The organism is Kitasatospora indigofera (assembly GCF_014655955.1).
Classification (GTDB): domain Bacteria; phylum Actinomycetota; class Actinomycetes; order Streptomycetales; family Streptomycetaceae; genus Kitasatospora; species Kitasatospora indigofera.
In genome coordinates this window covers 1-53,596 of sequence record NZ_BNBO01000054.1, presented here as the reverse complement: position 1 = coordinate 53,596, position 53,596 = coordinate 1, and the positions used below count along the sequence as shown (strand labels likewise).

56 protein-coding genes and 2 pseudogenes are annotated in these 53,596 nt (G+C 75.8%); 24 read left to right on the top strand and 34 right to left on the bottom strand.

Features of this window, described 5'->3' with window-relative positions; all coding sequences use genetic code 11:
* Positions 1–171 precede the first annotated feature (171 nt).
* Both IE329_RS31965 and IE329_RS31960 read right to left on the bottom strand, forming a co-directional pair.
* Complete coding sequence (locus IE329_RS31965) at positions 172–591, bottom strand: YchJ family protein (protein ID WP_190214512.1); 420 nt, start codon at positions 589–591, stop codon at positions 172–174.
* A gap of 161 nt (positions 592–752) precedes the next feature.
* Positions 753–1,814, bottom strand: a complete 1,062-nt coding sequence (locus tag IE329_RS31960; protein WP_229927935.1) for an isopenicillin N synthase family dioxygenase — start codon at positions 1,812–1,814, stop codon at positions 753–755.
* 519 nt (positions 1,815–2,333) lie between these two features.
* Between IE329_RS31960 and IE329_RS31955 the strand changes: the two genes are divergently transcribed.
* The gene (locus IE329_RS31955; RefSeq protein ID WP_190214510.1) at positions 2,334–2,876 is read left to right on the top strand and encodes a carboxymuconolactone decarboxylase family protein; all 543 of its coding nucleotides are present in this window, start codon (positions 2,334–2,336) and stop codon (positions 2,874–2,876) included.
* 400 nt (positions 2,877–3,276) lie between these two features.
* Positions 3,277–4,659 (top strand): FAD-dependent oxidoreductase, encoded by a 1,383-nt coding sequence (locus IE329_RS31950; RefSeq protein ID WP_190214509.1) that lies wholly within the window; start codon positions 3,277–3,279, stop codon positions 4,657–4,659.
* A 127-nt stretch (positions 4,660–4,786) separates the two neighbouring features.
* Here IE329_RS31950 and IE329_RS31945 read toward each other — a convergent pair whose 3' ends face one another.
* The 8 genes from IE329_RS31945 to IE329_RS31905 all read right to left on the bottom strand — a co-directional run bounded on the left by IE329_RS31945 (position 4,787) and on the right by IE329_RS31905 (position 13,466).
* A complete protein-coding gene (locus tag IE329_RS31945) occupies positions 4,787–6,184 on the bottom strand; it encodes an aldehyde dehydrogenase family protein (protein WP_229927934.1) in 1,398 nt (465 codons plus the stop codon).
* Between the two features lie 29 nt (positions 6,185–6,213).
* Complete coding sequence (locus IE329_RS31940) at positions 6,214–7,998, bottom strand: asparagine synthetase B family protein (RefSeq protein ID WP_190214508.1); 1,785 nt, start codon at positions 7,996–7,998, stop codon at positions 6,214–6,216.
* Positions 7,999–8,112: 114 nt separating this feature from the next.
* Positions 8,113–8,640, bottom strand: a complete 528-nt coding sequence (locus IE329_RS31935; protein ID WP_190214507.1) for a hypothetical protein — start codon at positions 8,638–8,640, stop codon at positions 8,113–8,115.
* A gap of 25 nt (positions 8,641–8,665) precedes the next feature.
* On the bottom strand, positions 8,666–9,517 hold the full coding sequence (locus IE329_RS31930; RefSeq protein ID WP_190214506.1) for a hypothetical protein: 852 nt from the start codon (positions 9,515–9,517) through the stop codon (positions 8,666–8,668).
* Between the two features lie 19 nt (positions 9,518–9,536).
* Positions 9,537–10,592, bottom strand: coding sequence for a hypothetical protein (locus IE329_RS31925; RefSeq protein ID WP_190214505.1), 1,056 nt, complete (start codon positions 10,590–10,592; stop codon positions 9,537–9,539).
* Positions 10,589–11,245, bottom strand: coding sequence for a cupin domain-containing protein (locus IE329_RS31920; protein WP_190214504.1), 657 nt, complete (start codon positions 11,243–11,245; stop codon positions 10,589–10,591). The genes IE329_RS31925 and IE329_RS31920 overlap by 4 nt, the downstream gene beginning before the upstream one ends.
* Before the next feature lie 221 nt (positions 11,246–11,466).
* Positions 11,467–12,774 (bottom strand): methyltransferase, encoded by a 1,308-nt coding sequence (locus tag IE329_RS31915; protein WP_229927933.1) that lies wholly within the window; start codon positions 12,772–12,774, stop codon positions 11,467–11,469.
* A gap of 95 nt (positions 12,775–12,869) precedes the next feature.
* The gene (locus IE329_RS31905; protein ID WP_373311358.1) at positions 12,870–13,466 is read right to left on the bottom strand and encodes a TetR family transcriptional regulator; all 597 of its coding nucleotides are present in this window, start codon (positions 13,464–13,466) and stop codon (positions 12,870–12,872) included.
* Between the two features lie 445 nt (positions 13,467–13,911).
* Here IE329_RS31905 and IE329_RS31900 point away from each other — a divergent pair.
* Positions 13,912–15,825: pseudogene (locus IE329_RS31900) on the top strand (glycoside hydrolase family 3 protein); the annotation flags it as partial.
* A 165-nt stretch (positions 15,826–15,990) separates the two neighbouring features.
* Here IE329_RS31900 and IE329_RS31895 read toward each other — a convergent pair.
* Positions 15,991–16,827: an arylamine N-acetyltransferase family protein gene (locus IE329_RS31895; RefSeq protein WP_190214502.1), complete on the bottom strand. Its 837-nt coding sequence runs from the start codon at positions 16,825–16,827 to the stop codon at positions 15,991–15,993.
* Between the two features lie 253 nt (positions 16,828–17,080).
* Between IE329_RS31895 and IE329_RS31890 the strand changes: the two genes are divergently transcribed.
* From IE329_RS31890 to IE329_RS31875, 4 genes are all read left to right on the top strand, one after another.
* Positions 17,081–17,455: a DUF4180 domain-containing protein gene (locus tag IE329_RS31890; protein WP_190214501.1), complete on the top strand. Its 375-nt coding sequence runs from the start codon at positions 17,081–17,083 to the stop codon at positions 17,453–17,455.
* A gap of 200 nt (positions 17,456–17,655) precedes the next feature.
* The gene (locus IE329_RS31885; RefSeq protein WP_229927932.1) at positions 17,656–18,408 is read left to right on the top strand and encodes a formylglycine-generating enzyme family protein; all 753 of its coding nucleotides are present in this window, start codon (positions 17,656–17,658) and stop codon (positions 18,406–18,408) included.
* A gap of 11 nt (positions 18,409–18,419) precedes the next feature.
* The gene (locus IE329_RS31880) at positions 18,420–18,725 is read left to right on the top strand and encodes a ribosomal protein L7/L12 (protein ID WP_190214500.1); all 306 of its coding nucleotides are present in this window, start codon (positions 18,420–18,422) and stop codon (positions 18,723–18,725) included.
* Positions 18,726–18,824: 99 nt separating this feature from the next.
* Positions 18,825–19,154, top strand: coding sequence for a hypothetical protein (locus IE329_RS31875; RefSeq protein WP_190214499.1), 330 nt, complete (start codon positions 18,825–18,827; stop codon positions 19,152–19,154).
* A 146-nt stretch (positions 19,155–19,300) separates the two neighbouring features.
* Here the strand turns inward: IE329_RS31875 and IE329_RS31870 are convergent, their stop codons facing one another.
* Positions 19,301–20,425, bottom strand: a complete 1,125-nt coding sequence (locus IE329_RS31870; protein WP_190214498.1) for an FAD-dependent monooxygenase — start codon at positions 20,423–20,425, stop codon at positions 19,301–19,303.
* Positions 20,426–20,514: 89 nt separating this feature from the next.
* Between IE329_RS31870 and IE329_RS31865 the strand changes: the two genes are divergently transcribed.
* Entirely contained in the window at positions 20,515–21,120 is a 606-nt protein-coding gene (locus IE329_RS31865) for a TetR/AcrR family transcriptional regulator (protein WP_190214497.1), read from the top strand.
* A 77-nt stretch (positions 21,121–21,197) separates the two neighbouring features.
* Here the strand turns inward: IE329_RS31865 and IE329_RS31860 are convergent, their stop codons facing one another.
* The gene (locus IE329_RS31860) at positions 21,198–21,524 is read right to left on the bottom strand and encodes a hypothetical protein (protein WP_229927931.1); all 327 of its coding nucleotides are present in this window, start codon (positions 21,522–21,524) and stop codon (positions 21,198–21,200) included.
* Positions 21,525–21,604: 80 nt separating this feature from the next.
* Positions 21,605–22,063, bottom strand: a complete 459-nt coding sequence (locus tag IE329_RS31855) for a MarR family winged helix-turn-helix transcriptional regulator (protein WP_190214496.1) — start codon at positions 22,061–22,063, stop codon at positions 21,605–21,607.
* Positions 22,064–22,190: 127 nt separating this feature from the next.
* Here IE329_RS31855 and IE329_RS31850 point away from each other — a divergent pair, with 127 nt between their 5' ends.
* Complete coding sequence (locus IE329_RS31850; RefSeq protein ID WP_190214495.1) at positions 22,191–23,033, top strand: alpha/beta fold hydrolase; 843 nt, start codon at positions 22,191–22,193, stop codon at positions 23,031–23,033.
* Between the two features lie 114 nt (positions 23,034–23,147).
* On the opposite strand, the gene IE329_RS31845 is transcribed toward IE329_RS31850, so the two are convergent.
* Together IE329_RS31845 and IE329_RS31840 are read right to left on the bottom strand one after the other, a co-directional pair.
* Positions 23,148–23,630, bottom strand: coding sequence for a hypothetical protein (locus tag IE329_RS31845; protein WP_190214494.1), 483 nt, complete (start codon positions 23,628–23,630; stop codon positions 23,148–23,150).
* A gap of 84 nt (positions 23,631–23,714) precedes the next feature.
* On the bottom strand, positions 23,715–24,518 hold the full coding sequence (locus IE329_RS31840; RefSeq protein ID WP_190214493.1) for a TIGR03084 family metal-binding protein: 804 nt from the start codon (positions 24,516–24,518) through the stop codon (positions 23,715–23,717).
* A 326-nt stretch (positions 24,519–24,844) separates the two neighbouring features.
* Between IE329_RS31840 and IE329_RS31835 the strand changes: the two genes are divergently transcribed.
* A complete protein-coding gene (locus IE329_RS31835; RefSeq protein ID WP_190214492.1) occupies positions 24,845–25,744 on the top strand; it encodes a LuxR C-terminal-related transcriptional regulator in 900 nt (299 codons plus the stop codon).
* A 66-nt stretch (positions 25,745–25,810) separates the two neighbouring features.
* Here the strand turns inward: IE329_RS31835 and IE329_RS31830 are convergent, their stop codons facing one another.
* The 3 genes and pseudogenes from IE329_RS31830 to IE329_RS31820 all read right to left on the bottom strand — a co-directional run bounded on the left by IE329_RS31830 (position 25,811) and on the right by IE329_RS31820 (position 28,747).
* Positions 25,811–27,343 (bottom strand): AMP-binding protein, encoded by a 1,533-nt coding sequence (locus IE329_RS31830; RefSeq protein WP_190214491.1) that lies wholly within the window; start codon positions 27,341–27,343, stop codon positions 25,811–25,813.
* A gap of 193 nt (positions 27,344–27,536) precedes the next feature.
* A pseudogene (locus tag IE329_RS31825) lies at positions 27,537–27,881 on the bottom strand (MerR family transcriptional regulator); the annotation flags it as partial.
* 20 nt (positions 27,882–27,901) lie between these two features.
* Entirely contained in the window at positions 27,902–28,747 is an 846-nt protein-coding gene (locus IE329_RS31820) for an SDR family NAD(P)-dependent oxidoreductase (protein ID WP_190214489.1), read from the bottom strand.
* A 241-nt stretch (positions 28,748–28,988) separates the two neighbouring features.
* Between IE329_RS31820 and IE329_RS31815 the strand changes: the two genes are divergently transcribed.
* From IE329_RS31815 to IE329_RS31805, 3 genes are all read left to right on the top strand, one after another.
* On the top strand, positions 28,989–29,462 hold the full coding sequence (locus IE329_RS31815) for a group II truncated hemoglobin (RefSeq protein WP_190214488.1): 474 nt from the start codon (positions 28,989–28,991) through the stop codon (positions 29,460–29,462).
* Positions 29,463–29,468: 6 nt separating this feature from the next.
* Positions 29,469–30,056 carry a GNAT family N-acetyltransferase gene (locus IE329_RS31810; protein WP_190214487.1) on the top strand — a complete coding sequence of 196 codons (588 nt, stop codon included), beginning with the start codon at positions 29,469–29,471 and terminating at the stop codon, positions 30,054–30,056.
* 93 nt (positions 30,057–30,149) lie between these two features.
* The gene (locus tag IE329_RS31805) at positions 30,150–30,521 is read left to right on the top strand and encodes a VOC family protein (RefSeq protein WP_190214486.1); all 372 of its coding nucleotides are present in this window, start codon (positions 30,150–30,152) and stop codon (positions 30,519–30,521) included.
* Positions 30,522–30,557: 36 nt separating this feature from the next.
* Here IE329_RS31805 and IE329_RS31800 read toward each other — a convergent pair whose 3' ends face one another.
* Entirely contained in the window at positions 30,558–31,172 is a 615-nt protein-coding gene (locus tag IE329_RS31800) for a maleylpyruvate isomerase N-terminal domain-containing protein (protein WP_229927930.1), read from the bottom strand.
* A gap of 86 nt (positions 31,173–31,258) precedes the next feature.
* Positions 31,259–32,041 carry a dioxygenase family protein gene (locus IE329_RS31795; RefSeq protein ID WP_190214485.1) on the bottom strand — a complete coding sequence of 261 codons (783 nt, stop codon included), beginning with the start codon at positions 32,039–32,041 and terminating at the stop codon, positions 31,259–31,261.
* Positions 32,042–32,169: 128 nt separating this feature from the next.
* On the opposite strand from IE329_RS31795, the gene IE329_RS31790 reads away from it, so the two are divergent.
* Positions 32,170–32,637, top strand: coding sequence for a MarR family winged helix-turn-helix transcriptional regulator (locus tag IE329_RS31790; RefSeq protein WP_190214484.1), 468 nt, complete (start codon positions 32,170–32,172; stop codon positions 32,635–32,637).
* Between the two features lie 169 nt (positions 32,638–32,806).
* Positions 32,807–33,457 (top strand): lysophospholipid acyltransferase family protein, encoded by a 651-nt coding sequence (locus tag IE329_RS31785; RefSeq protein WP_190214483.1) that lies wholly within the window; start codon positions 32,807–32,809, stop codon positions 33,455–33,457.
* Between the two features lie 56 nt (positions 33,458–33,513).
* Here IE329_RS31785 and IE329_RS31780 read toward each other — a convergent pair whose 3' ends face one another.
* Both IE329_RS31780 and IE329_RS31775 read right to left on the bottom strand, forming a co-directional pair.
* Positions 33,514–34,689 carry a saccharopine dehydrogenase family protein gene (locus IE329_RS31780; RefSeq protein ID WP_190214482.1) on the bottom strand — a complete coding sequence of 392 codons (1,176 nt, stop codon included), beginning with the start codon at positions 34,687–34,689 and terminating at the stop codon, positions 33,514–33,516.
* Between the two features lie 65 nt (positions 34,690–34,754).
* A complete protein-coding gene (locus IE329_RS31775) occupies positions 34,755–36,305 on the bottom strand; it encodes a PucR family transcriptional regulator ligand-binding domain-containing protein (RefSeq protein ID WP_190214481.1) in 1,551 nt (516 codons plus the stop codon).
* Between the two features lie 406 nt (positions 36,306–36,711).
* Here IE329_RS31775 and IE329_RS31770 point away from each other — a divergent pair, with 406 nt between their 5' ends.
* Positions 36,712–37,269 (top strand): molybdopterin-dependent oxidoreductase, encoded by a 558-nt coding sequence (locus tag IE329_RS31770; protein WP_190214480.1) that lies wholly within the window; start codon positions 36,712–36,714, stop codon positions 37,267–37,269.
* A gap of 38 nt (positions 37,270–37,307) precedes the next feature.
* Here the strand turns inward: IE329_RS31770 and IE329_RS31765 are convergent, their stop codons facing one another.
* From IE329_RS31765 to IE329_RS31735, 7 genes are all read right to left on the bottom strand, one after another.
* Positions 37,308–37,763, bottom strand: coding sequence for an SSI family serine proteinase inhibitor (locus IE329_RS31765; protein ID WP_190214479.1), 456 nt, complete (start codon positions 37,761–37,763; stop codon positions 37,308–37,310).
* A 217-nt stretch (positions 37,764–37,980) separates the two neighbouring features.
* Positions 37,981–38,400, bottom strand: a complete 420-nt coding sequence (locus tag IE329_RS31760; RefSeq protein WP_190214478.1) for a TOBE domain-containing protein — start codon at positions 38,398–38,400, stop codon at positions 37,981–37,983.
* A gap of 302 nt (positions 38,401–38,702) precedes the next feature.
* Positions 38,703–39,797 carry a WD40/YVTN/BNR-like repeat-containing protein gene (locus tag IE329_RS31755; RefSeq protein WP_190214477.1) on the bottom strand — a complete coding sequence of 365 codons (1,095 nt, stop codon included), beginning with the start codon at positions 39,795–39,797 and terminating at the stop codon, positions 38,703–38,705.
* A 216-nt stretch (positions 39,798–40,013) separates the two neighbouring features.
* Positions 40,014–41,456, bottom strand: a complete 1,443-nt coding sequence (locus IE329_RS31750; protein ID WP_190214476.1) for a dihydrolipoyl dehydrogenase family protein — start codon at positions 41,454–41,456, stop codon at positions 40,014–40,016.
* Positions 41,456–41,947, bottom strand: coding sequence for an OsmC family protein (locus IE329_RS31745; RefSeq protein ID WP_190214475.1), 492 nt, complete (start codon positions 41,945–41,947; stop codon positions 41,456–41,458). The genes IE329_RS31750 and IE329_RS31745 overlap by 1 nt, the downstream gene beginning before the upstream one ends.
* Positions 41,948–42,185: 238 nt before the next feature.
* The gene (locus IE329_RS31740; protein WP_190214474.1) at positions 42,186–42,860 is read right to left on the bottom strand and encodes a maltokinase N-terminal cap-like domain-containing protein; all 675 of its coding nucleotides are present in this window, start codon (positions 42,858–42,860) and stop codon (positions 42,186–42,188) included.
* A 103-nt stretch (positions 42,861–42,963) separates the two neighbouring features.
* Positions 42,964–44,478: an APC family permease gene (locus tag IE329_RS31735; protein WP_190214473.1), complete on the bottom strand. Its 1,515-nt coding sequence runs from the start codon at positions 44,476–44,478 to the stop codon at positions 42,964–42,966.
* A 139-nt stretch (positions 44,479–44,617) separates the two neighbouring features.
* Here IE329_RS31735 and IE329_RS31730 point away from each other — a divergent pair, with 139 nt between their 5' ends.
* Both IE329_RS31730 and IE329_RS31725 read left to right on the top strand, forming a co-directional pair.
* On the top strand, positions 44,618–45,253 hold the full coding sequence (locus tag IE329_RS31730; RefSeq protein WP_190214472.1) for a TetR/AcrR family transcriptional regulator: 636 nt from the start codon (positions 44,618–44,620) through the stop codon (positions 45,251–45,253).
* Between the two features lie 109 nt (positions 45,254–45,362).
* A complete protein-coding gene (locus IE329_RS31725; protein ID WP_190214471.1) occupies positions 45,363–45,914 on the top strand; it encodes a GNAT family N-acetyltransferase in 552 nt (183 codons plus the stop codon).
* 114 nt (positions 45,915–46,028) lie between these two features.
* Here IE329_RS31725 and IE329_RS31720 read toward each other — a convergent pair whose 3' ends face one another.
* A complete protein-coding gene (locus IE329_RS31720; protein WP_073925722.1) occupies positions 46,029–46,406 on the bottom strand; it encodes a thioredoxin family protein in 378 nt (125 codons plus the stop codon).
* A 336-nt stretch (positions 46,407–46,742) separates the two neighbouring features.
* On the opposite strand from IE329_RS31720, the gene IE329_RS31715 reads away from it, so the two are divergent.
* The 4 genes from IE329_RS31715 to IE329_RS31700 all read left to right on the top strand — a co-directional run bounded on the left by IE329_RS31715 (position 46,743) and on the right by IE329_RS31700 (position 50,103).
* On the top strand, positions 46,743–47,345 hold the full coding sequence (locus IE329_RS31715; protein ID WP_190214470.1) for a hypothetical protein: 603 nt from the start codon (positions 46,743–46,745) through the stop codon (positions 47,343–47,345).
* A 149-nt stretch (positions 47,346–47,494) separates the two neighbouring features.
* Positions 47,495–48,076: a sigma-70 family RNA polymerase sigma factor gene (locus IE329_RS31710; RefSeq protein WP_079198028.1), complete on the top strand. Its 582-nt coding sequence runs from the start codon at positions 47,495–47,497 to the stop codon at positions 48,074–48,076.
* The gene (locus tag IE329_RS31705) at positions 48,073–48,786 is read left to right on the top strand and encodes an anti-sigma factor family protein (RefSeq protein WP_229927929.1); all 714 of its coding nucleotides are present in this window, start codon (positions 48,073–48,075) and stop codon (positions 48,784–48,786) included. Before IE329_RS31710 ends, IE329_RS31705 begins: the two co-directional genes overlap by 4 nt.
* 282 nt (positions 48,787–49,068) lie before the next feature.
* Positions 49,069–50,103, top strand: a complete 1,035-nt coding sequence (locus tag IE329_RS31700) for a DMT family transporter (RefSeq protein ID WP_229927928.1) — start codon at positions 49,069–49,071, stop codon at positions 50,101–50,103.
* A gap of 117 nt (positions 50,104–50,220) precedes the next feature.
* On the opposite strand, the gene IE329_RS31695 is transcribed toward IE329_RS31700, so the two are convergent.
* The 3 genes from IE329_RS31695 to IE329_RS31685 form a co-directional block, all read right to left on the bottom strand.
* Positions 50,221–50,961, bottom strand: coding sequence for a hypothetical protein (locus IE329_RS31695; protein WP_190214469.1), 741 nt, complete (start codon positions 50,959–50,961; stop codon positions 50,221–50,223).
* A gap of 245 nt (positions 50,962–51,206) precedes the next feature.
* A complete protein-coding gene (locus IE329_RS31690) occupies positions 51,207–51,758 on the bottom strand; it encodes a DUF1990 family protein (RefSeq protein ID WP_190214468.1) in 552 nt (183 codons plus the stop codon).
* Complete coding sequence (locus IE329_RS31685) at positions 51,755–52,576, bottom strand: YndJ family protein (RefSeq protein ID WP_190214467.1); 822 nt, start codon at positions 52,574–52,576, stop codon at positions 51,755–51,757. The genes IE329_RS31690 and IE329_RS31685 overlap by 4 nt, the downstream gene beginning before the upstream one ends.
* Positions 52,577–52,802: 226 nt before the next feature.
* On the opposite strand from IE329_RS31685, the gene IE329_RS31680 reads away from it, so the two are divergent.
* Positions 52,803–53,072: a DUF1876 domain-containing protein gene (locus IE329_RS31680; RefSeq protein ID WP_190214466.1), complete on the top strand. Its 270-nt coding sequence runs from the start codon at positions 52,803–52,805 to the stop codon at positions 53,070–53,072.
* Between the two features lie 126 nt (positions 53,073–53,198).
* Positions 53,199–53,399, top strand: a complete 201-nt coding sequence (locus IE329_RS31675) for a hypothetical protein (RefSeq protein WP_190214465.1) — start codon at positions 53,199–53,201, stop codon at positions 53,397–53,399.
* Positions 53,400–53,596: the final 197 nt, after the last annotated feature.

Genomic DNA, 53,596 nt, shown 5'->3' with positions numbered 1-53,596 from the left:
CCGGTGGGGCGCTTTCACGGACAGGTCGAAGCCGGCCCCGCGCCTTCGACGTCCCCGCCGGGACATCGCGAAAAAAACTTAGCGCCCCGGGACGACCGCCCGGCGGGGGCGCACCGGTGCCCGCCCGCAGGGCGGTCGTTCCGGCGCGCCCGGGGCCGGGGCCGGGCGGGATCAGGTGCCCGGCGGCAGGGCGTCGAGGTAGACCCAGGCGCCGTCCACCCGGACGAAGCGGCTGTTCTCGTGCAGCACGTCCGCGTACCCCTCGTCGGTGAAGTGGGCACTGAAGTCGACCGTGCCCTCCCGGTGGAACGGCCCGCCCTCGGTGCTGGAGTGGACCTCCAGCCGCAGCCAGCGCAGCTCCGGGTCGAAGGGCACCTCGGCCGGCCGGGTGTCCGGGTGCCAGGACCGCAGCAGGTACGCCTCGTCCCGGACGACGAAGGCGCTGAACCGCGACCGCATCAGCCGCTCGGCGGTGGGGGCGTCGGCCTCGCCCCGGTGGAACCGGCCGCAGCAGTCCCGGTAGACGGCGGGCAGGCCGCACGGGCAGGGGGCGGTGGGGGAGGGGGCGGGCGGCGGCTTTCGTCGTGACATGGGGCCAGCCTAGGGGCGCCGGCCACCCGCCCGGCAACTGCCGCGAGCCGCCCCCGGCCGGCCGGCGCGCTGCCACGGGGGTGCCTCGGGTGGGCCCGCAGGTAGCCCGGTGGCTCGTTGCGGCCGAAGCCGGCGGCGGCGGCCGCGCGCCCGTCCGGGACCTACCGGGAGCCGCTCTCCAGCAGGTCGGCGTGGTGCCGGCGGGTGACCTCCGGGTGGGCCCGCAGGTACCCCTTCAGCTCGTTGCGGCCGAAGTCGGCGAAGAGCGGGTTGCCCGGGTCCTGGGTGGCGCCCGGGGCGTGGTGGGCGAGCGGGAAGTCCAGCGGTTCGATGTGGGCGTCCAGGCGCGGGTTGTAGAAGAACGGCACGGAGAACCGCTCACGGGCGCCGGCCGGGCTCACCACGCGGTGGTTGGTGGCCTTGAGGTACCCGTCGGTGGCGACCTCCAGCAGCTCGCCGAGGTTGACCACGAAGGCGCCCTCCATCGGCGGTACCTCCAGGAACCCACCCCCCTCGCGCTCCACCTGGAGGCCGCCCACGCCGTCCTGCAGCAGCAGGGTGATGAAGCCGTAGTCCTTGTGCGCGCCGACGCCCTGGCCGGCGCCGTCGGGCGCGGTGCCGGGGTAGCGCACCAGCTTCAGCCGCAGGTGCGGGTGGCCGGCGAAGGCGTGGTCGTAGAAGTCCGGCCGCGCGCCGATCGAGGCCAGCAGCTCGTGCAGCAGCCGCCCGGCGACCGCGCTGAGCCGGTCGATCCAGTGCAGGGCGGCGGTGCGCAGCTCCGGCAGGGCCTCCGGCCACTGGTTCGGGCCCTCCAGCCACCAGTACGGCGGCTCGCCGGGGGCGGGGACGTGCGGCGGCAGCTCGGCGCCGATGTCCAGCTGGTCGCGCCAGTCCTGGCTGCCGCCGGTGCGCTCGTCCCCGGTGCGGGTGTAGCCGCGGAAGTGCGGGGAGTTCAGGTTGCTCACGGCCAGCCGGTCGGCCTCGGGGAGGGCGAAGAAGGCCCGCATCGCGTCGGTCAGCGCGGCGGTCTCCCCGGCGGTGATGCCGTGGCCGGTGAGCTGGAAGAAGCCGACCTCGGTGGCGGCGGCCCGCAGGTCGTCGTGCAGCCGGGTGCGGTCGTCCGCGTCGCCGGCGGCGAGCGAGAGGTCGATCACCGGCAGTCCCGCGGTCTGGCGGCCGTCGGTGGTGGAGCCGGTGGAAGGGGTGGGTGCCTGCTGCGTCATGGGTGACATCCGCTGTGTCTCGTCCCGGCCGGGCCCGGTGGTGACCGGGGACGCCGAAGCCGCGCCGGGTGGGGCGGGGGCCGCGGGGCCGGGAGGGGGATGCGGGCCCCCGGGGGGCCGCGCGGTGAAGGTGTGGGGAGGGTCAGCCGGAGCGTCGACAGGACATGCTCGTGACGCGGAGCAGGTCCACGTGGCGACGGCTGACGAGTATGAGCACGTCGTCCAGCCTAGATCACCTGGTCGGCGGCGGGCGAGCAGCCTGCTGTGGGGTACGCCACGCCACCGGACGGGAATGGCCCGCCCCGAGTCCGTCCGTCACCGATCCTCCCCGTACCGGGTGGATGCTCAACGCCAGGCTCCGCGAGCCTCGACGGTACGTCAAGAAGCCGGGCGCCCGGCCGGCCGGGCGGGGAGGGCTACGCCGGGGCGAAGAGGGCAACCTCGGAGTAGTGGGGCGGCCGGAGGGGGCTCCAGCATGGACCGTCCGTCCGTCCGGCCGACCCCGCGGAGTGAACAGTCATGCCCCACATCAGCATCACCAACGGCCTCCCGGGCATCAGTGGCCTGATGGCCCAGCGCCCCGACACCGCGGCCCCGCTCAACCAGCTCGCCGAGACGCTGCTCCGCAGCCCGCTGTCGCTGAGCCGCGGCGAGCGCGAGCTGATCGCCGCGTACACCTCGGAACTCAACGAGACCGAGTTCTGCTCGGGATCGCACAGCGCCTTCGCCGCGGCGCAGCTCGACGGCGGCGCGGAGCTCGTGAAGGCGGTGCTGCACGGGCTCGACGAGGCGCCCGTCACGCCGCGGCTGCGGGCCCTGCTGCGGATCGCCGGCGCCGTCCGCGGGCCGGTCCGGGCGCTGCCGCCGGAGCTGGTGGCGGAGGCCAGGGAGGCCGGCGCCGACGACGCCCAGATCCACGACACGGTGCTGATCGCGGCGGCGTTCTGCCTGTACAACCGGTACGTGACCTGCCTCGACACCGAGCTGCCCACCGACCCGGGCTACTACGAGGAGGGCGCGGAGCGGATCGTCACCCGTGGCTACGCCCCGGCGGCGCGCTGACCCTGCCGACCCCGGCCGCCGGCTGATCCGGCTCGCCCTCGCTGATCCCCGCTGATCCCGCGCCGCCCGTCGCCCGCCCCCGGTGCCGACGGGCGGCGTCGGCGTGTCCGGCGCCGGGCCGGCCCCGGCGGGCGGAGGGCCTGGCGGCGCCGTCGGACGGGCCGTCCCGGCGGGGGCGGCTCACCATTCGGCCGTCCGTTGTGTAAGGGTGTCCTAACATGGAGCGCGGGTCCGGGCATAGGCCCGGCCTATGGGGCCATAGGTCCAGCACGTCTACCGGACGGGCGCCGGCCGGGAAATCGTGGACCGTGCGCCACTGGGCCGCCCAGGCCCGCCCGGAACGCCGTCCGCCCGCTCGCCTGCCCGCCCGTCCAGCCCTGCCAGTCGGAGGAACACCCCCATGCCCCGTCCCATACGTGTGGCCATCGTCGGAGCCGGCCCCGCCGGCATCTACGCCGCGGACGCGCTGATGAAGTCCGACGTGGCCCAGGACCCGGGTGTGTCGATCGACCTCTACGAGCGGATGCCCGCGCCCTTCGGCCTGATCCGGTACGGCGTCGCGCCGGACCACCCGCGGATCAAGGGCATCATCACCGCGCTGCACCAGGTGCTGGACAAGCCGCAGATCCGCCTCTTCGGCAACGTCGACTACCCGGGCGACATCAGCCTGGACGAGCTGCACCAGTTCTACGACGCGCTGATCTTCTCCACCGGCGCCGACGCCGACCGCGACCTCAGCGTCCCCGGCATCGAGCTGGACGGTTCCTACGGCGCGGCCGACTTCGTCTCCTGGTACGACGGCCACCCCGACGTGCCGCGCGACTGGCCGCTGGACGCCGAGAAGGTCGCCGTGCTCGGCGTCGGCAACGTCGCCCTGGACGTGGCCCGGATCCTGGCCAAGACCGCCGACGAGCTGCTCCCCACCGAGATCCCCGCCAACGTGTACCGGGGGCTGGCCGCCAACAAGGCCGTCGAGGTGCACGTCTTCGGCCGGCGCGGCCCCGCCCAGGCCAAGTTCAGCCCGATGGAGCTGCGCGAACTCGACCACTCCCCGAACATCGAGGTCATCGTCGACCCCGAGGACATCGACTACGACGACGGCAGCATCGCCACCCGCCGGGGCAACAAGCAGGCCGACATGGTCGCCTCCACCCTGGAGAACTGGGCCATCCGCGACATCGGCGACCGGCCGCACAAGCTCTTCCTGCACTTCTTCGAGTCGCCGGTCGAGGTGCTCGGCGAGGACGGCAGGGTCGTCGGGCTGCGCACCGAGCGCACCGAGCTGGACGGCACCGGCAACGTCAAGGGCACCGGCCGGTTCCGCGACTGGGACGTCCAGGCCGCCTACCGCGCCGTCGGCTACCGCTCCGCCGAACTGCCCAAGCTGCCCTTCGACACCCTCTCGGGCACCGTCCCGCACGAGGCCGGCCGGGTGGTCGAGAACGGCACCCACCTGCCGTCCACGTACGTCACCGGCTGGATCAAGCGCGGCCCGGTCGGCCTGATCGGCCACACCAAGGGCGACGCCAACGAGACGGTGGCCTGCCTGGTCGACGACTTCAAGGGCGGCCGGCTGCGCACCCCCGAGGCCCCCGCCGAGGACGCCGTCACGGCCTTCCTGGAGGGCCGCGGCGTCCGCTACACCACCTGGGAGGGCTGGCACCGCCTGGACGCCCACGAGCGCGCGCTCGGCGAGCGCGAGGGCCGCGAGCGGATCAAGGTCGTCGAGCGCGAGGACATGATCCGCGCCAGCGAGCCGCAGGACGGCCCCGCCGAGGCCTGACCCGGCACCGGCACGGTCACCGCCCGGCAGCGTCAACCGCCCGGCAGCGTCAACGGCCCGTGGCCTCGCCGCCCGTGGCTCCGCCGGCCCCGGCACCGTTCCGCACGGTGCCGGGGCCGGCGGCGCGTCAGAGCGGCCGCCCCAGCCGGGCGGTGACCGTCTTCGGCCGCTGGTACTCGTGCAGGGCCAGCGCACTCAGGTCGGTGCCGCTGCCCGAGGCGCCCCGGCCGCCGTGCGGCAGTTCGGCGGACTGCACCAGATGGCAGTTGAGCCACGCCTCGCCGGCGTTCAGCCGGGCCGCCAGGTCGAGCCCGGCCGCCAGGTCGCTCGTCCAGACGCTGGCCGCCAGCGCCTGCGGGACGCCGTCGGCCAGGGCGAGCGCCTCCTGGAGGCCGGCCGCCCGCTGCACCGTGAGCAGCGGGCCGAAGACCTCCGCCAGCACGGCCGGGTCGTCGTCCGGGAGTTCGGCCAGCAGCCGGGCCGGCCGCCAGAGGCCGTCCGTGCGCCCGGGCGCCGCCACCGAGTACTTGGCGCCGGAGGCCGCCACGATCCGGTCGTAACGGGCCGCCTGGTCGGGGTTGTTGAGCGGCCCGAAGTCGCGGCCGGCCTGCCGGGCGGCCAGTGCGGCGGTCAGCTCGGCGACCACCTGGTCGTGGTTCTCGGCGAGGGTGATCACCCGGGCCGGGGCGGCGCAGCTCTGGCCCGCGTTGTAGGTGCAGGCGGCGGCCAGGTCGGCCCAGGTGTGCGCGGGAGCGTCCGGGAGGATCAGCACCGGGCTGTTGCCGCCCAGTTCGAGGCTGGTGCGCCGGCCGCCGGCCAGCGCCGCCACCTCGGCCCCGGCGGCGGCGCTGCCGGTGAAGGCGATCATGTCGACGGCGGCGGCGACCAGCAGCCGCCCGGTGGTCCGGTCGCCCGGCAGGTCGGCCAGCACCCCCTCGCCCAGCGCCTGCCGGGCGTGCTCGGCCAGCAGCGCCACCGAGTCGGGCGTGGTCTCCGCGGGCTTGACCACCACCGTGTTGCCGGCCGCGAGGGCCGGCGCGCAGCGCCAGGCGGCCATCAGCAGCGGGTAGTTCCACGGGACGACGGCGGCGATCACCCCGACCGGCTCCCAGCGCACCCAGCTCTCGTGGCCCGGGACGTACCGGCCGGCGGCGGGCGCGCTGCCGGCCCGGGCGGCCCCCGCGTAGAAGCGGAACAGGTCGGCGACCTGCCGCACCTCGCCGAGCGCCTCCGCGAGCGGCTTGCCGGTACCGGCCCGCTCCCGCTCGGCGTACGCCTCCTGGTACTCCTCGACCAGGTCGGCGAGCGCGTCGAGCCGCCGCTCCCGCTCCCGGGGGGTCAGCCCGCGCCAGGCCGGCAGCGCCCCGCGGGCGGCGGTGACCGCGGCCGTGACCCGCTCCGCGCGGGCCGGCTCCAGGGTGCCCCGGAGCCGGCCGGTCCGGGGGTCGGCCAGATCGAGGAGGGGGGCGGAGGCGGGGGCGCGGCCGGCCGGGCCGGCGTCGGGGCTGTCGGTGGAGGTGTCCAAGGGAGTGCCTTTCGGGGGTCGCGGGCGCGTCACAGGTCGTAGGCGCGGAGCCACAGCTCCAGGGTGAGGACCAGCCACAACTTGCCGCCCTGGCGCGGCAGCAGGGTGCCCTCCCCGCGCATCCAGGTCCGGACGGTGTCCGGGCGCAGCAGGCCCCGCTGCCGGGCCCGGTCCCCGAGCAGCAGGTCGCCGGAGAGTTCGTGCAGCGGGCCGCGCAGCCACTTCTGCACCGGCACCCGCATGCCGCTCTTGGGCCGGTCCGTGACGGTGTCCGGCAGCAGGTCCCGGACGGCCTCCTTGAGCACCCACTTCTCGACCGTGCCGTTGAGCTTCCAGCGCGGCGGGGTGGCGAAGGCGTGGTCGATCACCCGCCGGTCGAACAGCGGCGATCGGCCCTGGACGCCCTGGGAGGCGGTGAGCCGTTCCACCTTGGTCAGGATGTGGTGGGCGCCCTTGGTCCGCAGGTTGCAGTGCAGCAGCTGGTTGAGCAGCGACTGCATCGCCCCGGGCCGCAGGTAGGGCGCGACGAAGCGCTCCGGGTGCGGCTCGCCGGCCAGCGCCCGCAGCGCCTCCGGGGTGAGCAGGACGGGCAGGTCCTGGTAGCACTTGCGGTAGGACCGCAGGTACGCCTCGGCCCGGGCCCCCGGCGAGGGGTCGTCCCGGTGCAGCTCGTGCACCAGCATCGGCAGGTTCTTGGGGCCGCCGAACACCGGGTCGCCGCCCTCCCCGTTGAGCGACACCCGCAGCCCGTCGCCGGCCACCGCCTCGGCGAGCATCAGGTTGGGCACAGTGAGCGGGTCGCCGACGGGGCTGTCCAGCAGGGCCACCGTGTCGGCCAGCCGGGCGGCGACCTGCTCGCCGGAGACGGTGAGGATCCGGTGCCGGGTGCCGCAGTGTTCGGCCACCAGGCCCGAGTAGCCGAGCTCGTTGGGCAGTTCGTCGCCGAAGCTGATCGAGTAGGTGTGCACCGGGCGGGTGTGCAGCTTGGCGGCGAGCGCGGTCACCAGGGAGCTGTCCACGCCGCCGGAGAGCAGCACGGCCACGCTCTCGTCCTGCGGGAGCCGGCAGCGGGTGGCGTCCTCCAGCAGGGTGCGCAGCCGCGAGGCGTAGGCCTCGGGGCCGAGTCGGCCGTCGGGGTGTTCGCCGGCGGTGAGTTCTCCGGCGGGGAGGCCGCCCCGCAGGGCGAGGGCGTCCGAGGGCTCCCAGTACGGCTCCTGGGTGGCGCTCCCGTCGGCCGCCAGGCGCAGGATCCGGCCCGGCAGCGCCTCCAGCACCCCGCGCAGCAGGGTCTCCTCGCCGGGCAGGTAGGCGAAGGTCAGGAAGGACCGGACGGCCGCGAGGTTCAGCCCGGTGCCGAGCGCCGGCCAGTGCCGCAGCGAGCGGAGCGAGGTGGACGCGGCCCAGCAGCCGTCGGCGCGGGCGTAGAAGACCGTCCGGGCGCCGACCTGGTCGCGGATCAGGACCAGGTCGGCGCCGTCCACCACGATCAGCACGAACATGCCCTCGGCGGCCCTGATCCCGGCCGCCCCGAGCCGGGCCCAGCAGCGCAGCAGCAGTTCGCCGTCCGGGCAGCCGGCCGGCGCGGCGGCGCCGGCCGCGGCCAGGGCCGCGAGCAGGTCGGACCGGTTGTGCAGGGTGACCTCGCCGACGGCGGTGAGCCCGTCCAGGGTGAACGGGCCGCTCGCGTGGCCGGGTTCGCCGTCGATCAGGGCGGCCGGGGCCGATCCGGGGCGGGCCGGGGCACCGGTCAGCGCGGCCAGCTGGGCGCGGGCCCGGTCCTCGTCCGGTCCTGCGCAGGCGCAGCAGCGTGCCATGGGGGAGGTGCCTCTCAGCCTGTGGTCGGTCCGGCCGGGGGCCGGTGGGCTTGCGGGGTACGGCGTCCGGGGTGCGGGGGTGCGGGGGCGCTGCGGGCGTAGGTGCGGGTGCGGTCAGCCGAAGTCGTCGCCGTCCCAGCCGCCGTCGTCGGTGTCGTCCCAGCCGCCCGAGTAGTCGCCGCCCCCCGAGTCCCCGGAGCCCGAACCGCCTTCCCCGGCGGAGCCGTTGGACGCCTGCGCCCGGGCCTGGGCACGCAGCTCCTCCTCTTCCTCCGGCGAGAGGGCGAGCGGCGGGTACTGGGTCACGGCGACCGCGCCGGCCAGCCCCAGGGCGGTGAGCACCACGCCCAGCCGGCCGCCGAAGGAGGTGCGGTTGACCAGGACGGTCTCGCCGTTGCCCCAGACCGTGCGGCCGTAGCCGATGTCACGGCCGTAGCCGACCCGTCCGTCCGCGTGCACGCGCTTGACCAGGTCGGTGCCGAGCCGCTCGTCGGTCCCGGCGTCGCCGAAGGTGTCGTGCCAGTGCACCAGCCCGTCGGCACCCCGGCGGCGCCACTCGCTGCGGCCGTCCTCGTAGCGGCGGTGGGCCGTCCCGTCGGCCAGCAGTTCGTCGGAGTACGTGATGTGGCGTGGCTGGGTCATCGTCCGAGGTCCTCGCGGGTGGGGATCATGGCGTCGGCCAGGTCATGAAGCCGGCTTCGCGCAAACCGCGCAGGTGCTGCCGGACCGGCGTGCGGGTGCCGGTGGTGCCGCGCACGGTGCGGATGACCGCGCGCAGCAGCCGGGCCGGGTTGACGGCGGAGACCTCGCTGAAGCGGCCCGAGGCCAGCCAGGCGCGCTCGGCGGGGCGCAGCCCGGCGGTGAGGTGCTCCGGCAGCGTGCCCCGCAGCGGCCCGGGGGCCCGCCCGGCGGTCAGGTGCAGGGCGCCGGCGTGCCGTGGCACCAGGCCCATCGAGCGGGTCGGCAGCGCGTGCGCGTCGCGGACCCGCCGGTAGCAGGCGAGCCCGGCGGGGCTCGCGTCGTGCAGGACGTGGATCACCGCGTCCCCGGCCCGGTCGAGGGCGGCCGACAGGCGTGGGTCGAGCGGCAGGTCCTCGGCGGCGAAGACCGGGCAGGCGGCCTCCAGGTGCAGGTCGTTGGCGATCAGCATCCGGGCGACGGACCGGTCCTGGCACACCAGCAGCCGGGGGAAGCCGTAGTCGTACAGGTCGCTCGGGTCGCTCCCGGCCGTGCGGACGGGCGCCGCCGGGGCCGGTGCGGGCAGCAGGCCGGGCGGCCGGCCGGTCCGCGCGAGCGCCTCGGTGAACCGCCGGTAGGTCACCGGCGGGGCGAGCGTGTACGGGATCCGGCGCGGCCCGGCGTGCAGCGGCCGGAGCACCCGGCACAGCTCGTAGTACAGCTGGCGCTCGGTGAAGCGGATACCGCCGGGCTCGCCCGCGCGGGCGGCGGCCCGCGCCAGCGCACGGTCGATCGGCGCACGGTCGACCGGCGCGCGGCCGGACGGCGGTCGGGGGCTCATCGGCTGCTCCGGGGTGTCGTCACGTGCTCTGCTCGGGCCAGGTGAGGAAGCCGACGGCGAGCGCCCGACGCCGTACCTCGGCCGGGTCGTCCTCGGCCCGCACGGCGGCGGCCAGCCGCTCGACGGCCCGGGTCGCGGCGTCCAGCAGCGCGGTGGGCGGTACGGCGGCCAGCGGGCTCCACCAGCCCTCGGCGAGCCAGCCGAGTTCGGCCTCGCCGAGACCCCCCTCGGCCCGGAGCAGCTCCATGGTCCGTGGGAGGACGTCCGGCTGTCGCAGTTGCAGGGCCTTGGGCTGCGCCATCACCGCGCGCGGCGGCAGGCCGCCGTCGAGGACCCGGTGGCCCGCCAGGGCGGCGCGGGCCCGGCCGACGGACAGGCAGCCCTCCGCGCCGGCGTCGTGCAGCACGACGACGGGCAGGCCGGCGGGCACCGAGGCCGGGTCGGGGACGACGAGCACGCGGTGCCGCTCCTCGAAGGCGTTGGCCTGGAGGAACGTCCGGACGGTCCGGTCCTCGCACAGCACTGCGGCGACCGGTGCGGCCGGCGGCCGGGGCCGGACGCTGTCCTCGGTGACCAGCCCGCGTGGCAGCACGCCGTACCGCCGCTGCCAGGGATCGGTCACCGAGCGCCGGAAATCGTCGGCGCTCCACAGGAGTTCACGGGGCTTCATCGGCTTGAACCGCGTCCAGCGGACGGCGGACCTGATCCCGATCGCCACCAGGGCGAGGCCGGCCAGGGCGGCCACCGCGCCGGCGCCGGCCGGGTGGGGGAGGGCGAAGCCCAGCGTGGGCAGGCCGGCCAGCAGGGCGGGTATCGCGCAGCCGAGGCTCCCGCGCCGCTCGGGGGCGGCCCCGCCGACCAGGTGCCGGCGGCCGGTGGCGTAGTGGAGCTGGCCGACGGTGACGGTGATCCGCCCGTCCGCGGTCAGCCGCTCGACGGCGCGCCGCAGCCCCACGTCGCTGAGGCCGTGCGGCGCCGACTTGGGTTCGAGGGCGAAGGACTTGCGGCACTTGGAGCAGGTGTTGCCGGTCCGCTCCTTGTACAGCAGGTTCGCCGAGCAGTGCGGGCAGATCATCTCGGGACCTCCAGCGCGGTGGCGAGGCGGCGCAGCCGGGCGGCCAGCCGCTCTCCGGCGGTGACCGTACCCAGGCGCTGGGTCCGTTCCACTTCCCGGAGCTGGGCGGCGAGTTCGGTGTCCGACCGGCGTTCGGCCTCGGCGGCGGTGATCGCGTAGTCCTCGTGGTCGATGCCGAAGCCGGTGTTGGCGGCGAGGATGTTCAGCGGCCCGTCGCCCCGGTTGGCGAAGGAGTGCGGCATCAGCTCCGGGATCCGGACCAGCAGGCCCGGGGCGAGCGGCAGGTCCACCACCCGGCGGCGTTCGGCGTCGTAGAGGCCGCAGGAGGCGTGGCCGAGGCTGAGGACCAGGTGTTCGCCGCCGTGCGCGTGCGGGGTGAAGGCGCTGCGCGGGCCCACGATGCCGAGCTTGTAGGTGGCGTTCGAGGGGCGCTCGGGCGAGGTCTTCGCGTCGCCCACGAGGTAGTGCGCGAACTGGCCGTCGTCGATGAAGCGCAGCAGTTCCCCGCCCGGGTCCTGCGGGCCCAGTTCGCGGGCGCCCCGGCGGTCGGCGAGCAGCACCCGGCCGTCCGGGCGCAGTTGGTACAGGTCGACACCGGACGGCAGTCGACCCGCGAGCCGTTCCAGCGCGCGCAGCCCGGACCGCACGGACACGTCACCCACCCCCCAGTGTCGCGGGGGTGCCGGCGCTCGTGCGAGCCCGCTCGCGCGTCACGGTCGGTCACCACCCCGTGGGATGATCTTACTCGTCCAGGGCGTGGGCACCAGGGGGCGAAGCCGGCGGGATCGCCCCCGGCGGACGGCCGGCCCGGGGGCACGACGAGCCGGGAGCGGCGGGCCGGACGTGCACCTCCGGCCGCGCGGGATCCCGGAGTTCAGTTCTTGACGGCCCGGAGGATGACGAACTTCGGATCGCTGCTGACGACCTCGCAGTTGCCGAACAGCCGGCGCAGCTTCACGTGGTAGCCCAGGTGCCGGTTGCCGATCACCCAGAGTTCACCGCCGGGCCGCAGGGCGTCCCGGGCGCCGGTGAACATCCGCCGGGAGGTCGCCTCGGTGGTGGCCTGGTGGGTGTGGAACGGCGGGTTGTTCAGCACCAGGTCCACCGAGCCGGCCGGGACGCCCGCCAGGCCGTCACCGGTGCGGAACTCGGCGCCGGCCTGCCTGGCCGGGTCGGTGTTCGCCAGGTAGGTGGCCCGCGCCGAGGCGACCGCCTGGTGCGACTCGTCCACGAAGAGCACCTCGGCCTCGGGGTTGGCCAACGCCGCCGCCGTCCCGACCACGCCGTTGCCGCAGCCCAGGTCGACGACCCGCTCGGGGCCGCGCCGCTCCGGCAGGTGGCGCAGCAGGAACCGGGTGCCGATGTCGAGGCGCTCGGCGCAGAAGATGCCGGCGTGGTTGACCACCGTCCGGCCGCCCGCCACGCCGATGTCTTCGGGCAGCGCGTAGCTGTGCGGCCACGGGCCGGGCGTGCGGGGGATCGCCGGGTCGGGCGCGCAGAAGATCAGCCGGGCCTTCTTCGCCGCCAGCGAGGTACGGGTGTGGCCGAGGATCCGTTCGAACAGCTTCAGCGTCGAGGTGTGGATCTCGGTGACCATGCCGGTGCCGACCACCACGGTGCCGGCGTGCACGCCGGGGGCCAGCCGGTGCAGCTGGTCCTCCAGGAGCGCCAGGCTCTTGGGGACGCGGACCAGCAGGACGTCGATCCGCTCCGGCGGCGCGTCCTGGGTGGAGAGCAGCTCGACGGCTCCGGTCCCGCCGGGCCGGTCCGCGTCGCCGGAGCCGTTGCGGGCCAGGTTGGCGAGGGTGGCCTGCTGGCCGAGGTAGGAGTCGCTGATCTGGACCAGCCGGGTCTCCCCGGGCTCCACCCGCCCGGCGAGCGCGGTGACCAGCGCGCCCCAGCGGTCGCCCAGCACCACGACGGTGCCCCGCAGGCCGACCGGGCGGGCCGCCGGCTGCCCGGCCGGCGCCCCCGGGCCCGCCCCCGCCCCCGGGCCCGGGCCCGGGCCAGGGTCGGTGCCGGTGCCGGTGCCGGGGCTCGGAGCGCCGGCGGTACCGGCGGTGCCGTCGAGGTGCCGCAGCAGGTACTCGTCGGCGGCGTCCCAGGCACGGAGCTGGTCGCGCGGGTCCTCGGGGAAGCGGGTGAGGTCGTACTCGCCCCACGATGTGGTCAGACGGTTCATGGTCGACCCAGGCTATCCGAGGCGCCCGCCGGGCCCGGCCATCACCGCAGGCGGGCCGCCCGCCGCCGGCCGGCCCGCACCCGCCCGTCGCCGGGTCAGGGCGTCCCGGACGCGTCGCCGGGCCCGCTCCCGGCCGGCCCGGCGGCGGGCGGCCGAAGGTCGGCCAGCAGCGCCGTCAGCACCCGCCGGGTCACGGCCGCCATGTCGACGGACCGGGGCGCGAGCAGCCACTGCACCTGGAGGCCGTCCATCACGGCGATGACGGCGCTGGCCACGCTCTCGACGTCGAGGCCCGCGTCGACCTCGCCCGGCTCGCAGGCCTCGCGCAGCGCCTCGGTCACCAGCGCCCGCAGGCCGTCGTAGCGGTCGCGGAAGAACTGCTGGGCGGGGTGGCCCTCGGTGACGCTCTCGGCGGACAGCACCGCGTACAGCCGCACGATGCCCTCCCGGGTGGAGTTCAGCCGGACGGTCTCCACCAGGTGGTCCAGGAAGGCCGTCCCGCGCGGCCTTCCGGGGCCCAGCGCCTCGATCTCCGAGGAGTCCCGGAGTTCCAGGACACCGCTCAGCAGCGCCGTCTTGGAGGGGAAGTGGTGCAGCAGCCCGGCCTGGGTGAGGCCGGCCCGTTCGGCGATCTCGGCCAGCGAGGCGTTGTGGTAGCCGCGGGTGGCGAAGGTCTCGACGGCGATCCGCAGGATCTCCTCGCGCCGCCGGGCACCGGAGGCCCGGCGGGCGGCGGTCGCGCGCGCCGGGCCTGCGCCGGCCGCCTCGTTCGTGCTTCTGGGTGTCACCGGGCGAAGTCTACGGGCCTGCGCCGGCGGCCTCCGGACCGAGCGGAGGGCCCGCCGCGACGGGAATTGTCATGCTCTGAAAAAAGCCTGCGCACGATACTTACCAAGTGGTCGGTAGGTCTGATTTCATGTCAGCCGTCGCACCCGGCCGGACACGGCGTCAGGACCCGTCCGGTCGGAGTGCGGAGCGCCGCACCCGCTCCTGGCATGCCGTCAGACCCGCTCCCTCGGGCCCCGGCCCGCTGCTCGCAGCCCGCACCCCGTTCGCCGCGCCCAGGTCGCGGCATGCGGTCCCACCCCGTTCGTGGCACCCCTTCGAGACGGAGAGACACCGGTGAAACTCCACCCCAACGGCACGACCGGCCGCGCCCGCCGCCGGACCCTGCTGGGCGGCGCGCTGCTCGCCGCCACCGCACTGGCCGTCGGCGCGACGCCCGTCACCACCGCGCAGGCCGCGCCCGCCGGCCAGGGCGCCGGCAGCTACCTCGACCCGGGAACGCCGGTGGAGCAGCGGGTCAGGGACCTCCTCGGCCGGATGACCGTCGAGGAGAAGATCGGCCAGATGACCCAGGCCGAGCGCAACTCCGTCGAGTCGGACCAGAGCCGGATCACCACCCTGGCGCTCGGCTCGCTGCTCTCCGGCGGCGGCTCCACCCCCACCCCGAACACGCCGCAGGCCTGGGCCGACATGATCGACGGCTACCAGAAGCGCGCCCTGGACACCCGGCTGCACATCCCGCTGCTCTACGGCATCGACTCGGTGCACGGCGACAACAACCTGGTCGGCGCGACCGTCTTCCCGCACAACATCGCCCTCGGCGCCACCCGCGACCCGGACCTCGTCCGGGAGGCCGCCCGGATCACCGCCGCCGAGACCCGGGCCACCGGCCCGCAGTGGGTCTTCGCGCCCTGCGTCTGCGTCGCCCGCGACGACCGCTGGGGCCGGACCTACGAGAGCTACGGCGAGGACCCGGCCCTGGTCACCCGGATGGAGACCGCGATCGACGGCCTCCAGGGCGACAACCCCCGGGACCTCGCCCGTCCCGACCGGGTGCTGGCCACCGCCAAGCACTTCGCCGGGGACGGCGACACCGCCTACGGCAGCTCCACCAACGGCGGGTACAAGCTCGACCAGGGCGTGACGATCACCGACCGCGAGCACTTCCGGACGATCGACCTGGCCCCGTACGTCGCGGCCGTCCGGGAGCACGGCGTGGGCAGCATCATGCCCTCGTACTCCAGCGTGGACTGGACCGAGGACGGCATCGGCAACCCGGTGAAGATGAGCGCGAACAAGGAGCTGCTGACCGACGTCCTGAAGCAGAAGACCGGCTTCGACGGCTTCCTGATCAGCGACTGGGACGCCATCCACCAGCTGCCCGGCGACTACGCCACCCAGGTGCGGACGGCCGTCAACGCCGGGCTCGACATGTTCATGGAGCCGTACAGCGCCGGCACCTTCGAGCAGACCCTGCTGGCCGAGGTGCGGGCCGGGCGGGTCACCACCGCCAGGATCGACGACGCCGTCCGCCGGATCCTGCGCGCCAAGTTCCGGCTCGGGCTCTTCGAGCACCCCTACACCGACCGGTCGGGCGCGGCCGCGATCGGCTCGCCCGCCCACCGGGCGGTGGCCCGCAAGGCCGTCGCCGAGTCGCAGGTGCTGCTGAAGAACGACGGCCACGCGCTGCCGCTGAGGCCCTCCCAGCGGATCTACGTCGCCGGCACCAACGCGGACGACATCGGCAACCAGGCCGGCGGCTGGACGGTGACCTGGCAGGGGCAGTCCGGCGCCACCATCCCCGGCACCACGATCCTCCAGGGCATCCGGCAGAACGCGGCGCGGACCACCTACAGCGCGGACGCCTCCGCGCCGACCGACGGCTACGACGTCGGCGTGGTGGTGATCGGTGAGACCCCGTACGCCGAGGGGGTCGGCGACGTCGGCAACAACGGCCGCACGCTGGAGATCTCGGCCGCCGACCGGGCCGCCGTCGACCGGGTCTGCGGCGCGATCCGGACGTGCGTCGTCCTCGACGTGGCGGGCCGCCCGCAGATCATCACCGGCGAACTGCCCAAGACCGACGCCTTCGTGATGTCCTGGCTGCCCGGCAGCGAGGGTGCGGGCGTCGCCGACGTGCTCTTCGGCAAGCGCCCGTTCACCGGGAAGCTCCCGGTCAGCTGGCCGCGCAGCGAGGCCCAGGAGCCGGTCAACATCGGCGACCAGCAGTACGACCCGCTGTTCGCCTACGGGTTCGGCCTGAGCGCCCGGCGTTGAGCACCGCACCACCGCTGAGCACCGCACCACCGTCGAGCACCGGGCCACCGTCGAGCACCGTGCCCGGCGCTGAACTCCGCTGCTGACCGCCCGCCGCCGCGCACCCGGGCCGGGCCCCGACCGGGGCCCGGCCCGTTCGGCGCGGCGGCGAGGTCACTCCGCCGGGGCCGCCGGGGCCGCCGGTGCGGGCGGTGCGGGCGGTGCGGGCGGTGCGGGCGGCGTCACGGGCAGCCGGTCGAGCGTGATGCCGAACCACGTCCGGTAGGCCTCCAGCGCCTCCCGCTCGTCGAGGTCGGTCTCCGTGCGCTCCTCGCCGGCCGTCCGGATCAGCCGGGTGCCGTTCAGCGTGACCCGGCCGTCCTCGGTCAGCAGCGAGCAGGTCAGCCACTTGGTGAAGTGCGACTCGGGCGAGGTGGTCTGCCACCAGCAGGTCGGCTTGAAGTCCGCCAGCGCGTAGCCGCGCGGCTCCAGCCGGTACTGCAGCGACCCGTCCTGCAGGACGTCCAGGTCCGCACCGCGCGCACCGTGATCACCGTGCTCCGACAGGCGGAACACGCCCGCGCCGTCCTGCTGGTCGCCGCGCTCGTCCAGGCGCAGCGGGGCGTGGCTGAAGCGGCCGAACCCGACGTCCACCAGCCACGGCTCGTCCAGGTCGACCCGCAGGGCAAGGTGGTCCATCGGCGGCCCCAGCCGCTCGCCGAAGAACACCCGGGCCCCGAGCAGGGTCACCCGGTAGCCGAGGGCGGTGAGCAACGCGGCGAAGGCGCCGTTGAGTTCGTAGCAGAAGCCGCCGCGGCGCCGGTCGACCACCTTGGCCAGCAGCGCCTCCTCGGTCAGCGTCACCGGCTCGCCGAGATGGATGCTGAGGTTCTCGAACGGGACGGCCCCCAGATGGGCCCGCTGCAGCACCCGCAGCCCCGCCAGGTCCGCGTGCTCCGGCCGCTCCGCCCCGATCCTGGCCAGGTAGGCCTCAATCTGAGACTTGTCCATCGACAGCTCCTATCCCCTTGGTCCGGGTCCTCCGGCCGGCTTCCGGGTGCACCGGCACCGGACCATGATCCCCAACCGTCCGTCCGGCCGGACCGCCGGGCCCCGCGGACGCGCCACCGGGGCGGCCCGCCGCGTCGGCGCACCCGCTCTTCGCCGCACGGGACATGATGGCTGATCAGCTGTCCTCCGGGCCGCGCCCCGGGCGCCCCGGACGGCGGGGGAGGACCGCCGGCCGGGTCGGTAGGATCGGGCCATGACATCCCAGGAACTCGTGGAAACGCACGGGGTTTCCGTCCTCCGCCTCGGTCAGGACGGCCCGACGCTGAACGACGGCAGCTCGGCCCTCGACCTGATCGGCGAGGCCATGGGATGTCAGGCCGAGGTCGTTGCCCTCCCGGTGGAGCGGCTCGCGGAGGAGTTCTTCTCGCTGCGCTCCGGGCTGGCCGGGGAGGCCGTGCAGAAGTTCGTGAACCACCGGCTCAGGCTGGTCGTCGTCGGTGACATCTCCGCCCACGTCGCCCGGAGCGACGCGCTGCGCGACTTCGTGCGCGAGGCCAACCGCGGGAACCAGGTGTGGTTCGTGGCGGACCAGGCGGAACTCGACGCGAAGCTGGCGCCCTCGCGCTGAGGGCACGGCCGCCCCGGGCGTCCCCCCGGGGCCGTTCCCGGGGCGACGCCCGGCCGCCCCTCGGGCCGCCGGGGCCGTGCGGACCGGCGCGCACCGGCTGGAGCGCCCGCCCGGGTCCGCCCGCCCGGTGCGCCCGCCCGACGTTCCCGGGTGCCCCCGCGCCCCGATCGACCGCGCAACGACCAGAGGAGGAGGCTGTGATGAGCCTCGGGCCGACGCCGCCCCGGACCGCCGCCCCGCCCATGATCGCGCTGCCCGCCGGCGAGATCGTCCTGCGGGACGAGGGCACGCTGACCGAGTGGACGGTCCCGGTCGCCGCCTTCCGGCTGGCCCCGCACCCGGTGACCCGCGAGCTGTACGCCACCGTGCTGGGCCGGGCGCCCGGGGCCGGGGCGAGCGCGCGGACGCCGGTGACCGAGGTCTCCTGGCAGGACGCCGTCCGCTTCTGCAACCTGCTCTCCCGGCAGGCCGGACTCCGGCCCTGCTACACCGAGGGCGAGGACCCCGACGCGCAGGACGTGCGCTGCGACTGGCAGGCCGACGGCTACCGCCTGCCCTCCGAGGCGGAGTGGGAGTACGCCTGCCGGGCCGGGAACACCGACGTCCGGCCCGGCGACCTGGACGCCATCGCCTGGTACGAGGGGAACTCCGGCGGCGAGGTGCACGAGGTCGCCACCCGGGAGCCGAACGCCTGGGGGCTCCACGACATGATCGGCAACGTCTGGGAGTGGTGCTGGGACCTCTACGACCCCCGGGTCTACGGCGCGTACCGGGTGTTCCGCGGCGGCGGCGCCTACGACCGGCCCCGCTCCTGCCGGGCCTCCTGCCGCCGCAAGAGCCACCCCACCCTGCGGATCGACGACCTCGGCTTCCGGCTCGCCCGGTCGCTCCGAGCCCGCGCGGAGGCCGGCTCCCGGATCCTCCCGGCGGGGAGGCCCGGGCGTGCTGGCTAGAATCGCCGACCATGGACACTGCCCTGATCATCGTTCTCGTCCTGGTCCTCGCCCTCGGAATGCTGGTCTCCGGCATCGAGAGCAGGCTCCGCCGGATGGACCGCAGGCTCACCGACATGGACCGCCGGCTCGGCCTGATCATCGATCACCTGGGTGCCCGCCCCGGCGACGGCGGCGTCGAGCCCGCCCTCCGGCCCGTGGAGGCCCTGGTCCGGGACGGGAAGAAGATCCACGCGATCAAGGCCTACCGGGAGATCACCGGTGCCGACCTGCGCGAGGCCAAGGCGGCGGTGGAACGGATGGAGGAGTGGCGCTGAGCCCGGACCGGCCGTCCGGGCCGCGTCCCGGCGGGTGGCGGGGGAGGAACCGGCGGAGGCCGGTGCGGGTGGGGATGCGGCACGAGCGAGGAGGCGGACGTGGTGCGGCAGGAGTGGCCCGAGGGCTCCGCGGCTGATCCGGACGCGGCCCGGGCCCGTTACGAGCAGGACCTGCGGGAGGCCCGCGGGGCCGGCCGGGAGGCGCTCCGGGCGGGCCTGGGCGACGCGCACGTCGGACTCGGCCTGGTGCTGGCCGTCGCCGTGGCCGTCGGCTGCTTCAAGGGGGTCGGCCCCGGGGCGCTGGTGCTGTCGGCCTTCCTGGCGTTGTTCTGCGCGCTGCTGGCCGGCCGCTTCGCGGCCGGGGTCCGCGGCCGCGATCTGGTGCGCCGCAGCTACCTGTTGACCTTCGGTTGGGCCCAGTGGCTCTGACCCGTGGCTTCCAGGCGTTCCGGGTGGCGGGGCCCCGGTGCCGGGCCCTGGCGGCGTCGCGGGACGCCGCTTCCGGCTGACCGGCCTGACCGACGGGGGCCGACGGGGGCTGACACGGGCCCGTGCGGGCCGGGGCGCAAGGGGTGTCAGGAACGGCCCACGGAGCCGAGACGGGCGGCGAGATTGCGGGTGCCGAGGCCGAGCCGGGTGGCGGGGACGAGCAGGGCCGCCGAGCGCTTGATGCCGCGCTGCCGGGGAGTCACCCGGGTGCGGTGGGCGGCTTCGTAGCGGGCCAGCCCGGCGGCGGGGTCGCCCGGGTGTGCGGCCAGGGCCGCGGCCAGGGTGTGGGCGCCGGCCACGGCGAGGCTGGAGCCGTCCCCGAGCAGGGAGACGCAGGAGGCGGCGTCGCCCAGCAGGGTGACGCGGCCCCGCGACCAGGAGGGCAGGTCGACGGTGCTGACCGCGTCGAAGTAGAGCTCGTCGGTCCTCGCCACCTCGTCGAGCAGTGCGGGCACCCGCCAGCCGAGGCCGGCGTGCGACTCGGCCACGATCCGCTTGTGCAGCCCGGTGTCGTGGTGGTCGAAGGCGGTGACGTCCGGCCGGCGGAAGATGAAGGCGGCCAGGGCGGATCCCCGGGAGGGGTGGACCGAGACCAGCCGGCCCGGGGTGTTGAGGATGTGCACCTCCTCCGGATGGCCGGCCGGTTCCCCGAGCGGCAGGGTGGCGACCAGGATCCCGGTGGGCCGGACGAAGTCGCGCTCCGGGCCGAAGACGAGGCGCCGCACGTGGGAGTGCAGCCCGTCCGCGCCGACCACCAGGTCGAAGCGGCGCGGTGCGGCCCGGTCGAAGGTGACGTCCACCCCGTGCCCGTCCGGCCGGAGCGTGGCGATGCTGTCGCCGAGGAGGAACTCGGCCTCGTTCCGGGCCGCCTGCTGGAGGACGGCGGCCAGGTCGCCGCGCGGGACCTCGACCTCCCGCCGCCCGGCGCCCGCCCGGTGACCGGGCAGGGGCAGCCGGGCGACCGTGCGCCCGGAGGCGTCCAGCAGGCGCATCGCGGTGGCCGAGGTGGCGGCGGCGTGCAGCTGCGGCAGGACGCCCATGGCCTCGACCACGGGCAGTGCGTCGCCGCGGACGTCGACCGGGTTCCCGCTGGAGCGCGGGTGCGCGGCCTTCTCCACGACGGTGGGACGGAACCCGTGCCGGGCCAGCCAGTAGGCGAGGGCGGGGCCGGCCACGCCGGCCCCGGAGACGAGAACGCTCCGAGGTGTCATGACGCCACCATAGATGCACTCGGTGCATTTCTGCAATGAGTGCAGATTTGCAGTAAGTGCAGATCTGCATCGGGCGCTAAGGTGTCGGGATGTCCCTTCGTGACCGCAAGCGCGCCCGTACCCGCCAGGCCCTCGTCGACGCGGCGGCCGAGCTGTTCCGGCGGCAGGGCTACGACCGGACCACGGTGGCGGACATCGCGGCGGCGGCGGAGATCGGCACGCGCACGTTCTTCAGCTACTTCGCCAGCAAGGAGGAGCTGCTCTTCCCGGAGTCCGACGCCCGGGTGCAGGCCGTGATCGCGGCCATCGACTCCCGCACCCCCGCCGAAGGCCCGGCCGAGGTGCTGCTCCGTGCACTGGGCACCGTGCCGGACACCGGCGACGACCTGGTCGGCCCGCTCGCGGCCCTGCGTCTCGAACTGATCCGCACCGTGCCCGCGGTGCGCGGCCGCGCCCTGCAGATCCAGTTCGACGCCCAGCAGGAGATCGCGCGCCGGCTGGCCGAGGCCTTCGCGGACCGGATCGACCGGGTGCGGGCGGCGGCGCTCACCGGCGCGTTCGTCGGCGCCGTCACCGCGGCCCTTCAGGTCCTCCTCGAAGACCCTGGGCAGCCCGCCTCCCCGGCCGAGCTGCACGCCGCCGTCCGGGCGGCCACGGATGCCGCACTGGCTCCCTGGCTGCGGCCGGCGGGCTGACGGCGGGCGGGGCCGCCTCCTCCCGGGGGTCGTCCGGGGACGGATCCGGAGCGGGGGCAAGGGGGTGGACGGGTTCGTCAGTCGGCCGACCGCGCTTCCTCCAGGGCGGCCCGCAGTCGCCGCACCTCGCTGACCAGTCGCGGTACGTCCTGGCGCGCGCCGGCGATGAAATCGATGTCCGCGTCGGTCTGTGCGTGCGCTCCGCCGACCCGGCGGCCGCCGGTGGCGCGCGTCAGGTAGAGCTCGTCGTCCACCTCCACGTCACCGGGGAGCTCGATGAAGCTTGAGCCGCCGATCCCGTGCCGGCTCTCCAGCCAACCGACCCAAGGGCCCGGGGAGGCGGCGGCGACGCGCCGTTCGATGGCGGAAAGCTCGTCCTCGGACAGCGGTTCGTCGGTTCCCATGTCCGAAGCCTTCCTGCGGCCGAGTCCCGTGTCCAGGGCCACCGCGGAGCACGGTTCGAATTCCCGGGGCGGGACAGCCTTCAGGCGCGCAGCCGGGACAGCGTGGCCGGGGTCAGGTGCCGGGCCAGGGTCTCCAGGGCGGCGGTGACCTCCTCGACGCGTGCGGGGTCGTCGGTGCCGAGGGCGGCGGCGAGTGCCGCGTCGACCGTTCCGCTGCGGACCTCCGCGACCCGGGGCGAGGGTTCGGCGGCCGGCCGGACCAGCAGGCGGCGGCGGTCGGCCGGGTCGGGGGCGGTGGTGACCGAGCCGGCCTCCTTCAGCCGGGCGACCGCGGTGGAGACCTGGCTCTGCGGCAGGCCGGTGCGGGCCGCGATCTCGCCCACCGCACTGTCCGGATGCTCCGTCAGGTCGCTCAGCACGACGAGGACCGAGCGGGTGCCGCCGGGGCGGCGTCCGTGCTCGCCCACGGGTTGCGGGAGGGCCTCCTCGCCGATCTTCATCAGGGTGCGGCCCAGCAGGAAGAGGTCGACTCCGTTCATGTCCGGAGAGTACATCAGGAAAGATGCATCGAGAGAGATGCATCTATCTTGATGCATCTAATTCGATGCTTTACGGTGATGGAGAAGGCAGGCCACCGAGGCCGCCGCCACCGGACGGGAGCGCCCCATGACCACCGCCGTACGCAACGCACTGCCCGTGCCCGGCGCCACCCTCCACTACGAACTCCGGGGCACCGGCCCGCTGTTGCTGATCGCGCAGAGCGGGGAGGGTGACGCCGACCGCACCGAGGCGCTCGTCGGTCACCTCGCGGACCGCTGGACCGTCGCCACCTACGACCGGCGGGGCCTGTCGCGGAGCACCCGCCACGATCCGGAGCAGCCCGTTACCCCGCAGATCCACGCCGAGGACCTGCACCACCTGCTCGCCGCGCTGACCGACCGGCCCGCACGGCTGCTCGGCTGCAGCCTCGGGGCCCTCTACGGTCTGCACCTGGCGGCCGCCCACCCCGGGCAGGTGCACACCCTCGTCGCCCACGACCCCGCCACGCCGGGCCTGCTCCCGGCCGCGGACCGGGCCGGCATCCGCCGGACCCTGGACGGGATCGTCCGTACCCATCGTGACGAGGGCTGGGCGCCCGCCATGCGGCGGATCGCCGCCGCCGTCGCGATCGACCCCTCGGCGATGGACGCCGAGCCCGGCTTCACGATGCCGCCGGCCACCGCGCAGCGGATCGCCAACATCGAGTTCTTCCTGGCCCACGACCTCCCCGAGCTGCGTGACAGCACTTTGTGCGCGGCCGACCTCGCCGCCCCGGCCACCCGCCAGGTCCGGATCGTGCCCGCCGCCGGAAGGACCTCGGGCCAGGCCTGGAACTACCGCTGCGCCGAGGAGTTGGCCACCCTGCTGGACACGGACATCGTGGAGTTCCCCGGTGGCCACAACGGCAACACCACCCACCCCCGGGCGTTCGCGGCCCGCCTGCACGAAGTCCTCGACGCCTCCCTGTGACGCCGTGGTCTCGCGGTGGCGGGCTCGCCTGAAGCGGGCCCCGGGAGGGCGTCCGGACGGCCTGCGTCCGACGGCCCGAGCCCGACAGTCCGACCCCGACGGTGTGGGCCGGCGTCAGGGTGGTGGTTCGTCGTCGAGTGCGGTGATCCGGCGGTCGGCCAGCCGGACGGTGTACCGGACGTCACGGGTGGTGCCGTCGCCCCAGCTCTCGCCGAGGCGGACCGAGGCGTAGCCGGGTGCGGCCCCGACCTCGCGCACCGACCAGGCGGTCGGGATGCTCCGGGTGCGGAACACCGGGTCGGCGCCGCTGCGCGCCGCCCAGGTGTCCAGGCCCAGGTTCAGGGACGGGCTGAGGTACTTCTGCCGGACCGCCCGGGGCGAGTCGTCGATCTCCCCGAGCACCGCGAGCCGGTACTCCTCGAAGAAGGCGTTGACCTGCGTCTCGGCCGGACCGGCCCGGACGGCCTGGCTGACCGGGGGAGTGTCGCTGGGGGAGCGGGCGACGGCGCCCGCGGGGGCGGCGGTGAGGCCGCCGGCGGCGGCCAGCAGGGCGGTGGTGCCGACGACGGCGGTGCGGAACCTCAAGGTGGAGAGCATGGGGGGATCACATCATTCGTCGGCGAACCTCCGCCATCCCCGAAAGGTGTGGTTTGGCTTTGTGTCAGTCGTATTGACGTATCGTCAGCTTGAGGATGTGTTCCCCGAGGCCGGCTCCCGGCCCTTGCCGGGCGGTCCGGCGAAGGCCTGCGCGATCGGCAGCCAGGCGAGCGCGGTCGGGCCCGAGGCCGTCACGGCCAAGTCGTCCCGGTGCCGGCGCTGGGTGACCAGCAGGCAGAAGTCCAGGGCCGGCCCGGTGATCCGGTCCGCCGCCTCCTCGGGCCCCCAGGCCCACGACTCCCCGTCCGGGCCGGTCAGCTCGACCCGCACCGGCTCCGGCGGCACGGGCAGGCCGTTCTGCACGAAGGCGAAGCCCATGGTCCGGACGCCGAGGTGGGCCACCTGGCGCAGCCGCGCGGTCGGCACCCGGGTCACCCCGAGGGCGTCGGCCACGTCCTGGCCGTGCGCCCAGGTCTCCATCAGCCGGGCGGTGGCCATCGAGGCCGGCTTCATCGGCGGCCCGAACCACGGCAGCCGGACGTCGCCCGGCGCGGAGGCCAGCACCGCCAGCACCTCCTCGCGGCCGGCCCGCCAGCGGGCGAGGAGCCCGGAGGGCGGCCCGGCCGCCCCGATCGCCGCGCCCTCGCCGACCGGGTCGGTGCCCGGGACGAAGGCCCGCTCGACCGCGCCGAAGAAGCCTTCCGGGTCGCAGGCCGAGAGCACCGTCCAGTCGTCGGTCCAGGCCAGGTGGGCGATCTGATGGGCGATCGTCCACCCCTCGGCCGGGGTCGGGCGGGCCCAGCCGGCGGGGGAGAGCGTGGCCACCAGGGCGTCCAACTCGGCGTTCTCCGCGCGCAGATCGGCCAGCAGGCCCTCCGGGCTCGTCATGATCGTCTCCCCTTCGTCTCGGGCCGGTCGACCGCCCGGCCCGGCGGCGTCCGCGGGCCGGGGTCCGCGTCCCTGCGGCACAGGCTACGGCCGCAGACTACGGCGGGAGGCCGACGGGGGCCAGGGGCGACCGGGACCGACCGGAGCGGATCAGGGCTGACCGGTGCCGACCGGTGCCGATCGCCGGCGCCGGGCCTGCCCGGTCCCGTGCCCTGCCCTGCCCCGTGCCCGGCCCGGTGCCGTCCCCGTGCCCGGCCCCGCCGGCCGTGCGGAACAGGCCGCGCACAGGTCTCGCCAGCCGTCCCGGCGCGTGTGAGAATCGCGCGATGACAAGGGCTGCGGACACCCCCGCCCGGGCGGCCGACGGCCTCGACGCCCGGGCCGCGGAGCTGGTCAGGTCCGCCGTGCTGGCGGATCTCGCCCGGCGGGTGGTGGCGGACTGCGGCGTGGACGTCGGCCTGGTCGGCGTCCCCGACCGGCCCGGCCCCCGGCCCGGGGACGGCACTGCGCCGGGTGCGGCAGCCGCGGCCCCTCCGGCGGCTCCGGAGCCGGGCGGCGGCCCGGCCGGGATGGTGCTGCGGCACTGGTCCGGCACCCGGGCCGGCCTGCTGCACGACCTGGTCGTCCCCAGCGGCACCGGCCTGGGCGGCCGGGCGCTGGCCGAACGCGCCCCCACCTGGGTGCCCGACTACCGGGCCGCCACCACCATCTCGCACGAGCACGACGCCGCCGTCGACGCCGAGGACCTGTACGCGATGCTGACGGTGCCGCTGCTCCACGACGGCGCGGTGCACGGCGTGGTGTACGCGGCGCTGCGCGCCGTCGTCCCGTTCGGGGACGTGCGGATCGGGGCGGTCGCCGACCTCGCCGCCACCGCCACCCGCGCGCTGGCCGGCGCCGCGGCCTGGGCCGGGCCGTCCGGCCGGCCCCCCGCCCCTCGCCCGCGTCCGCGCTCCGGCGGCCCGGCGCCGCACCGGCCGCCGGCCGGGCGCCCGGCGGACGGCCAGCCGGCAGGCGGCGGACGGCCGCCCGCCGGGCTGACCCCGCGCGAGCACGAGGTGCTCCGCTGGGCGGCGACCGGCCGGACCAATCCGGAGATCGCCGCCGAGCTGGGGCTGACCTGCAACACCGTCACGGGCTACCTGAAGAGCGCGATGCACAAGCTGGGCGTCCGCAACCGGGTCGAACTCGCCCTGACAGCGCGGGAGTCCGGCCTGCTCGGCTGAGGCTGCCGCGCCCCCGGCCGCGCCCCCGGCCGCGACGGCCGGCACCGGGGCCAGTTGGCGCCGGGGTCAGTTGACTCCCCGCTCGCGCCCCTCCCAGTAGGGCTCGCGCAGGCGGAACTTCTGCAGCTTGCCGGTGGTCGTCCGGGCCAGCTCCTGCCGGAACTCCACCGAGGTGGGCGACTTGTAGCCGGCCAGCCGCTGCTTGCAGTGCGCGATGAGCTCCGCCTCGTCGGCGCTCCCGCCCGGCTTGAGCACCACCAGGGCCTTGACCGTCTCGCCCCACTTCTCGTCCGGCACACCGATCACGGCGACCTCGGCGACGGCCGGGTGGTCGTAGAGGCAGTCCTCCACCTCGATCGAGGAGACGTTCTCCCCGCCGGTGATGATGACGTCCTTCTTGCGGTCGGAGATGGTGAGGTAGCCGTCCGCCATGGTGCCGCCGTCGCCGGTGTGGAACCAGCCGCCCTTCAGCGCCTCGGCGCTCTCCTGCGGCTGCTCCCAGTAGCCCTCCAGGACCTGGTTCGAGCGGATCAGGACCTCGCCCTGGGCATCCACCCGCACCTGGCTGCCGAGCGCCGGGGCGCCGGCCTGGACCAGCTTCTCGGCCCGTTCGGCGGCGGGGAGGTCGTCCCACTCGGCCCGGCCCCGGTTGACCGTGGCCAGCGGCGAGGTCTCGGTGAGTCCGTAGATCTGCATGAACTCCCAGCCGAGTTCGGACTCGATGCGCTGCACCACCGAGGTCGGCGGCGGCGCGCCCGCCACGATGATCCGCACCCGGTCACGGCCGGGCACCGGGCCGTCCCATTCGGCGGCGGCCTCCAGCACCATGGCGATCACGGCGGGAGCGCCGCACAGGAAGGTGACCCCGTGCCGCTCCACCCGGCGCAGGATCTCCGCGCCGTCCACCTTGCGCAGCACGATGTGCTGCGCGCCCAGCCCGGTCAGCGCGAACGGCAGGCCCCAGCCGTTCGCGTGGAACATCGGCAGGGTGTGCAGGTAGACGTCGCGGTCACTGGCGCCGAAATGCAGGCCCATCAGCACGGAGTTGAGCCAGATGTTGCGGTGGGTGAGCTGAACGCCCTTGGGCCGGGCGGTGGTTCCGCTGGTGTAGTTGATGGTGGCGGTGTCCGACTCGGCGATCTCGTACCGCTTCGGCGCGCTGTCGAAGTCGTACAGCAGGGCGTCGCTCTCCGCCCCGATCACGAAGGTGTGCCGGGCCTTCACGCCCGCCAGCGGTTCAGCCAGTTCGGGGTCGACGAGCAGGACGGAGGCGCGGCTCTGCTCGACGATGTAGGAGACCTCGTCCGCGCGGAGCCGGAAGTTGACCGGGACCAGCACCCGGCCGTGGCCGCTGACACCGAACATCGAGGTCATCAGGCGCGCCGAGTTGTGCGAGACGATCGCGACCCGCTCGCCGGGGCCGACGCCCAGGCGGTCGAGTCCGGCGGCCTGCGCGCGGGCGAGCTCGGCGACTCTGCGGTAGCTGAGCTCGCCCCAGGACGAGGCCGGTTGCAGCGGCTCGTCGACGATCCCGACCCGGTCGCCGTAGACCAGCTCGGCCCGGTCGAGGAAGTCCATCACGGAGAGTGGAGTCTGCATACCTTTCACTCTGCTACCGGCCGTGCCCGCTGCACACCCCCGAACGGGGGTGTCGTCACCCGGACGGTCGCACCGCCGCCGCGCCGGTCACCGCTGCTGCGTCCGCTGCCCTGCCGCGCCGGCCCCCCGCCGCCGCGTCCACTGCCGCGTCCGCCCCGGCCTGCTCCGGCGCGAGGCTTCGGGCGAGGCCCGCTCCGGCGCCCTCCAGGGCCGCCGCCAGCCGGTCGCGGACCTCGCTCTGGGCGGCGATCCGCCCTTCGAGGACGGCCAGCCGCTCGCGGGCGATCCGCAGGGCCTCGGCGGACGGCGGGCCGGCCGTCACGTCACCGTCCAGGCAGGGCAGGAAGGTCCGGACGTCCTCCAGGGTGAGCCCGGCGGCGAGCAGGCGCCGGATGTTGCCGACCCGGACGGCGGCCCGCTCCCCGTACACCCGGTAGCCGTTGTGGGCCCGCTCCGAGCTGATCAGCCCGGCCTGCTCGTAGTGGCGCAGGGCGCGCGCCGAGGCGCCGGTGGCCAGCGCCAGTTCGCCGATCTGCACGGGCCCGCACCCCTCCTTCGTCAGGCCACGACGGCTCCGCCGTCCACCGGAAAGACTACTCCGGTGACGAACGATGCCTGTGCGGAAGAGAGTTGGGTGATCGCCCAGGCCACCTCGGCGGGCCGGCCGACCCGGCCGAGCGGGGTGTGGGCGAGTTGCCGGCGCCGGAGCGCCGCCTGCTGCTCCGGGCTGAAGCCGGAGTGGTCCGCGATGGGCGTGGCGACCGCCCCCGGCGCCACCGCGACCACCCGGACGCCGCGCGGCGCCAGCTCCACCGCCCAACTGCGGGTGAGCAGTTCGAGGGCCGACTTGGTGGCCGGGTACACCGCGTTGCCGGGCCAGCCGCGTTGGCCGACCGAGGTGGTGACGTTCACCACCACCCCGGCCGCCGACGCGAGGGCGGGCAGCGCGGCCTGGGTGAGCAGGACGGGGGCGGTCAGGTTGGTGGCCACCTGCTCGTCGATCAACTCCCGGGTGTAGGTGCCGAGTCCGCCGCCACGGACGATGCCGGCGTTGTTCACCAGGATGTCGAGTCGCCCGAAGCGGTCCAGGGCGGCCCGGACGATCTCCTCGGGGGCGCCGGCGCCGGTGACGTCCGCCGGGAGCGGGCTGATGAGGTCCGGGGCCGCCCCGGCGGTCTCCGCCAGCGGGCCGGGCCGGCGGCCGACCGCCAGGACATGGACGCCCTGGGCGGCGAAGGCCCGAGCGGTGGCCCGGCCGATCCCGCTGCCCGCGCCGGTGACCACGGCCACGCGTGACGCGGGCGGGGCGGCCGGCCGGAGCGGGCCGGCGGGGGAGCGGGAGGGGTCGCGGAGCCGGTCGGCGGGCTGCGCGGACGGGGTCGTGGGCTGGTTGCCGGTCGTCATGGCGGCAGCTTGGAACCCTGCCGCCGGTGACAAGGTCAAGCCGCCCGCCCGCCCGCCCGCCCGCCCGCCCGCACCGCCCGCACCGCCCGCACCGGGCGGCCGCCGGGCCACGGCCGCCCGGGCGGGCCGGTTGCCGCCCAAGAGGATCACCGCCTTCCACTCGGTGAGCCGACCGCGAACATGCCCGGTCCGGCGCCGGCCGGCGGGCATTCTGGGGGCAACACCGACCTTGGAGGGTCCGATGACCGGGGAGCAGAACCCGAGCGAGAGCCTGTACGACGCCGTCGGCGGGCTGGAGGCGCTCCGGCGCCTGAGCAACACCTTCTACGACGGCGTGCTGGCCGACCCGCTGCTCGCCCCCGTCTTCGCGGACTTCACCCGCACGCACATCCAGCACGTCGCCGTCTGGCTGGCCGAGATCTTCGGCGGGCCTGCCCGGTTCACCGCCGAACTCGGCGGCCATCAGGCGTTGCTGAGATCCCATCTGGGCCTGTCCATCACCGAGGGGCAGCGGGTCCGCTGGATGGAGCTGATGACCGTCGCGGTGCAGAAGGAGCTCCCGGACGACGAACTGCTGCGCCGCCGGGTGCTGGAGTACTTCGACTGGGGAACCAGGATCGCCCGGGACGTCTCGGCCGCACCGGTCGGCGAGGACCTGGGCGACCCCGGGCCCACGCCGCGCTGGGGCTGGGACGGCCTCCAGGGCGGGAGCTGAACGGCGATGACCACAGGGGGGATTGCCAGGCAGGTGGTACTCCGGGCGGCGGCCACCGCGGCCGGCCCGGCGCTGCTGCTCCGCAGGTGGACCACCGCGGACGCGGACGCGCTGGTCGAGGCGTACCGCGATCCCGTGCTCCGTGCCTGGACCAGGCTGGGGGTGCCGGACGCCGGGGCGGCCGTCCGCTGGGTGGAGGCCCAGCGGACGGGCTGGGAGGGCGGCGGACGGCTGAGCTTCGCCGTGGTGGAGGAGGAGCCGGGCGGCGGCCGGGTGGCGGGCAACGTGGTCCTCAAACGCCCCGAACCGGCGGGTCCGGCCGGCGAGGTGGGGTACTGGACGGCCGCGCACGCCCGCGGCCGGGGGGTCGCCCCGAGGGCCTTGCAGGTGCTGACCGACTGGGTGTTCGAGACCTTCGCCGGCCAGGGGCTGGAGTACCTGGAGCTGATGCACCAGGTGGACAACACCGCGTCCTGCCGGGTCGCCGAGAAGGCCGGCTACGGCTTCGAGCGGGTGCTGCCCGCGGTGCCGCCGTTCCCCAGGGACGGTCACCTGCACCTGCGCTGGGCCACCGGAGGTCCCGTCCCGGGGTGATCCCGGGGTGATCCCGGGAGGAGCCGGCCGGGGTCGGTGAAGGTCCCGGAAATTCGATGGGCAGCCGTGCCCGGCCGGGGGATAGTGGTGAACATGGCTTCCCTTGTGCGACACGTGACCTTCGACTGCGCCGACGCCTACCGGCTCGGCAGTTTCTGGGCGGAGGTGCTGGGTGCCTCGGTGCACGAGGACGACAAGCCCGGCGATCCCGAGGCCCTGGTGGCCTCCGAGGGCGCGGTGCTGCTCTTCGTCACCGTGCCCGACGTGAAGACGGTCAAGAACCGGGTCCATCTGGACATCCAGCCGCAGGACCGCACCCGTGACGAGGAGGTCGAGCGGCTGCTGGCCCTCGGCGCCGTCCTGGTGTCGGACCACCGGCGCGAGGACGGCCTGGGCTGGGCGACCCTGGCCGACCCCGAGGGCAACGAGTTCTGCGTCGAGTGCAGCGCGGCCGAGCGGGGCTGACCCCGGCCCGGCCCGTCGGAGCGTCACCGGCGCCGTTCAGGGCCGGTGCTGAGCCTCCGTCCGGTCCGGCGTCCGGCCGACGGCCGCCTGCCAGCTCCACGAAGTGAGCCGGGGGCGCCCGTCGAGTCCGGCCCGGCCGGTCGACCAGAGCAGGACCTGGACCGGGTCGCCCGCCGGCGCGCCCGGGAACAGGCGTGCCAGCACCGCCGCGCAGGGCGCGGCCGGCGGCAGCCACGGCAGGCCGAGGCCCCGGGTGATGTCGTAGGTGTGCAGGAGCACCTCCGCGACGCCCATCGCGGCGAACCCGGCCGGGTCGCAGGGCCCGTGGTGCCAGGCCAGGGTGCCGGGGGCGGCGGTCGCGAGGGCGGATCGCAGCAGCCCGCCGCAGGCGGCGACCACCTGGAGCACCTCGGCGGGTGTTGCCGTGGCGGGGACGGTGAGGTCGAACGGCAGGTAGCCGGTGTCCGGGCGGCCGGCCAGCTGCCCGGCGTACCCGAGCAGGTCGTGCGCCACGTGGACGGCGGTCTCCCGGCAGGTCCACTCCAGGGTGCCGGCCGGGGTGTGCCAGCGGGGCCCCGCCGTGTGCGGTCCGAGCACCGCCAGCAGCTCGGCCACCGCCCGGCCGACGTCCCGTTCGTCCATCGCGCGCATGCCCCGACCCTGACAGCCGGGCGGCCCCCGGCGCAACGGTGCGGCGGGGGCCGGGGCGGAGACCGGGGGTGACGCGCGCCCGGGCCTCAGCCGAGCTGGACGGAGCGCTTGGCCAGGCCCATCCAGAAGCCGTCGATCACGCTGCGCTGGGTGTCGAGGTCGGCCTCCCCGGCGCCCAGGGTCACGAAGAGCGGCGCGAAGTGCTCGGTGCGGGGGTGGGCGAGACGCCCGGCCGGGGCCTTGCGCTCGAAGTCGAGCAGCGCGTCGAGGTCCCGGGCCTCCAGGGCGCGCCGGCCCCAGTCGTCGAACTCGGCCATCACGGACGGCACCGTGCCGTCGGGGCTGATGGCGCGCAGGTTGTGGGTGAAGAAGCCGCTGCCGACGATCAGCACGCCCTCGTCGCGCAGCGGGGCGAGCCGGCGGCCGATCTCCAGCAGCCGCTGCGGGTCGAGCGTCGGCATCGAGACCTGGAGGACGGGGATGTCGGCCTCGGGGAACATCTCCACCAGCGGGACGTACGCGCCGTGGTCGAGGCCGCGGTCGGGGATGTCCTGGACCGGCGTGCCGGGGGCGCGCAGCAGTTTGCGCACGCTCTCGGCGAGTTCGGGCGCTCCCGGGGCGCCGTACTGCACCCGGTAGTAGTGCTCGGGGAAGCCCCAGAAGTCGTAGACCAGCGGCACGGTGGTGGTGGCGCCGAGGGCGAGCGGCGCCTCCTCCCAGTGGGCGGAGATCATCAGGATGGCCTTGGGGCGCGGCAGCCCGGCGGACCAGGCGGCGAGCTGCCCGGGCCAGACCGGGTCGTCGGCGAGCGGCGGCGCGCCGTGCGAGAGGTAGAGGGCTGGCATGCGCTCGGGGGCTGCGGTGCTCATCGGGGCCTTCCTCGGGTGGTTCCGCCGGTGGTTCGGGGTGCTTCGCCACAGGGTAGTTCAAATTTGAACCTCGACACGTCGAGAGTACACCTTGGTTCGAATTCGAACAACGGGAGTACGATTCCCCCATGGACGAACCGCGCTGGCTGGACCAGGACGAGATGGCCGCCTGGCGGGGCTTCGTGGCCGCCAGCAACCTCCTCAACCGGCGCCTGGAGCGGCAGCTCAAGGACGATTCAGGGCTCTCCCACACCCAGTACGAGATCCTGGTCCACCTCTCCGCCGCCCCCGAGGGCTCGCTGCGGATGACCGAGCTGGCGGACCGGCTGATCACCTCCAAGAGCGGGCTCACCTACCAGGTCACCCAGCTGGAGAAGGCCGGGCTGGTGAGCCGCCGCTCCTGCCCCAGCGACGTCCGCGGCATCTTCGCCGACCTCACCGAGCAGGGCCGGGAGGCCGTCCGCAACGCGGCGCCCGGCCATCTCGCGATGGTGCGCGAGCTGCTCATCGACGTCCTCAGCCGGGAGCAGCTCGCCGTCCTCGCCGACGGCCTCGGCGAGGTCAGCCGGCGCCTGCGGGCGGACGAGCGCGCCTGACCGTCCGGCCCGCTTCCCCCGCGCGGACGCCGCCGCGGACCCGGCCGGCCGGGGTGAGTACCACGCTGAGTACCCGGACTCAGGCCTGCCGGGCCTCGCCACCGCCACAATGGGCGGGCGGCGGCCGCCCCGGCCGCGCGGCACCCGATCCCGACCCCGAGGACCACCCATGCTGAGCGCCGTCGCCCGCGCCGTCGTCCCGGCCCTCGGCCGGTTCACCGTGACCACGGACGAGGCCGCGGTGCTGGCCCCCGGCAGCATCGTCGCGCCCAACCACTCCTCGCTGGTCGACCCGGGCGTCGTGCTCGCCGCCGTCCGCCGCCTCGGCGTCGAGCCGGTCGTGCTGGCCACGGCCGGGCTGTGGCGGATCCCGGTGCTGCGCGGCGCACTGGTCCGCGAGGGCCACATACCCGTGCACCGCGGCACCGAGCGGGCCGCGGAGGCACTGGAGGCCGCGGCCGCCGCGCTGGCCGCCGGCCGGGTGGTGGTGATCTACGCCGAGGGCCGGCTCCCGCGCCGGGTGGACGCCGCCGACAGCGCGCCCGGCCCGTTCCGCACCGGCCTGGCCCGGCTCGCCGCCGACGGCGCACCGGTCGTCCCGCTCGGGCAGGCCGGCGCCCGGCGGATCAGCTCCGGGTCCACGGCCAAGCAGGTCACGGGCCTGTTCACCGCGCCGCTGCGCCGCCCCGGCGTGCACGTCCACGTCGGGGCGCCGCTGGTGCTCGGCGGCGATGTCGAGGCCGCCACCGCCCGGGCCCACGCGGCCGTGACCGATGCCTGGCGGACGGCGGCCGGCCACCTGGCGGCCCGCCGGGGCTGACCGCCGACGGGCCGGCCGCCGAGCGCACCCGCCGCCGCGCACCCGCGCCGGCCCCGTCAGCTCTCCAGGACCGTGAACCCGATGCCGGCCGCGACCAGCCGCCCGGTCAGCGCCTCGCCCATCGCCACGGCCGTGGTGACCTGGCCGGCGGTGTCCGGGAGCCGGTCGAACGCCAGGCAGAGCGCCGCCTCCGCGAGCATCTTCGCCGTCTCGCCGTACCCCGGGTCGCCGCCCGAGACCTCGGTGACCACCCGACGCCCGCCGCCCTCGCCGAGGAAGACCACCCGGAACCAGGACTTCGCCCGCTTCTCGGCCGAGGGCCCCTCGCCCGGCCGCCGGCGGCCCAGCAGCCACTCCCGGACGGGCGGGATCTGGGCCAGCACCAGCAGCGCGCCCACCCCGCCCACCAGCCCGGCCGCGGCCGGAAGCCGGCGGACCGCCAGATGGTGGCCGTACCGGAAGTCCGGGCCGTAGCGCTCCAGTGCGCGGGCCGAGCGCAGCACGATCTGCGGGTCGATGGTGGGGGCGGGCAGGGCCCAGGCGCCGATCCTCCGCTCCCGCCGGGGCCGGCCGGGCAGGCCGCGCACCCGGCGGCCGGCCGGCCCGGGCTCCGCCCGGTGGCGAGCCTCGGCCGCCCGCGCGCCCGCGCGCAGCCGGGAGAGCACGGTGAGCGCCGAGTGGAAGGTGCCGCCGGAGAAGGTCGCGGAGGCGCTCACGAACCCCTGAACGGTGACCGGCACGCCCTCCGGCAGCTGCTCGACGGTGAACCGGACCCCGAGGTCGTACGGGACGGAGTCGAAGCCGCAGCAGTGCACCAGGCGGGCGCCGCTGGCCACCGCCGTGGCGTGGTGGCGCAGGTAGCTGCGGTCGACGAACTCCGGTTCGCCGCTGAGGTCCAGGTAGTCCGTGCCGGCCGCGGCGCAGGCGCCGACCAGCGGGTCGCCGTGCTGCAGGTACGGTCCCACCGTGCTGACCACCACCCGGGCCGCCTCGGCGACCTTCCGCAGCGCGGCCGGGTCGGAGGCGTCCGCCGTCAGCAGGTCCAGCCCGGCGAGCGCGGGATCGACGGCGGCCAGCCGGTCCCGGACGGCGGCCAGTTTCGCGGGGCTGCGCCCGGCCAGGGCCCAGCGGGTGCCGGCGGGCGCGTGCCGCGCGAGGTACTCGGCGGTGAGTTCGCCGGTGAACCCGGTGGCGCCGAACAGGACGATGTCGTAGCTGCGGCCGGTAGGCATGCCGGAACCTTACTCATGGGTAATCGGGGGCGTCCAGAGCCCGTACCGGGCGCCGTGCGCCCCGGTCAGCGCCCGGCCGGTGCGCAGAGCAGGGCGGCCCGCAGGTCCAGGCGGTCCTGGAGCCTGGCCAGGTTGCGGCCGGTCAGCTCCTCGATCCGGCGGATCCGGTAGTGCACGGTGTTGACGTGGATGTGCAGCGACTCGGCCGTCCGGGCCCAGGAGCCGTCGTGGTCCAGGAAGACCGTGAGGGTGCCGAGCAGGGAGACGGCGTTCTCCCGGTCGTGCGTGGCCAGCGGGGCGAGCAGCCGGGTGTGGAAGGCGGCCGTCACCTCGGGCGGTATCCCGCGCAGCAGGCCGGCCAGCGAGTCCAGTTCGGCCGTGCTGCCGACCGGCCCGGCGGCCCCGGCCAGCACGTACCGGGCCTGGACCAGGGCGGCGCGCAGCGGCCCGGCGGCCGCCGCCGACGCCGGGCCGACGCCGGCGCGCAGGCTGCGCCTGCCGGTCAGCCGGGCCTGCAGCGCGGGCCGGGCCCGGCGCAGCCGCTCCGCCACCCGGGCGGCGGGCGCGGCGACCAGGGCGGCGGTGCGGCCGGCCGGGTCGGTGCCGGCGGCGAACGGGACGCCCAGCGGGTGCAGCGCCTCGGCGAGGGCGTGCGCCGCCCAGTCGTCCGGCCCGCCGTCGATCCGGGCCGCCACGGTGACCAGTGGGCCCTCGGCGGGCAGACCGCAGGCGGCGAGGGCCTCGGCGAGGTCGGCCGGGCCGTCGCCCGCCAGCAGGCCCAGCAGCCGGCCGGCCGCCTGGCGCCGCGCGGCCGCTTCGGCGTGGGCGCGGGCGGCGAGCGGGGCGAGCAGGTCGGCGAGGCCGCGCAGCATCGGGGTGGCCGCCCCCTCGGCCGCGGGGCCGCCGTGCAGCAGCCAGCCGTCGAAGGGGGAGTTCTCCTGCGGGCCGACCGGCAGCGCGGTGCCGGTGCCAGGGTCGGAGACAGGATTGGTGCTGGTGCTGGTGCTGGTGCTGGTGCCGGTGGCCCGGCCGGCCGGCGGTGCTGCGGCGGCGGTCGGGGGCAGTTCGGCGATGACCCGCCCGCCGGTGGTGCTGACCGAGCACTCGGGCACGCCGAGCCGGCTGACCGCGTGCGCCAGCACCTCGGCGGCCCGCGCGCCGGAGTCGATCAGGCCGGCCAGCTCCCGGCGGGCTGCCTCGGGGATCGCGGCCGCGTCCTGCACACCCGCCTGCAGCCCGCCCCAGAGCCGCAGGTAGACCCGGTCGGTCACGGCACGGAAGCTGGTGCCGGCCGGGACGGCGAGCAGCGGGATGCCGTGGGTGCGGCAGGCCTCGGCGAGGCCCGCGGGCACCGCGCCGTGGGTGCCCTCGCCGGCCATCAGGGCGGCGACCCGGGCGCTGCGCAGGGCGGTGGCGAAGCGCAGCGCCGCCGAGCCGTCCTCCGGCTGCCACCAGACCAGGCCGGTCAGGACCAGCTCGCCGGGCTGCAGGTACCGGGCCGGGTCCTGGAGGTCGGTGGAGGTCACGCCGGTGATCTGGCGGGCCAGGAGTTGGGGCGTGCCCCAGGCCAGCCGGATGTCCAGGTCGTCCAGGTGCAGCAGGTCTCCGACGATCATGCTCTTCGCTCCTTGTGCTCCGCGCCGGACTCCACCTTGCAAGTGCAAGCGCGAAGTGCGCACAAGCATCGTAAATGCAAGGCTGAGAAGCGGAATCCGCCTTGGTCGATCCTCCAGGCGGGGCCCCCTCGGGCGGTGCTTGGAACCAGTCGCCCGTCCCATTGCGCTCCTGCTCCGCTCGCCGGAGCGGCCGGGGTGCCGAGTGGCGGCCTGCCGGGCGTGAAGGGCGGCCGGCCTGGTCCGGTCCCCGTCCGACACCTAACCGCATCTGCGAGGATGAAGAAGTCGTATGCCTTGTCTTTGCGGCTGGTGGAATCATTCCACGGCCGCATCTGCGAATGAGCGGCGTCCTGCTCGGGTACCACCCTCCAGGGCCGCACCCCGCGGGCCGGGAGGAGCATGCCGTATGAGACACCCCGCCACCGTCCGGCTGCACGGCCACCTGGACCGGCCCGCCGAGCTGACGGTCGGCCAGCTCCGCGACCTCCCCTCGCACCGGGTCGAGGTCACCTTCGACTGCCGAACGGAGGGCGAGCAGCGCCACGGGTACGAGGGGCCCACGCTCTGGGACGTGCTGTGCGCCGCCGGGCCCAGGGTCGATCTCGCCGCGCGCAAGCCCCGGTTGAAGTTCCTGCTGGCGGTGACCGGTTCGGACGGCCACCGCGCGGTGGTCTCCTGGGCCGAGATCGACCCCGACTTCGGTGGCCAGCGGATCCTGCTGGCCACCAGCATGGACGGCGCCCCGCTGGACGAGAGCGGCCCGCAGCTGGTCGTCCCCGCCGACCACTGCGGAGCGCGTTACGTCAGCGGCGTCACGGCCGTCTGGCTCGGACCGGTCCCCGGCCCGGAGCCGGCCGGGGCCGAAGCGGTCGGCGCCGAAGCGGTCGGCGCCGAAGGGGTCGCCTCGGGGCGCGTCCCCACCGGACCGCCCGCCGCGGAGCCGGCCGGGGCCGCCCGCCGCTGAGGCCGGTCGCGGCCGGCCCCGGGGTGCTCGCCGTGCGGTCAGGCCCCGGGGCGGTCACCGTCCGGCAGCAGCGGGACGAAGGAGTCCCAGCGGGCGATCTCGCAGCCGTCGCGGCGGGAGAAGCGGGCGTCCACCGGCCGGCCGGCCCAGTGGCCGGTGACCCGCGCGTTGACCGGCCCGCCGTACTGCAGGGTGCAGACGGCGTCCGGCGGGACGGGCGCGAAGAGGTCCCGTCCCCAGACGGTGAGCGTGTCGAGCCGGTCGCAGGCGGCCTGCGCGGCCGGGTGGTCCCCGCCGGCCGGGTGGCAGAGGAGCTCGTGGGTACCGCGGGAGGCGGGCCCGTCGCCGTCGGAGACCGTGACGGTGAGCCGGTCCCCGGTCACGCCGTCGGGGAGCGGGCCCGGCTGGGCCGTGACGGCGTGGGCGATGGTGCTGAAGGTGGCGGCGAACACCGCGGCGGTCGCCGCCGCGCGCCACCGGAGGGAGCTGATCATGCGTCAACAGCTACCGCGTACGGCCTGGCCGCCCCGGCATCTCACCCGGACGAGGGCGTGGCGCGGTGCCGCCCTGTTCCGCGGACTGCCGGCCCTCGCTCAGGGCCGTCCCCGCCCGTCCCCGTCCCCGTCCCCGGCCGCGCCGGACGCCGCCGAGCGCCCGGGCAGGGCCCGGACGCTCGACGCGGTGACGTCGCCCCTGACGGGCGGCCGGGTGTCAGGCGGTGGCGAGCGAGACCTCGGTCGACTTGATCAGCGCGACCACCGGGGTGCCCGCCGCGAGGCCCAGGTCCGACACCGCGTCGGCGGTGATCGCCGCGGTCAGCTCGCCGCCGTCCACGGCCACCTTCACGCCGGCCATCGCGCCGCCGGTCGCCACCTCGACGACGGTGCCCGGGATCTGGTTGCGGATGCTCAGCCCGGTCACCGGCCCGGTGGCCAGCGACACCTCGGTGGACTTCACCAGGGTGCGGACCCGGCTGCCCTCGGCGAGGCCGAGGTCCTTCACGGAGTCCAGCGTGATGGCGGCCGTGACCTCCTGGCCGGAGCCCAGCCGCACCTTGACGGTGGCCATCACCTCACCGGCGGCGATCGCGGTGACGGTGCCGGGAAGCTGGTTACGGATGCTCAGGCTCATCGGGGATGCCTCGTTCTCGATCAGGGAATCGGATGACTTCCGATCGTGCCGTTCCCACCCTAACGGCTGGGAATGCGCAGGTCAGAACGGGTTCTGACGGACTGTCGCAGCTGCGGGCCGAACCGGCGCGGCAGGCTCTCAGCTGCCATCCCGCGCCGGGCGGTCCACCCGGTCGCGGTCCGGCCCGGCCCGTCCCGCCGGGCGTGTCGCGCACCACGGACCGGACCGGGCGACCGGAGCGGACCAGGGGCGGACCGGACCGCAACCGGGCCTGGCCGGCGCCGGACCCGGCCGTCCGTGCCTCAGCCGATCACGGCGGCCCGGACGCAGAGCACGTCCGGCAGGTGGGAGACCAGCAGGCGCCAGCTCGCGCCCTCGTCCGCGCTGGCGTGCACCTCACCGTTGCGGTTGCCGAAGTAGAGGCCGGCCGGGTCCGCGTCGTCGGTGCGCAGTGCGTCGCGCAGGACGACGCCGTAGTGGTCCTCGCCGGGCAGGCCCGCGGCCAGCGGCTGCCAGCTGTCGCCGGCGTCCTCGGTGCGGAAGACCCGGCAGCGGCGGCCGGGCGGGATCCGGCTGCCGGCGCCCTCCAGCGGGAAGACGTACGCGGTGCCGGTCCGCCGCGGGTGGGCGGCGATCGCGAAGCCGAAGTCGGCCGGCAGGCCGTCGGCGATGAACCGCCAGCTCTCCCCGGCGTCGTCGCTGCGGTAGACCCCGCCGTGGTTCTGCAGGTAGAGGCGGTCCCGGTCGACCGGGTCGGTGGCGATCTTGTGCACGCACTGCCCGAACTCCGGGAACTGGCTCTCCTCCGGCAGGAACTCCGCCCGCAGGCCCTGGTTGGAGGGCTGCCAGCTCTGTCCGCCGTCCTTCGTCCGGTAGACGCCGCCGCTGGAGACCGCGACCAGCAGCTTCTGCGGGTCGCGCGGGTCGGTGATGATGGTGTGCAGGCCCTGTCCGCCGTAGCCGGCGCCCCACTCCGGCCGCTGCGGGTGCGTCCACAGGGACTCGACCATCGTGAAGCTCTCGCCGCCGTCCTCGGAGCGGAACAGGGCGGCCGGCTCGGTGCCCGCCCAGACCACGCCGGGCGCCTCCTCGCCGGCCGGCTGGAGCTGCCAGACCCGGGTGAGCGAGGCGCCGGTGTGCTCGGGGAACCTGATCGTGGGCCGCGGCGGCTCGAACCAGCTGGCGCCGAGGTCGTCCGAGCGCCAGACCGACGGCCCCCAGTGGCTGCTGTCGGCTCCCACCAGCAGGCGGACCCGGCCCCCGCGGCGGTCCACCGACACCGAGTAGATCGCGTTCATCGGGAAGTGCGGCCCGCTGAACTCCCAGTCCAGCCGGTCGCGACTGCGTCCGAGGAACAGGCCCTTCTCCGTCCCGACGGCCAGCAACACTTCGGTCATCACAACACACCACCTGGTCAGCGTCTCGGCCCCTGTGCCAGTGTCCCGCCGACCACCCGCGCGGTCACCGAGCCGCGCCGGTCGCACCGGTCCCGCCGTCCGCCCGTCCCCGCGACCCGAGCGGACCTGGCCGGTCCTGATCACTCCTGACCGGACCCGACCGGAACGGGACCGGGCCCGGGCCCCGCGCGTGCGGGTGCCCGGGCCCGGTGGGGTTCAGCCCCGGCAGTCCTCCAGCAGGCGCAGCCAGACCTCGCTCATCGTCGGGTACGAGGGGACCGCGTGCCACAGCCGGTCGACCGGTACCTCGCCGACCACCGCGACCGTCGCCGAGTGCAGCAGCTCGGCCACCCCGGGGCCGACGAAGGTCGCCCCGACCAGCACGCTCCTGTCCAGGTCGAGGACGACCCGGGCCCGGCCGCGGTAGTCGTCCGCGTACAGCGACGCCCCGGCGACCCGGCCCAGTTCGTGGTCCACCGCCTTCACCCGCAGGCCCGCCCGCCGCGCCTCCGCCAGGCTCAGGCCCACCGAGGCGGCCTCCGGCTCGGTGAAGACCACCTGCGGCGGGCCGGCCGTGTCGGCGGAGGCCACGTGCGCGCCCCAGCGCCCGGTGTCCAGCGGCTCGCCCTTGGCCAGCACGCCGATCGCGTTGCCGGCGATCCGCGCCTGGTACTTGCCCTGGTGGGTGAGCAGCGCCCGGTGGTTGACGTCGCCGGCCGCGTACAGCCAGCCGCCCTCGACGCCGCGCACGGCGCAGCTGTCGTCCACCTCCAGCCAGGAGCCGGGCTCCAGGCCGACCAGCTCCAGGCCGAGGTCGTCGGTGCGCGGCGCCCGGCCGGTCGCGTACAGCACCTCGTCGGCGGTCAGCCGCCCGCCGTCCGCCAGGACGACCGTCACCGGGCCGTCCGCCGCCGGGCGTTCCAGGGCGGCGACCGACGTGCCGGTGCGGACGTCCACCCCGGCCTCGCGGAGCCCGTCGGCGACCAGCTCGCCGGCGAAGGGCTCCATCCGCGGCAGCAGCCCGGCGCCGCGCACCAGCAGCACCACCTCGGCGCCGAGCGCCCGCCAGGCGGTCGCCATCTCCACGCCGACCACCCCGCCGCCGACCACCACCAGGCGGCCCGGCACCTTCGGCGAGGCGGTCGCCTCCCGGCTGGTCCACGGGCGGGCCTCGGCCAGGCCCGGTACGCCCTCGGGCAGCACGGCCCGGCTGCCGGTGCAGACCGCGACCGCGTGCCGGGCGGTGAGCCGGCGCTCGGCGCCGTCCGGGGCGGTCACCGTGACGGTGCGCTCGCCGGTCAGCCGGCCGTGGCCGCGGACCAGGTCGATGCCGGCGCCGTTCAGCCACTCCACCTGGCCGTCGTCGCGCCAGCGCGAGGTGAAGGAGTCCCGCCGGGCCAGCACGGCCGCGGCGTCCAGGGCGCCGTCGCCCACCGCCTCCCGGGAGCCGGCCACCGCCCGGGCGGCGGCCAGCGCGGCCACCGGGCGCAGCAGCGCCTTGCTGGGCATGCAGGCCCAGTACGAGCACTCGCCGCCGACCAGCTCGCTCTCGACGATCACCGTCCGCAGCCCGGCGGCCGTGGTGCGGTCCGCCAGGTTCTCCCCGGTCGGGCCGGCGCCCAGGACGATCACGTCGTACTGCTCGGACCGCTCGTCCATCAGTGCTCCTCGGTGGTGTCGATCGCGACGCCCGCCCGGAGGGCGAGGGTGACGGGGGTGCGCTCGCAGATGTCCAGCAGCCGGGCGCGCTGCGCCTGGTCCAGCTCGCCGCCGAGGGTCACCCGGCGGGAGATCCGGCCGTGCCGGCCGTCGGTCTCGTGGCCGAGCCGGACCTTGACGTCGGCGAGCGGCCGGCCCTTGCGCCCGGCGTACATCCGCAGGGTGATCGCGGTGCACGAGCCGAGGGCGGGGAGCAGCAGCGCGAACGGCTCCGGCCCGCTGTCCGACCCGCCCCGCCGGACGGGCTCGTCGGCCGTGAACCGGTGCGCCCCCGAGCGGACGTCCACGTGGAACGGGTCGCCGTCGGCGCTGCCGGTCACCACGGCGGTGGTGACCTTGCGGAAGGCCGGCGGGGGCTGTTCCGGGCCCCCGGCGAGGTCCTCGGCCGGGCTCTCCGTCGGTCTCTCGGTGGGGATCTGGCTCTGGGTCATGACGGGGGCAGCCTCGCTCTCTCGGTCGGCGTCCGGGCCGGACGGGTCACCGGTTCGCGGCCCATCCTCCGTCGCGGGCGGTCGTCCGCGCAGGTGAACACGCTGACCCGGCCGTCCCGGGGCGCCAGGTCGCGTGGTCGTCCCGCCGGGTCCGCCCAGAAGTGGATCAAGGTTGAGGGGATCGTGTGCGGCGGTTCCGGCGTACCGCCGCAGGGCCGTATCGCCGGACGCCGGGAGCCTAGTCGCGCCGGCCGGGGCGCAGCTCGGCGAACAGCCCCCGCACGCGGGTGCCGTCCGGCAGTTGCCAGGAGCCGGCGACGTGGCCCGTCGCACCCGGCGGCGGGAGCGGCGCGCCGGCCGGCGCGGGACGCAGGACGCGGTGCAGCCGAAGGGTCGCCCCGTGCGGTGCGGGCAGGTCGGTGCCCGCCGGGTGGTCGGTGGCGGTGCCGGCGGTGAAGTCCGGGTGGGCGAGTGCGCCGTCGGTGCGGTTGCAGGAGCGGGTGACGTCCCGGTCGGGGACGTCGCTGGTGTTCTGGTCCTGGGCCTGCACCCGGCCCTCGACCAGAGCCAGCAGCTGGGCCACCAGTACCGGGTCCTGGCAGCCGTCGTAGGCCCAGCGCCGCCCCAGCACCCCGTGCTCCATGGTGCCGACCAGGGCGTGCTCCGCCCCGTCGAGCGGGGCGCCGCGGTAGGTGAGCGGCACCAGGTAGCCGGCCGGGCGGGCGCCGGAGCCGTCGGTGACCACCAGGAACTCGATCCCCACCGCGCCGGCCGGGTCGTCCAGCCGGAATCCGCCGGCCTTGGCCAGCTCCGGTCCGCCCGCGTCGCCGAGGTACCACGGCCGGGTGGGCAGCCAGGCGGTGAGCAGTTCCAGTTTGGTCGGCTTGAGGTCGGTGCGGTGGATGACGGCCATGCCGGGTCTCTCTTCCGTCGGACGGGTGCGGCCCGCACATCCTCCCAGCCGCCGGCGCGGCCGGGGCCGCCCCGGCCGGGGGCGCGGGGCGGGCGGCCGGGGCTCAGTGCACGGCCGGGGCCAGCTCGTCGCTGCCGGGGCTGCCGAGCGGTACACCCGCCCGCATCAGCCGCTGGGGGCGGCGGAGCAGCAGGTAGCCGAGGCCGGCCAGCACCACCAGGCCGACGCCGAGCAGGGCCGCCCAGACCTGGTACCAGGGGGCGCCGGGCGGGGCCAGGACGGTGCGCGGCCAGCAGATGTTGACGACTTCGAGGCCCGTCCACAGCACGGCCAGCGCGTTCAGCAGGGTGCCGGCCCGGCCGTACGAGACCTCGCCGGCCGGGGTCCAGGTGCCGCGCAGGCGGGCGATCAGGGCCGCCAGGCAGAGCAGGAAGAACGGGGCGAAGGTCGCGGCGGTGCCGAAGGTGATCAGGCTGCCGATCGCGGTGGACTCCAGGCCCAGCGGCAGCGCGGCGCTGCTCACCAGGGTCGCCGCGACCAGGCCGCCGATCGGAGCCTTGTGCCGGTTGACCTTGCGGACCTGCGCCGAGAACGGGAAGACGCCGTCCCGGGCCAGCGAGTAGAGGCCGCGGGCGGCGCCGCCCTGGGAGGCCATCAGGCAGGCGGTGAAGGAGACCAGGACGACCACCACGAAGGGCTTGGCCGCCCAGTCGCCGAAGCCGGTGACCACGGCGGTGGTCACCGGGTCGAGGTCGGCGCCGGCCACCACGGCGGCCGGGTCGGGGTGGGCGAGCGCGACCGACACGGCGTTGAGGACGACCACCAGGCCGACGCTGAGCAGGGCCCACCACATCGCCCGGGGCACCTGCCGGCCCGCGTCGCGGGTCTCCTCGGCGGTCGAGACGCAGGCGTCGAAGCCGATGAACGCCCAGCCGCCGACCGCGATCACGGCCAGGAAGGCCGCGCCGGTGGAGACCCCGGCGGTGGCGGGCGCGTCCAGGGTGTCGGTGAGCAGCGCGAAGCCGTGCTCCCGGCAGAACAGCAGCAGGGCCAGGCCCACCACCACGGAGGCCAGGGCCTCGGCGGCGATGCCGAGCGAGACGAAGCGGCGCAGCAGGTTGATGCCGTAGGCGTTCACCAGGGTGCAGAGCAGCATGAACCCGGCTGCGACGAGCACGAGTTGGGCCGGTGAGGGGGTGCGGCCGAAGAGTGCGAAGAACCAGGGGGAGGCGAGGTAGGCGACCGTGGTGTTGGCGAACATGATGGCGAACTGCCAGAGCCAGCCGGTCATCCAGGCGAAGGAGGGTCCGGCGAGCCGCCGGCTCCACTGGTACGCGCCGCCGGCCAGTGGCCACTGCGAGGCCAGTTCGGAGTAGACGCAGACCACCAGGACCTGGCCGAGCAGGCAGAGCGGCAGGGCCCAGACCCAGGCACCGCCGGCCACGCTCATCCCGACCTGGCTGACGGCGTAGAGGCCGACCACGGGGGAGACGACGGCGAAGCCCATCGAGATGTTGCCGAGGACGCCGAGGCTGCGGCGCAGCTCCTGGCGGTAGCCGAGGGCCGCCAGCCGGTCGCTGTCGGAGGGGGCCGGGGTTCTTGGGGGGCTCTCGGTCATGGCTCGTCCACCTTGCCGTCGTCGAAAACTAACTTTGTTAGTTCCGGACCGTAGCCGCTGCACCCGGGGGAGCGGAAGAGACCGACACCAGGCTGTAATAACGTGTGCCGGGTCGGCACAGACGTGAAGGGGGAGGGCCGTGGGCAGACCGAGCAGAGCGCTGCTGAGCAGGGAGATCATCGCCCGGGCCGCGCTCGACGTGGTCGACGGGCACGGCCCGGACGGCCTCACCATGCGGGCCCTCGCCGACCGCCTGGGCGTCAAGGCGGCCTCCCTCTACAACCACGTGGCCGGCAAGGACGAGCTGCTCGACGCGCTCGCCGACCTCGTCAACGCCGAGATCGACCTCACCCCGCTGGCCGGCCTCACCGCCGCCGACTGGCGGCCCGGCCTGGCCGCCTACATCCGGGGCTACCGCGCGGTCTTCCTGCGCCACCCCCACACCATCGCGCTGCTCGCCCGCCGCCGGGTCGAGGCCGAACGGCAGCTGCTCGGCTACGAGACCCTGCTCGCCGGTCTCGGCCGGACCGGACTCGCCCCCGCCGACGCCGCCGAGGCCGCCGCCGCCATCGACTACCTCGTGCTCGGCTCGGCCCTGGAGACCTTCACCGCCGGCTTCACCCGCGCCCCGGCCGACTACCGCCCCCGCCACCCGGCGCTGGCGGAGGCCCTGGAGGCGTCCGCACTGCGCGGCGGCGGCCCCGGCGGGCTGGACGACCGCGGCTTCGAACTCGCCCTGCGGCTGCTGCTGGACGGGCTCGCCGCCCGCGGCTGACCCCGGCCGCCCCGGCCCGGGCCGCCGACCTGGCCCGGGCCGCCGACCGGGCCGGGGGTGCCGGAAACCTCGTTGCGGACCCCACCGGGGTCGGTGCGAGGATCACCGGATGAGCCATCACATCAGAGCCGTCCAGCAGGAGGACTGGCCCAAGGTCAAGGAACTGCGCCTGGCCGCCCTGCGGGACCCGGTCGCCCACCTCGCCTTCCTGGAGACGTACGAGCAGGCCCTCGCCCGGCCGGACGAGTTCTGGCAGGACCGCACCGACCGCGCCGCCGAGGGCCGGACCAGCCGGCAGTTCGTCGCCGAGCGGGCCGACGGGCGGTGGCTCGGCACGGTGACCGCACTGGTCGAACCGGCCGGCGAGAAGACCTTCTTCGAGGACGTCCCCGAGCAGTCGCAGACCCACGTCGTCGGCGTCTTCGTCCGGCCCGAGGCCCGCGGCACCGGAGTGGTGGACGAGCTCTTCCGGGCCGCGCTGGCATGGTCCTGGGAGCTCACCGAGCCCCGGGTCGAGCGGGTGCGGCTCTTCGTCCACGAGCAGAACGGCCGGGCCGAGGCGATGTACCTCCGGGCCGGCTTCACCCGGACCGGTGACTCTGTGCCCGCGCCCGGCGGGGCCCCGGCCAGGGACTACGAACTCGCCCTCGCCCGGAGCTGAGCCGCCGCCCGCGGCGGGCCGCCCGGCAGGAGCCGGCGGGCCGGCGCGACGAAGGGCCCGGGGTGACCGCACCCCGGGCCCTTCGCGTCCGGCGGCCGTACCGGCCGCGCCGGGTCAGACCGTCCCCGCCGACTCGGCGGCCTTGCGCTTCACCTCGTCCATGTCCAGCTCGCGGGCCTTGCCGATCAGGTCCTCGAAGACCGCCTCGGGGAGCGCCCCCGGCTGGGAGAAGACCAGCACGCCCTCGCGGATGATCGCCAGGGTCGGGATCGACTGGATCCCGAAGGCCGCCGCCAGCTCCTGCTGCGCCTCGGTGTCGACCTTGGCGAAGACCAGGTCGGTGTGCCGCTCGGCCGCCTTCTCGTAGACCGGCGCGAACTGCCGGCACGGGCCGCACCACGCCGCCCAGAAGTCGATGAAGACGAAGTCCTTACCCTCGGGGCCGGGGACGACCTCGTCGAAGTTCTCCTTGGTCAGCTCGACCGTGCTCATGTGCGAGTTCCTTCCTCGGGGCGGCGTCATCAGGCGTCCGCTGGCGTCAACCCGACCACCGTACGAGGTATTCCGTCCAGGGCCCCGCCACCGGCCCCACCACCGGCCGCACCCGGTGCGCGGGCGTGGTGCGCGAGCCCCGGGCCGGGACGGTGCGTGACCCCCCCGGCGGGCGTCGTGGGCCCCGCCCCCGCGGCCCGCCGAAAAAAATATCGCCGGACATTGAGCACCCCGGGCGCCCGGCCCGTACTGAAGGGTGTGGGCGCGGGGAAGGCGCCCCCGCCGCCGGGGATCCCCCGGTGGCGCTGTCCGGCATGTCCTTTGGGGGATACCACCATGCGCATCACCAGCCGAGCCGCACTGCTCACCGCCACCGCCGTCACCTCGCTGGCCCTGGTCACGGCCTGCGGCTCCAGCGGATCCGGCTACTCCGGGTCGACCGGCACGAGTGCCGCGCAGCCGCCCGCCGCCACCGCCCCCGCGAGCCCCGGCGGGGCGAGCGCGCCCGCCCAGGGCGGCGCCACCGCACTGCAGGCGGGCACCGACGCCAAACTCGGCGCGATCGTCACCGACGGCGCCGGCTTCACGCTGTACCGCTTCGACAAGGACACCGCGCAGCCGTCCGCCTCCAACTGCAACGGCTCCTGCGCCACCACCTGGCCGCCGGTCGCGGCCGGCGCCGACGTGAGCGTGAAGGGCATCGACAGCAAGCTGGTCGGCACCGTCACCCGCGCCGACGGCAGCAAGCAGCTCACCCTCGCCGGCTGGCCCGTGTACCGCTACGCGCCCGACACCAAGCCCGGTGACACCAAGGGCCAGGGCGTCGGCGGCACCTGGTTCGTCGTCACCCCGGACGGCAAGAAGGCGGGCGCCCCCGCGGGCCAGCCCGCCACCCCGGCGCAGCCCCCGGCCACCACCCCCGGCGGTTACGGCTACTGAACCCCCGGCCCGTGGAGGGCCGGGGCGGGCGGCCCCGGCCCGGGCCGTCGAAGGAGACCACGGCCACCACCGGCCCGACGGGCGGGCCGGTGCCGGCCACGGACGGACATCGTCGAGCGGAACGGCGAGTTCTCGACCCGGAGGTACGGGTGCGCAAGGATAGCGCTGTGACCGATCAGCATTCCCGTGACGCCGAACGCGGCGGCGGGCCGCCGTACGGCCCGGGGCCGGACGAGGTGCTGATGCGCACCCTCTACCAGGAGCACGCCGGGCCGCTGTTCGGCTTCGTGCTGCGCCTGGTCGCGGGGGACCGCCAACGGGCGGAGGACGTCGTGCAGGAGACGCTCGTCCGGGCCTGGCGCAACATCGACCGGCTGGACGCGGCCACCGGCTCGCTGCGCCCGTGGCTGGTGACGGTCGCCCGGCGGATCGTGATCGACAACCACCGCAGCAGCCTGGCCCGGCCGCGCGAGGTGGACCCGTCGCCGCTGGAACTCCTGCCCGCCGAGGACGAACTCGACAAGGCGTTGAGGCTGATGACGATCTCCGACGCGCTCGACGACCTGACCGAGGCCCACCGGGCGGTTATCGTCGAGACCTATCTGAAGGGCCGCACGGTCACCGAGGCGGCCGCCGAACTGGGCATCCCCGCGGGCACCGTGCGGTCCCGGATCTTCTACGCGCTGCGCTCGCTCAAGCTCGCGCTCGAGGAACGAGGAGTGACATCGTGACGCCGCCCAGGGAAGACCACGTCGATGTCGGCGCGTACGTCCTCGGCGTACTCGACGCGGCGGACCGCGGCGCCTTCGAGAAGCACCTGGCCGGCTGCCCGCAGTGCGCCGAGCAGGTGGCCGAACTCGGTGCGCTGGAGCCGATGCTGGCCGAGTTCCTGGCCGCCGGCGGCGCGGACGCCGCCGACCCGGCCGACCCCGTGCCGCGCCCCGGGGACGACCTGCTGACCCGGCTGGTCGACGAGGTCACCGCCACCCGCCGGCGCGGTCGCCGGCGGCGGCTGGTGCTGGTCGCCGCGGCCGCCGTGCTGGTCGTCGGCGGGCCGGCGGTCACCGCCGCGGTCACCGCCGACCCGGGCGGCCACGCCCCGCAGGTGGTCGCCCAGCAGCAGTTCAGCGCCACCGACGCGACCACCGGCGCGCAGGCCACCGTCGGCGTCGAGGGCAAGAAGTGGGGCAGCCAGATCAGCCTGCAACTCTCCCACGTCCAGGGGCCGTTGAGCTGTGACCTGGTCGCCGTCTCGCGGGCCGGGGAGCGCCAGACCGTCACCACCTGGACCGTCCCGCCGGCCGGCTACGGCACCACCGGCTCCCCCGACGCCCTGCGCACCAGCGGCGGCGCCGGGCTCCAGCTCAAGGACATCGACCACTTCGAGGTACGCACCCTGGACGGCAACCAGGTCCTGGTCAGCGTGCCGGTCGCGGCCTGACCGGTGCCGGCCTGACCGGCGGACGCCCGGCCGCCGGGGCGCCCGGCGGCGGGGAGCGCCCGCCGGCACCGGGCCGGGCCCGCCCCGCCGCCCCGCCCGGTGACCGTGGCGGGGCCGCCGGTACGGTGGTGCCCATGCCTTCTTCCGTGCTCGCGCCTCCCGCCCGCTGAAGCGGGTCGGCCACAGCTGACGGCGCGCCGGGCTCCCAGACCCGACGCGCAGACCGGTCGCGCCCGCACACAGGAGACCACGACCACCTCCTGACGTCCGGAGAACGCACCCGTGTCCCGAACCGTCGCAGAACCCGTCCTGCCCACCGACGCCCGCCTGCCCGTGCGGCGCGGCCTCGCCTGCCTCGCCGCGGCCGGCGCCGCCTGGGGAACCACCGGGGCCGCCGTGGACATCGTCCACCGGTCCAGCGACCTCGGCCCGCTCGCCCTGTCCTTCTGGCGCTACGTCGGCGGCCTGGCGCTGCTGCTCGCCGCCCGAGCCCTGCGCCGTCCCCGGCGCACCACCGCCACCCCCGCCGCCTCGCCCGAGAGGCGACCGCTGCGCCGGCGACTGCCGCTGCTGGCGGGGACCGGCCTCGGGCTCGCCGTCCTCCAGACCGCCTACTTCGCGGCGGTGCAGGCGACCGGGCTGGCCGTCGCCACCATCGTGACCTTGGGCTCCGGCCCCGTCCTCATCGCCGTCGGCGGCCGCCTCCTGCTCGGGGAGCCGATCGGGCGCCGCGGCGCCGTCGCGGTGCTCGGCGCCCTGACCGGTCTGGCGGCGCTCGTGCTGGGGGACCAGGCCGGTACCGTCCGTCCGTCGGGGGTGTGGCTCTCGCTGCTGTCCGCCGCCGGCTACGCCGTGGCCACGCTCCTCGCCCGCTGGACCGGGCGCCACGGCACGGGCGAGGCCCCCTACGGCCTGACCGTGTGGTCCTTCGCGATCGGCGCGGCGCTGCTGCTGCCGTTCGCCCGGCACGAGGGACTCCTGCCGCACACCGGTCACCCGGTCCGGGTGCTGCTGCTGATGGCCTACGTCGCGGCCGTCACCACCGCGCTGGCCTACCCGCTGTACTTCGCCGGGGCGGCGGTGGTGCGGGCGGCGACCGCGGCGGTGGTGATGCTGATCGAGCCGGTCAGCGCCACGGTGCTCGCGGTGACGCTGCTCGGCGAGCGGCTCACGACCGCGACGGTCGCGGGCACGCTGCTGCTCCTGTCGGCGGTGGCGGGCCTGGCTCTCGCGGAGTCCCGCGGCACGGCACCCGCGCCCGGCCGGCCCGCCGGGCAGGGGCTCGCCCGACCCGCCGGACCCGCCCGACCTGCTTGACCTGCTTGACCTGTCCGACCCGCCCGGCGGGCCGGGCCCGACGGGCCGGCGCCGTGGACACCGCCACGGCGCCGGGCCGTCGTCCGGTCCGGCCGCCGCGCCCCGGCGGCGCCGTCGTCACCCGGCCCGGGGGTCGTGCGGCCGGCGGACCGTGACCGCCGGCCCTCGGACGCCGGGGCGGCCGACGCGCAACCGCAGCCGCTCCGGGCGCCCCTCGGCGGCGTGGGCGGAACCGGGAACGGGCAGCCCGCCGTCCGTCATGTGCTCGCGGCGCCAGATCTCCGGCCACTGGTACCGCTCCGGCGGATCCAGAGGGTGCCCGGCACCGCAGGAGCAGGACGCCAGCACCGTGCCGCAGCCCCGGCAGAGGTCGACGGACCCGTGCCCGGTCGGGTGCGACACCACCGGCCGCTCGTCCCCGCAGCGGTGGCAGCCCGGCAGCGGCCGCTCCTCCAGGACGGCGATCCGGCGGGCGACGTAGGCGGGCAGGGACATCGCGGGGTGGCAGCACACGTCCGTCTGGTAGCAGGCCTGGTCCAGCCGCACCAGCTGCCACGGCTCGTCCGGCCCCTGCCGCCGCCCGGCCCGCTTCTCGGCCCGCCGCCGCCGTACGTACCGGTCGGTCGCGGCCAGCCACAGCAACCGGGCCTCGTGCAGCTCCGCCACCGCCCGGACGAGCGATGCGGGGTCGGCCGAAAGGTCGCGCGGGATCCGGGCGCTGAGCGTCAGATGGTGGTAGGTCGGGCGGAACCGGTACGGGGCGAAGACGGTCAGACAGGCCCGCAGCGCGCTGTGCCGCCGGCGCGGCGGCAGGGTCTCGTCGAGGACGAGCGCGCGATGGGTCAGGAAGCCGGCCATCAGGGCGGCCCGGCGGTGGACGGTGCGGAGGTGGACGGTGCGGAGGTGGTGGCCGGCGCGGGCCCGGTCGTGATCATCGGCCGATTCTGCCGCCCGAGGGCCTCCGGACGCATCCGGGTTTCGGCGCCGGACCACCGCGCGAGGCCCGCCGCCTCCACCGGGAACAGGGGCCGGCGTCCGCCGGGCGAGCGGCCCCGCCGGATGCGGGCCGGGCGTGCTGCGCATCCGTCCGGGCTGCTCCTGTCCTACGCCCGGCGGGCCGCGATCCGGGCCACCACCCGGCCGCAGCGGCGGGCGAACATCCGCTGGGCGAGCGGGAGCAGCGGGCCGGCCGCGCGGGCGAACCCGCGGTCCGGGCGGCTGAAGGCGGTGACGGTGAACCAGACGGCCCGGTCGGGGCCCATCTCGACCAGGAAGGTCTCCTCGCCGCGGGCCAGGTGCCCGGCCCGGGTGCCGTAGGCGAAGCCGATCCGCTCCGGGGTGTCGACCGTCCACACCACCTCGCAGGGCGCGCCGACCCGCAGCGGGCCGAGGCCGAGGGCGCACTCGACGGCGGCGCCGACGGTGGCCCGGTCCGTGGCGGTGGTGATCAGGACGCCGGCCCCGCGGTGCATCCGCCAGCTGGTGATCGCGGCGCCGGCGGTCTCCAGGACGGCCCGGCCGTGGCCGATCAGGACGCGGTGGCGCAGGTGGCGGTAGCCGGCCGGGAGCGCGCCGGGCCGGGTGCTGGCCAGCCGCTCGGGGTAGCTGAGGGAGCTCGCGGACGGGCACGCTCCGGTGGTGGGGCCGGCGTTCACGGGCGGGTCTCCTTGAGGCGGCGCCAGGCGAGCAGCGAGCAGAGGGCGAAGCCGAGCGCGTTGCCGAGGCCGTGGGTGGCGGCCATCCAGGTCAGGGTGGGGTGCGGGAGTCCGGCGGCCTCCCCGAGGGCCCACCAGAGCGCGAGCAGCATGGTGAGGGCGAGGACCGCGGCCGAGACGGCGAGCAGCGCGCCGGTGACGCGGTCGGCGGTGCGCCCGCGCAGGTCGCGCCAGGTGATCAGGCCGACCGCCCACATGCCGGTGGTGAGGACGACCGCGCCGAGCAGCTCGGCCCAGTCGTCGACGAAGTAGCCGGCCAGCACGAGCAGGGTGCCGAGCGGCACGCTGAGTGCCGCGTACCGGGCGGCGGGCAGGCCGGGGGCGGCCCGGCAGACCAGCCCCGCGACCAGGGCGGCGGTGAAGCCGGCGTAGTGGAAGTGCGGGACGGTCAGGGCGAGGATGCCGAGGTCGAAGCCGAACAGCCGGTGGCCCGAGCGTTCGGCGACCAGGGCGAGCCCGGCCACGGCCGGGGTGGCCAGCGCGGTGAGGACGGCGACCTCCCCGGGCGCGGCCGAGCGGGTGCGGGCGAGCCGGCGCGGGGCCTGGAGGGCGAGCGCGGCGGTGGCGAGCGCGTAGAGCGCGGCGAGGGCGGTGGCGGCCGGGCCCCGGGGGAGCCAGAGCGCGACGGCGCCGGGGACGGCGGCGGCCGGCCAGCAGCGCCGCAGCACGGCCGTGCCCGGTCCGTCGATCAGGGTGAGGCCGACGGGGACGACGACCAGCATCCCGAGCATGACGAGGAGGTTCACCAGGGGGGTCACGGCCGGCTCCGGCGGGCCGGGGGCCGGTGGCCCGTGCTGCTGGGGGGCATGCTGTCACGACCTTGCTTGAACGTGTTCAAATCCTTCTGGCGCCGACCTTACGGGAGGAATTGAACGCGTTCAAGTCGTTGCCCAGGCCAGGCCGGCCCGGCTCTCGGCCGTCCCTCTGGAATTCGGCGGGCACCCGGCGCACCCTGGAAGTGGTATCCGCTGGAGGTGGTCCGTCATGCAGACTCTCGTGGGTTGGCACATCGAGATGGAGTTCCGCGAGGAAGGGGCGAGGACGGCCGCGGCCGCCCTGCTCAGGCTCGCCGACGGCTCGGAACTCCGGGCCCACGGCTTCACCAGCCGCCACCCCGCGGACTCGGAGCAACTGCGGGTCGGCGAGGAGATCGCGGCGGCGCGGGCGCTGAACGACCTGGCGTCCCAGCTGCTGACCAAGGCGCACGCCGAGATCCAGAGCGGCAGCACCGTCCCGACGCATCCGCTGATGTGACAGTGCCCGGCCCCGCGCCCGCCGCCCGGCCGCGGGCCGTACCGCCCGCCGCCGCGGTGCCTGCGGACTCCGTCGTACGGCCGCGGCCGCGAGGTGCGCGGGGGTGACCGGGTGGGAGGTGGTCCCATGGAACGAATCCCGCTGATCTGCCCGCGCTGCGGCCGCCCGCAACGCGTCGTGCCCGGCGGCGCCGGCCGGGTGGTCCGGGTGGTGCACTCGGACACCGGTCGTGAGGCCTGCGGACCGGACAAGGACGATTCCGCGCCCGATCCCCATGCCGGTCCCGATGGCGCCCCGGGGGACGGCCGGGCCGGCCCCGAGGGCTGACGCCGGCCGCCGGGGTCCGCCTCCACCGTCCGGCCGGGTCTGCGCGCCCGGACCGGGTGCCCGCTCCTGACGGGAGCCGACGGCTCCGTCTCCACCTTCCGGTGGGGGCGGAGCCGTTCTGCGTGTCCGGTCGGGTGTTCGGCCGGGTGTGTGGTCCGGTGGTGTGGGTGGCGGTGGGTGTGGTGTTGGTGGCGGTG

Excerpts from the sequence above, each read along its gene's own strand:
- IE329_RS31965 (WP_190214512.1), bottom strand. The coding sequence starts at position 591 with ATGTCACGACGAAAGCCGCCGCCCGCCCCCTCCCCCACCGCCCCCTGC.
- IE329_RS31960 (WP_229927935.1), bottom strand. The coding sequence starts at position 1,814 with ATGACGCAGCAGGCACCCACCCCTTCCACCGGCTCCACCACCGACGGC.
- IE329_RS31955 (WP_190214510.1), top strand. The coding sequence starts at position 2,334 with ATGCCCCACATCAGCATCACCAACGGCCTCCCGGGCATCAGTGGCCTG.
- IE329_RS31950 (WP_190214509.1), top strand. The coding sequence starts at position 3,277 with ATGCCCCGTCCCATACGTGTGGCCATCGTCGGAGCCGGCCCCGCCGGC.
- IE329_RS31940 (WP_190214508.1), bottom strand. The coding sequence starts at position 7,998 with ATGGCACGCTGCTGCGCCTGCGCAGGACCGGACGAGGACCGGGCCCGC.
- IE329_RS31935 (WP_190214507.1), bottom strand. The coding sequence starts at position 8,640 with ATGACCCAGCCACGCCACATCACGTACTCCGACGAACTGCTGGCCGAC.
- IE329_RS31930 (WP_190214506.1), bottom strand. The coding sequence starts at position 9,517 with ATGAGCCCCCGACCGCCGTCCGGCCGCGCGCCGGTCGACCGTGCGCCG.
- IE329_RS31925 (WP_190214505.1), bottom strand. The coding sequence starts at position 10,592 with ATGATCTGCCCGCACTGCTCGGCGAACCTGCTGTACAAGGAGCGGACC.
- IE329_RS31915 (WP_229927933.1), bottom strand. The coding sequence starts at position 12,774 with ATGAACCGTCTGACCACATCGTGGGGCGAGTACGACCTCACCCGCTTC.
- IE329_RS31895 (WP_190214502.1), bottom strand. The coding sequence starts at position 16,827 with ATGGACAAGTCTCAGATTGAGGCCTACCTGGCCAGGATCGGGGCGGAG.
- IE329_RS31890 (WP_190214501.1), top strand. The coding sequence starts at position 17,081 with ATGACATCCCAGGAACTCGTGGAAACGCACGGGGTTTCCGTCCTCCGC.
- IE329_RS31885 (WP_229927932.1), top strand. The coding sequence starts at position 17,656 with ATGAGCCTCGGGCCGACGCCGCCCCGGACCGCCGCCCCGCCCATGATC.
- IE329_RS31880 (WP_190214500.1), top strand. The coding sequence starts at position 18,420 with ATGGACACTGCCCTGATCATCGTTCTCGTCCTGGTCCTCGCCCTCGGA.
- IE329_RS31870 (WP_190214498.1), bottom strand. The coding sequence starts at position 20,425 with ATGACACCTCGGAGCGTTCTCGTCTCCGGGGCCGGCGTGGCCGGCCCC.
- IE329_RS31865 (WP_190214497.1), top strand. The coding sequence starts at position 20,515 with ATGTCCCTTCGTGACCGCAAGCGCGCCCGTACCCGCCAGGCCCTCGTC.
- IE329_RS31860 (WP_229927931.1), bottom strand. The coding sequence starts at position 21,524 with ATGGGAACCGACGAACCGCTGTCCGAGGACGAGCTTTCCGCCATCGAA.
- IE329_RS31855 (WP_190214496.1), bottom strand. The coding sequence starts at position 22,063 with ATGAACGGAGTCGACCTCTTCCTGCTGGGCCGCACCCTGATGAAGATC.
- IE329_RS31850 (WP_190214495.1), top strand. The coding sequence starts at position 22,191 with ATGACCACCGCCGTACGCAACGCACTGCCCGTGCCCGGCGCCACCCTC.
- IE329_RS31845 (WP_190214494.1), bottom strand. The coding sequence starts at position 23,630 with ATGCTCTCCACCTTGAGGTTCCGCACCGCCGTCGTCGGCACCACCGCC.
- IE329_RS31840 (WP_190214493.1), bottom strand. The coding sequence starts at position 24,518 with ATGACGAGCCCGGAGGGCCTGCTGGCCGATCTGCGCGCGGAGAACGCC.
- IE329_RS31835 (WP_190214492.1), top strand. The coding sequence starts at position 24,845 with ATGACAAGGGCTGCGGACACCCCCGCCCGGGCGGCCGACGGCCTCGAC.
- IE329_RS31830 (WP_190214491.1), bottom strand. The coding sequence starts at position 27,343 with ATGCAGACTCCACTCTCCGTGATGGACTTCCTCGACCGGGCCGAGCTG.
- IE329_RS31820 (WP_190214489.1), bottom strand. The coding sequence starts at position 28,747 with ATGACGACCGGCAACCAGCCCACGACCCCGTCCGCGCAGCCCGCCGAC.
- IE329_RS31815 (WP_190214488.1), top strand. The coding sequence starts at position 28,989 with ATGACCGGGGAGCAGAACCCGAGCGAGAGCCTGTACGACGCCGTCGGC.
- IE329_RS31810 (WP_190214487.1), top strand. The coding sequence starts at position 29,469 with ATGACCACAGGGGGGATTGCCAGGCAGGTGGTACTCCGGGCGGCGGCC.
- IE329_RS31805 (WP_190214486.1), top strand. The coding sequence starts at position 30,150 with ATGGCTTCCCTTGTGCGACACGTGACCTTCGACTGCGCCGACGCCTAC.
- IE329_RS31800 (WP_229927930.1), bottom strand. The coding sequence starts at position 31,172 with ATGCGCGCGATGGACGAACGGGACGTCGGCCGGGCGGTGGCCGAGCTG.
- IE329_RS31795 (WP_190214485.1), bottom strand. The coding sequence starts at position 32,041 with ATGAGCACCGCAGCCCCCGAGCGCATGCCAGCCCTCTACCTCTCGCAC.
- IE329_RS31790 (WP_190214484.1), top strand. The coding sequence starts at position 32,170 with ATGGACGAACCGCGCTGGCTGGACCAGGACGAGATGGCCGCCTGGCGG.
- IE329_RS31785 (WP_190214483.1), top strand. The coding sequence starts at position 32,807 with ATGCTGAGCGCCGTCGCCCGCGCCGTCGTCCCGGCCCTCGGCCGGTTC.
- IE329_RS31780 (WP_190214482.1), bottom strand. The coding sequence starts at position 34,689 with ATGCCTACCGGCCGCAGCTACGACATCGTCCTGTTCGGCGCCACCGGG.
- IE329_RS31775 (WP_190214481.1), bottom strand. The coding sequence starts at position 36,305 with ATGATCGTCGGAGACCTGCTGCACCTGGACGACCTGGACATCCGGCTG.
- IE329_RS31770 (WP_190214480.1), top strand. The coding sequence starts at position 36,712 with ATGAGACACCCCGCCACCGTCCGGCTGCACGGCCACCTGGACCGGCCC.
- IE329_RS31765 (WP_190214479.1), bottom strand. The coding sequence starts at position 37,763 with ATGATCAGCTCCCTCCGGTGGCGCGCGGCGGCGACCGCCGCGGTGTTC.
- IE329_RS31760 (WP_190214478.1), bottom strand. The coding sequence starts at position 38,400 with ATGAGCCTGAGCATCCGTAACCAGCTTCCCGGCACCGTCACCGCGATC.
- IE329_RS31755 (WP_190214477.1), bottom strand. The coding sequence starts at position 39,797 with ATGACCGAAGTGTTGCTGGCCGTCGGGACGGAGAAGGGCCTGTTCCTC.
- IE329_RS31750 (WP_190214476.1), bottom strand. The coding sequence starts at position 41,456 with ATGGACGAGCGGTCCGAGCAGTACGACGTGATCGTCCTGGGCGCCGGC.
- IE329_RS31745 (WP_190214475.1), bottom strand. The coding sequence starts at position 41,947 with ATGACCCAGAGCCAGATCCCCACCGAGAGACCGACGGAGAGCCCGGCC.
- IE329_RS31740 (WP_190214474.1), bottom strand. The coding sequence starts at position 42,860 with ATGGCCGTCATCCACCGCACCGACCTCAAGCCGACCAAACTGGAACTG.
- IE329_RS31735 (WP_190214473.1), bottom strand. The coding sequence starts at position 44,478 with ATGACCGAGAGCCCCCCAAGAACCCCGGCCCCCTCCGACAGCGACCGG.
- IE329_RS31725 (WP_190214471.1), top strand. The coding sequence starts at position 45,363 with ATGAGCCATCACATCAGAGCCGTCCAGCAGGAGGACTGGCCCAAGGTC.
- IE329_RS31720 (WP_073925722.1), bottom strand. The coding sequence starts at position 46,406 with ATGAGCACGGTCGAGCTGACCAAGGAGAACTTCGACGAGGTCGTCCCC.
- IE329_RS31715 (WP_190214470.1), top strand. The coding sequence starts at position 46,743 with ATGCGCATCACCAGCCGAGCCGCACTGCTCACCGCCACCGCCGTCACC.
- IE329_RS31695 (WP_190214469.1), bottom strand. The coding sequence starts at position 50,961 with ATGGCCGGCTTCCTGACCCATCGCGCGCTCGTCCTCGACGAGACCCTG.
- IE329_RS31680 (WP_190214466.1), top strand. The coding sequence starts at position 52,803 with ATGCAGACTCTCGTGGGTTGGCACATCGAGATGGAGTTCCGCGAGGAA.
- IE329_RS31675 (WP_190214465.1), top strand. The coding sequence starts at position 53,199 with ATGGAACGAATCCCGCTGATCTGCCCGCGCTGCGGCCGCCCGCAACGC.